The following is a 55150-nucleotide window of genomic DNA, read 5'->3' on the forward strand; positions in this document are numbered from 1 at the left end:
TAGGTGGCCAGGTCCGACTCGGCGTTGGGGTCGTTGTAGGCGTCGACGATGCCGACGGTCATGCCGGAACCGGCCGCGGTGGGCAGGTTGTAGGCGCTGTGCAGGTTGGCCGGGGAGAGCCCGGAGGGCGCGGCCGCGGCGACCGCCGAGGCGAGCCGCTGCTTGATGTCGGTGCGGCGCTGGGCGAAGCAGGACGCCTGGCCCGGCTTGGCGGTGGCGCACAGGTGGGTCGTGGGGACCTTCTGGCCGGCCTTGCCGGTCGAGTGGAAGGTTTGCCGCTTGGGGTCGGTCAGAGCCTTGGAGTTCTGCGTGACCTTGGAGGTGTGCGGGTGGGCCGCGGCGGGCTGGGCGCCGGCCGTCGGAGCGGCGGTGAATCCGGCGACGGTCAGGGCGAGGGCGGGGAAGGCGACGGCGACGAGTCTTCGCAGACTCCGTCTCCGCCCGCTCGGGCGTGACTCACGCATGGGGTACTGCCTCCATCGAAAAGTGGGGTTTCGCACTGGTTGGGCAGGCCCGTGACGCGCGTAGCGGCGGCGAACCGCGCAGTCATGAGCATGACACTCATAGCCACCCCGCACGCCGAGTGAGCGTGACATGACAGGGTGCGGGAGGAACGTAGCCCCAGGCACCCGCTACCGGGCAGTACCGGACGGAATTCTTTGCTTCTCCATAGGATGAGGTTGGCCCCCTCATAGGAGGGGGCTGGTATGCGCTTGATGCGGGGCTAGGCCCAGAGCTGGCCCTGCAGCGTCGCGATGGCTTCCTCGGTGGTGGCCGCCGTGTAGACCCCGGTGGAGAGGTACTTCCAGCCGCCGTCGGCCACGATGAAGACGATGTCGGCGGACTCCCCCGCCTTGACCGCCTTCCTGCCGATCCCGATCGCCGCGTGCAGGGCGGCGCCGGTGGACACGCCCGCGAATATGCCCTCCTGCTGCAGGAGTTCGCGGGTGCGGGTGACCGCGTCGGCGGAGCCGACGGAGAAGCGGGTGGTGAGCACGGAGGCGTCGTACAGCTCGGGGACGAAGCCCTCGTCGAGGTTGCGCAGCCCGTACACCAGGTCGTCGTAGCGCGGCTCGGCGGCGACGATCCGCACGTCCGGCCGGTGCTCGCGCAGGTAGCGGCCGACGCCCATCAGGGTGCCGGTGGTGCCGAGGCCCGCGACGAAGTGGGTGATCGAGGGGAGGTCCGCCAGGATCTCGGGGCCGGTGGTGGCGTAGTGGGCACCCGCGTTGTCCGGGTTGCCGTACTGGTAGAGCATCACCCAGTCGGGGTGCTCGGCGGCCAGCTCCTTGGCCACCCGCACGGCGGTGTTGGAGCCGCCCGCGGCCGGGGACGAGATGATCTCGGCGCCCCACATGCCGAGCAGGTCCCGGCGCTCCTGCGAGGTGTTCTCCGGCATCACGCACACCATGCGGTAGCCCTTGAGCTTGGCCGCCATGGCGAGGGAGATGCCGGTGTTGCCCGAGGTGGGTTCCAGAATGGTGCAGCCCGGGGTGAGCCGGCCGTCCTTCTCCGCCTGCTCGATCATGTGCAGCGCGGGGCGGTCCTTGACCGAGCCCGTGGGGTTGCGGTCCTCCAGCTTGGCCCAGATACGGACGTCGGAGGACGGCGACAGCCGCGGCAGGCGCACCAGAGGGGTGTTGCCCACCGCGGCCAGCGGGGAGTCGTAGCGCATCTTCGCTCAGCGACCGATCAGCGCATGCCGCCGGCGACGGCCGGCAGGATCGTCACGGTGTCACCGTCGGACAGCTTGGTGTCGATGCCGTCGATGAAGCGGACGTCCTCGTCGTTCAGGTACACGTTGACGAAGCGGCGCAGCCTGCCCTCGTCGACGATGCGGGCCTGGATGCCCGTGTGCCGGGCCTCGAGGTCGGCGAACAGCTCGGCGAGGGTGTTCCCGCTGCCCTCCACCGCCTTCTGGCCGTCCGTGTACGTGCGGAGGATGGTGGGGATGCGGACCTCGATGGCCATGGTGGCGGGCTCCTGTCGGAAAGGGTTCGTCGATTCGGTGTGCGCACGGTGGTGCCCCCGGGCCTCGGGCACCAGGGTCGCTCCGCGGCCGGACGGCGGCGGCGGCGGGGAACGTCAACAGATGGCGCTGTTCAGCCTGCACAGGTCGACGTGCAGCCGCGCCACGAGCAGCACGCTCGGCGTCTTGTCGCTCACGTCGTTCAGAACCATGGGCTCATCGTAACGATTCCCGGTCCGCCTCCTGGAATGTGATCTCAGATCGCGGACGGTCGGCAACCGAGGGCTGAGATCAGTACGCCTCCACGACCTTGACCTCCTCCTCCGTGACCTCGCCGTCCACGATGCGGAAGGAGCGGAACTGGAAGTCGCCGAGGCCGTCGGTGTCGGCGGTGGAGACGAGGACGTAGTGGGCACCGGGCTCGTTGGCGTAGGAGATGTCGGTGCGGGAGGGGTAGGCCTCGGTGGCGGTGTGGGAGTGATAGATGACCACCGGCTCCTCGTCGCGGTCGTCCAGGTCGCGGTAGAGCCTGAGCAGGTCGCCCGAGTCGAACTCGTAGAACGTCGGCGACATGGCCGCGTTCAGCATCGGGACGAAGCGCTCGGGGCGGTCCGAGCCGGCCGGGCCCGCGACGACGCCGCACGCCTCGTCGGGGTGGTCCTTGCGGGCGTGGGCGACGATCTGGTCGTGCAGGGCCCGGGTGATGGTCAGCATGTCGGCCAGCATAAGCAGAGGGGCCGTCCCGTACCGAGGTGTGGTACGGGACGGCCCACATCGCGGACGTCCTGAGCGGCGGCCGCCGGGGGCGCCACGAGTGCTCCCGGCGGCCGGACGTCCCGGGGAGGGGGGTTCTGGCGGCGTCAGCGCCTGCTGAAGGCCGCGGCCTCCGGGTTGCGGCGCTTGAGCGCCCAGTAGGCGACGCCGAGGATCAGGGCCCACAGCGGCGCGCAGTACAGCGACACCCGTGCGTCCTTGTCGATGCCCATCAGCACGATCACCATGCCGATGAAGGCGAGCGCGATCCAGCTGGTGAACGGGGCACCCGGTGACCGGAACTCCGAGCGCGGCAGGTCACCGCGGTCGGACAGCTTCCGGTAGCGGATCTGGCACAGCAGGATGACGATCCACGCCCACATGCCGGAGATGGTCGCGAAGGACACCACGTAGTCGAACGCCTTGCCCGGCCACTGGTAGTTGATCCAGACGCCGACCAGCATCAGCGCGGCGGAGAACGTCGTGCCGGCGAGCGGGGTGCCGCTGGGTGTCAGCTTGGTGAAGAACTTCGGGCCCTGGCCGTTGAGCGCGAGGTCGCGCAGCATGCGGCCGGTGGAGTACATGCCGGAGTTGCAGGAGGACAGCGCGGCCGTCAGGACCACGAAGTTGACGATGCCCGCGCCGGCGGCCAGGCCCATCTTCTGGAAGGCGGCCACGAAGGGGCTCACGCCCGGGTGGAACTGCGTCCACGGCACGACCGACAGGATCATGATCAGCGCGCCGACGTAGAAGACGGCGATGCGCCACGGCACGGTGTTGATCGCCTTCGGCAGGACCTTCTTGGGCTCCTTGGACTCACCGGCGGTCACGCCGACCAGCTCGACGGCGAGGAAGGCGAACATGACCATCTGGAGGGTCATCAGGGTGTTGCCGACGCCGTGCGGGAAGAAGCCGCCTTCGTTCCACAGGTGGCTCACCGAGGCGGTGCTGCCCGCGTCGGAGAAGCCGATCGTCAGGATGCCCGCGCAGATCAGGATCATGCCGATGATCGCGGTGACCTTGACCATGGAGAACCAGAACTCCAGCTCACCGAAGAGCTTCACGGAGATCAGGTTGGCGCCGAAGAGCACGACCGTGAACACCAGGGCCGAGACCCACTGCGGGATGTTCCACCAGTACGTCATGTAGGCGGCCGCGGCGGTGACCTCGGTGATGCCGGTGACCACCCAGAACAGCCAGTACGTCCACCCGGTCACGAAGCCGGCGAACGGGCCGATGAACTCGCGCGCGTACTCCGAGAACGAGCCGGACACCGGGCGGTACATCAGCAGCTCGCCGAGCGCCCGCATGATCAGGAAGATCACGACGCCCGCGACGGCGTAGGCCAGGATCAGGCTGGGCCCCGCCTTGGAGATGCCCTTGCCCGCGCCGAGGAACAGGCCGGTGCCGATGGCACCGCCGATGGCGATCATCTGGATCTGCCGGGAGCCGAGCCCGCGCTGGTATCCCTCGCCGCCCTCGCTGTCGGCCCGCGCGGCCTCGTCGCCGTCGCGGAGCTGGTCGACCTGCGATGAGGTCATGTGTGGTGCGCCTTTCTCCATGCCGACCCGGGCCTTCGACGTGGCCTCGGATCGGGTCTCGATCCCCCCGGATTGCTGGAGCTGTGCCTGGCCGACGGTCGTCGGCTCGGTGGCGCACCCGGCCGGACATGGGTGGTGTCGGCCGGGCGGTCGTGAAGATTTATCACGGCCGCAATATTGATCACCCGAGCGGAATGTGGCGCACCACACAGGGAAAACCGGACAAAGAACGCTCTAATGCGGCAGAACAGGCCGCAACGGTGACGGGATCGTTATCCGGATTTGAGCGTCCGCTGAGCGAACGGCGAAAAGCCCTGGACTAGGACAGAAGGGTCGTCACCAGGGTCTCCTGGAGGCCGCCCAGCCACAGATAGGCCATCACCATCGGCTTGCGCGGGTCCTCGTCCGGGAGCCGGTAGAGCAGGTCGGTGTCGTCCTCGTCGGTGATCTCCAGCCGGGCGCCGATCGCCAGCCGCAGGTCGTTGAGGGCGCCGAGCCACCGCCTGGACTCGTCCGTCGACAGCTTGAGCACCGCCCCGCCCCTGTCCACCGGCGCGAGCGCGTCGAGGCTGCGGATCACGGCGAGCGCGTTCTCCCGCTTGCCGGCCCTGAGGTCGTTCTCGGTGTAGCGGCGGAACTCGGCGGAGTGCGCCCGCCGCTCCTCCGCCTGGGCGGGCGAGTCCGGGGCCTTCTCCGGGTCGCTGTAGGCGTCCGGGAACAGCCTCCTGAGGACCGGGTCGGCGGGCGGCTCGCTGGGCCCCTCGGCGAACAGCTCGGCGAGCGGGTCGTCGGGGGTGTCCGCGCCGGGGCCGGGTCCGACGAGCTCCAGGAGCTGGACGGCCAGCGAGCGGATGATGGAGATCTCGACGTCGTCGAGCGCGACGGCCGCGCCGCCGCCGGGGAGCGGTTCGAAATGTCCGGGCATCTAAGTGGGTTCGCTACTTCCGGTCCTGCTGGAGGGTGGCCCACAGACCGTAGCCGTGCATCGCCTGCACGTCGCGCTCCATCTCCTCGCGGGTTCCGCTGGAGACGATCGCCCGGCCCTTGTGGTGGACGTCGAGCATGAGCTTGGTGGCCTTGTCCTTGGTGTAGCCGAAGTACGACTGGAAGACGTAGGTCACATAGCTCATGAGGTTGACCGGGTCGTTGTGGACGATGGTGACCCAGGGGACGTCGGGTTCGGGTACGGCGAAGACCTCCTCCGCCGACTCGGTGCGTTCGATCTCTACGGGCGCGGGTGACGTCACACAGCCCATGCTGCCACGGGGGCCACAAATCGTCACACCGACGAAAAGGGAGTACCATCCGTCGTCATGAACACAGCGGACCTTGGGCTGCCGGTGGACGTTCCCTCGACGGCGCTCTTCACCGACCAGTACGAGCTGACGATGCTGCAGGCCGCCCTGAAGGCCGGTACGGCCGAACGGCGGAGCGTGTTCGAGGTCTTCACCCGGCGGCTGCCGAACGGGCGGCGCTACGGCGTGGTGGCGGGCACCGGACGCGTCCTCGACGCGGTGGAGAACTTCCGTTTCGACCCCGGTGTCCTCGGCTTCCTGCACGAGCAGCGGATCGTCGACGAGGAGACCCTGAAGTGGCTCGCCGAGTACCGCTTCAGCGGTGACATCTGGGGCTACCCCGAGGGCGAGGTGTACTTCCCCGGCTCGCCGATCATGCGGGTCGAGGGCAGCTTCGCCGAGTGCGTGCTCCTGGAGACGGTGATCCTCTCCATCCTCAACCACGACTCCGCCATCGCGGCCGCCGCCTCCCGGATGGCGTCCGCCGCGGGCGAGCGCCCGCTGATCGAGATGGGCGCCCGCCGCACCCACGAGCTGGCGGCCGTGGCCGCCGCCCGGGCCGCCTACGTGGGCGGCTTCGCGACCACCTCCGACCTCGCCGCCGGCTTCCGGTACGGCATCCCGACCGTGGGCACCTCCGCCCACGCCTTCACCCTGCTGCACGACCGCGAGCGCGACGCCTTCCAGGCCCAGGTCGACACCCTCGGCCGGGGCACGACCCTGCTGGTGGACACCTACGACGTCACCGAGGCCGTCCGCATGGCGGTGGAGATCGCCGGACCCGAGCTGGGCGCGGTCCGCATCGACTCCGGCGACCTGCTGCTCGTCGCCCACCGGGTCCGGCAGCAGCTGGACGAGCTGGGGGCCACGGACACCAAGATCGTGGTGACCTCGGACCTGGACGAGTACGCGATCGCCTCCCTGGCCGTCGCCCCGGTGGACGCCTACGGCGTCGGCACCCAGCTGGTCACCGGCTCCGGGCACCCCACCGCCTCCATGGTCTACAAGCTGGTCGCGCGCGCCGAGACCGCCGAACCCGGCGCTCCGCTGGTGCCGGTCGCCAAGAAGTCCAGCGGCGGCAAGACCTCCGTCGGCGGCCGCAAGTGGGCGGCCCGCCGCCTGGACGAGGACGGGGTGGCCGAGGCCGAGGTCGTGGGCACCGGACCGGTGCCCGCGGAGCTCGCCGACCGCCAGCTGCTGGTGCGGCTGGTCGAGGACGGGGACGTCGTGGCCCGTGAGCCGCTGGACGTGCCCCGGGACCGCCACATCGCCGCCCGCGCCGGCCTCCCCCTCTCCGCGACCCAGCTCTCCCGGGGGGAACCCGTCATTCCGACGGAGTACGTGCAGGGGCGCTCGGGTAGCTAAAGCGGGACCGCCGTCCGCCCCCGCGAACGCCCCCTCCCGTACGAGCCCGTAAGTCTCTAGGCTCAGTTACTTGGACCTCATTCGAAGGACACCACCATGCGCCGCGCCTTGATCGTCGTAGACGTGCAGAACGACTTCTGCGAAGGGGGCAGCCTCGCGGTGGCCGGCGGCGCCGACGTGGCCGCCGCCATCACCGAGCTGATCGGCCAGGCGGCGGGCTCCGGCTACCGCCATGTGGTGGCCACCCGCGACCACCACATCGCACCCGGTGGCCACTTCGCGGACAACCCCGACTTCGTCCGCTCCTGGCCCGCGCACTGCGTGGCGGGCACGGAGGGCGTGGGCTTCCACCCGAACTTCGCCCCGGCCGTCGCCTCCGGCGCGGTCGACGCGGTGTTCGACAAGGGGGCCTACTCGGCGGCCTACAGCGGCTTCGAGGGCGCCGACGAGAACGGCACCGCCCTCGCGGACTGGCTGCGCGCCCGCCACATAGACGAGGTCGACGTCGTCGGCGTCGCCACGGACCACTGCGTCCGCGCCACCGCGCTGGACGCGGCCCGCGAGGGCTTCCGCACCCAGGTGCTGCTGGACCTGACGGCGGGGGTGGCCGCCGAGACCACCGAGCGGGCCCTGGAGGAGCTGCGGGAGGCGGGCGTGGAGCTGACCGGCAAGCCCGTGGTCGGCGGCTAGGGCCTGTCTGACCATGCGCGTCGTCGCCCGAAGGGCGGCCGCGCGGCGTCAGGTGCGTGCTCTCGGCGTGCCGGCCTCAGGCCCTCGTACCGGACGTACTCGGGTCAGGGGCCGGCGCGGCGAGCGTGCGTGCATGGCGCCGCACGGCAGACGGGAAATGTCAGACAGGCTCTAGGACACAGGCGCCGACCGGCGCAGCAGGGCCCGGATCGGATGCCACAGCTCGGGCACGGTGACACCGTTGCCGGACGGCGCGGTGCGCCATATCAGGCCGTCCGGATGGTGCAGCACGGCCGTGATCTCGTCCGGGGTCGGCGGTGCCGCGTTGCCCCGGAGGTAGATCGCGCGCAGGCCCAGGTTCCGCAGCCGGGTCAGGGCCCGCGCCCGGTTCTGGGCATGCACCAGTACCCGCACCCCGGCGGCGTCGTAGGGCAGGTTCAGTGCCACCACGACCATGCCGTTCGGCAGCTTGCAGAAGCCTCCTGCGGCCATGCCGTCACATCCCCGTTCCGGTCGGTGTCAATAAGCGGTCCACAGGACGCACCTAAACACGATCGGCGGCGACCCGCCAAGGGGTCACCGCCGATACGCCTCTGACCTGCGGTTATGCGAACTACTTCACCGCGGGACCCACCGTGAGGAAGATCGTCGAGCCGTTCTCGGCCTCCTTGACGATCGTTATCCTGGTGTTCGTGTCAGTTACCTTGACACCGCCGGTCGGGTTCGACGGGTCGTAGTAGCTGCTGGTGTGGTCGTTGAAGACCGGAACACCCTTGGACGCCTTGATCCGGGTCACGACGTCGGCCTTGTGCAGGGTGATGCCGTCCGTGCCGTAGAGGCTGAACGGCGAGTCGTAGGCCTGCATGCGGTTGCGCATCAGGGTGCCGTCGGACCACCGCAGGGCCTTCGGGTGCGAGTCGACCGGCAGGATCAGACCGGTGCCCGGGTGGTCCTTGGCGTTGGTGTTGTTGTCCGCCTGGGAGGTGTCCCACTTCCAGATCAACAGGCCGTTCTGGTACGGGTAGTGCTCCACCCAGTCGGGCCGCTTGACCGAACCGAAGTTGTACGGGCCGGACTTCAGCGTCTTGTCGTACGACACGTACTGCCGGTTCTCGGCGACGTAGTACTGCTTGTAGTCCCGGGTGAAGGACCCGCCGATGCGGGAGAAGCCCGCCGCGGTCCAACCGGCGTCGGCCGCCTCGGCGTTGTCCGAGAACAGCGGCGTGCCGTCGGCGGTCACGCCGATCTCGTCGGCCGTGAAGCCGTTCTCCGCGACCCCGCTGTCGGTGGCGTAGCGGAAGCGCAGCTGGATCTTCTGGCCGGCGTAGGCGTCCAGGGGGTACGACAGCTTCCGGTGGGTCTCCGAGGCGCCGGTGAGCGCCGGCTTGCCGCTGCCGTCCTTCGGGATGGCCTGGCCGTCGGCCGTGCCGTCCAGGGCGGTCCAGTTGGCGCCGCCGTCGGTCGACACCTCGGTGTAGAGGTAGTCGTAGTTGGCCTCGATGGCCCACCAGCCGTCCAGGCTCAGGGTCGCCGAGGACTTGCCGGTGAGGTCGACGGAGCGGGTCAGCGTGTTCTTCAGGTCGTTGCCGCTGCCGCTCCACCACTGGTACGAGCCCTGGGCCGGCTCGGTGATCGTGGTGGTGACCGCCTTGTCCGGCAGGGTGACCACGAGGCCCTGCTTGTCCCAGGTGTTGTACTCGGCGACACCCAGCTTGTGCGTGGACTGCTTGCCCGCCTTGGCGGTGTCGTAGTTCAGCCAGCCCAGCTGGAGCTTGTCCCAGGCGTTCATGTCGCCGGGCAGGTCGCCGATGGACTCCTTGCCGGTGCCGAGCCAGGAACCGGAGGACATCAGGGTCCAGAAGCCGGTGGAGTTGTCGCCGCCGTCGGTGTCGTACTCGTCCGGCAGGCCGAGGTCGTGGCCGTACTCGTGGGCGAAGACGCCGAGGCCGCCGTTCTCCGGCTGGATGGTGTAGTCGCCGACCCAGACACCGGTGTCGCCGACCTGCGCGCCGCCGAGCTTGTTGCCCGCGGGGCCGGTGGCGCCGGCGTCGGTGCCGAAGGCGTACCAGCGGTGGGCCCAGATCGCGTCGGTGCCCTGGGCGCCGCCGCCCGCGGACTCGTCCTCACCGGCGTGCACGATCTGGAAGTGGTCGACGTAGCCGTCGGGCTCGTTGAAGTTGCCGTCGCCGTCGTAGTCGTAGCGGTCCCACTGGTCGTACTTGGCCAGGTCCTTCTTGATGTCGGCGTCGGTACGGCCGGCCGCCTTCTGCTGGGCGACCCAGGCGTTCAGGCCGTCGCTGACCACGTTCCACACGCTCGGGCAGTTGGTGGAGCCGCAGGCGTTGTTGCCGTAACGGGCCTCGTTGTAGGGGACCTTGACCCAGTCGGTGACCTCGCCGTCGACCGAGTAACGGCCCGAGGACTGCTTCTCGTAGTACTTCTTCAGCGACTCGGTCTTCTTGCCGGTGCCGAAGTAGAGGTCCTGGTAGTGCTTCTGGTTGTAGTCCTTCTGCCAGGCCGTCGAGTTGTCCTTCGTGCGGTCCGGCGCGGCGATCTTGTTGTGCAGCGGGCCGGGCGTGCCGCCGGCCTTGGGGTCGGTCTTGTCGCCGAACTCCACCAGGATGGTGAAGATCTTGTCGGTCTTCTCCCGGCTCAGCTCGACGTACTTGCCCTTGCCCTTGCCGCTCTTGAGCTTGACGACCTTGGAGCCGCCGCGCTCCTGCGCCGTGGCCCGGCCCGCGATGAGCTGGTTCAGGGCCTCCTGCCGCTGGGCCTTCTGGGTCTTGCTCAACGGGCCGTCGAGATCGTGCGCCCGCTGCTTCACCGGGGCCGGGTCGTGCCGGTTGGCGGCAGCGGGCCGGGGCCGGGTGCTCGCGTCCGCGACGGCGAAGGTCGCGAACGTGGCGGAAGCCGCCGCGAGCGTCACACCGATCGCGGCCGCTCTGAACGTCCAGGATCTGCTGGTCACTTGAGTTCCTCCCCCGCGCCGCGCGCACGGACAGGGGGCTCCTGGTCTGGAGAAATCCGTGCGCACATGACAAGCGCGTGTTCAAGTGACGTAATTTGACTAGAGGTTTAGAAGAAAAGACAGACCTTGACTCGGTCATGTGCGGTGCACTATGCGGAGTTGATGCCTGCTTTACGAGGGCCGTGCTTCCTGTGCGCCCCCCGTGCATCGGTACCGTGGGTTAGGTCACGCTTACCAGGCGTTCCGTTCGGGCATGCACGCGAAGAGAGACGAACGGCACCCACCAGCGCCCCCCGAAGACTTCCGAGGACACGATTGCCATGCCTCGTCCGACCGTCGCACAGCTCGCCTACGGTTCCTGCACCGTGATCTTCTCGACGCTCGCCATGCTGCTGCTGTCGCAGACGAGTTCGGGCCTCGGGATCAGTGTCATCGCCCTCGCGGCGCTCGCGCTGGGGCTACTCGTCGCCATGACGGTGCCGGCGACCGGGGCCCGCGCGGCGACGGCCGCCACCGAGCCCGCGCCGGACCAGGAACGCGTCCCCACGACGCTGTGAGCGCTGCGCGGCCGCCCGGCGCACGAGAACGGCGGGCCCGTGGCGTACACGGACCCGCCGCTCTCGCGGGGACGGCCGGGGAGCTTGGCTCAACGGGTGCTGACCACCACCGTCTTGGCCGCCTTGTCGTGCAGGCCCTGCTTGTACGGCCGGTCGAAGAAGCTCCAGCCGCCGCAGATGGCCGTCCAGATGCAGGCGCAGCAGAACGCGAAGGGCAGCCACAGCACCAGGGCACGGCTCAGCGAGGTCTGCGCGCTGGGGGTGGCGCCGTCGTTCAGGTTGGCCACGCGCATGTTGAGCCACTGCTTGCCCAGGGTCTGCCCCGTCTTGCTGATCAGGAAGGTGTCGTAGGCCACGTAGAGGACGGCCGCGATGAAGGACTGGGCGATCGAGCGGCCGACCTCCATGTGGTCGCCGTTCACGTCGTACTGGCGCACGCCGAACGCCCAGGTGAGCAGCCAGACGACGACACCGACGAGGATCATGTCGATGATGCGGGCGAGCGTCCGCCTGCCGCTCTCGGCGAGCGGGGGCATACCGGCGAGCGGGTCGGCGGGGTAGCCGCCGGGGCCGGCGCCGTAGGGACCGCCGCCGTACGGAGGAGGCTGCCCACCGCCGTACGGAGGAGGCTGCCCACCGCCGTACGGAGGAGGCTGCCCACCGCCGTACGGAGGAGGCTGGCCGCCGCCGTACGGCGGCGGTTGCCGCTGCCCCCAGTGCGGGCCGCCGGGAGGTGGGGGTGGCTGACCGCCGCCGGGGGGTGGGGGCTGCTGGGCGCCGGGGGGCGGCGCGCCGTACGGCGAGCCCGGCCCCTGGTCCGACGGGGGCCGCTTCCTGAACGGATCGTCCTCGGGGGGCTGCTCTCCGGAGCCGGGGGGCGGTTCGCTGCTCATGGCCCGAGTGGACCCCGGCCGCCCCGGCCCCGCATCCGGTGGGCGCCCGTACGGAGTAGGCGCCGGCCTCGGGTCAGCCCGCCACGAAGGTGTGGGCCGCCTTGTCGTGCCAGCACTGGTGCCAGGGCCGGTCGAACAGGCACCACAGCACGCCCACGATCCCGATGCCGAGCAGCCCGGGCACGCTGTAGACCAGCCAGCGGCGCAGCGCCGAGCCGAACGCCGGGGGCTCGTGCCCCTCGATGTCCCGCACCTGGATCCCGCACAGCTTCTTGCCCAGGGTGCGGCCCCACTTGACGGTGGGCAGCACCTCGTAGAGGACGCCGAAGAGGAGCAGGACGCCGAGGACGACGCCCAGGCAGGTGCCGGTGGTGCCGTCGAGCAGCCAGACGGTGACCTCGTGCCCGGACAGCTTGGCCGCGTCGACCTTCTGCTGGATGTGGTCGGCCGCCCGCACGCCCAGCGGGACGGCCGCGGCGGCGGTGACGGCGCCCACCACCAGGCTGTCGACCAGCCGGGCGGCGAAGCGCTTGCCCAGTCCGGCGGGCCGCGCCTCCGCCTGGCGGCGGGCCGCCGCCTGGAACGGGTCCTCCACCGGCGGCTTCCACGGCGCCACCGGCTGCTCCTCGCCGCCCGCCGCCAGCCGGTGCACCTGCTGCGCCCAGGACGCCTGGCCGCCACCGGGACCGTCGGTCAGGGGGGTGGCCGCCGGTGCGGGGGCGCCCTGCTGCGGTCCGGCCTGCGGGGGCACGCCCGGGGTGGCCGGCGCGGCGGCCGCGGCCCGGGCGGCGGCGGCCTTCCCGGCACCGAACCCGTTCCCGGCCGGAGCCGGGGCGGAAGGGGCGGCGGGCGAGGGCGTCGCGGGTGCGGCGACCGGCCCCTGCGCGCCGAGCGCGGGCCCGCCGGAGGCCACCGCGCCGGAACCCGCCGGGCCGGAGACGCCGTTCGCACCCGGCCCGGGCGGCGCCTGGCGGGGCGCCGCCGTGCCGTCGTCCGCGCGGGCTGCGGCCGCCGGGCCGGGAATCGGCCGGCGGAAGATGAAGGTGCCCGGGTCCGGGGCGCCGTCCTCCGCCGGGGGGATCGTCGCCGTGCCGTCGGTACGGGCCGACTGCCCGTCCGGCTGCGCCGGAGCCTGCGGCGCCACACGGGGATCGGCGCCCCATCCTGCCCCAGGACCCCCGGCCCCGGCGGAGTCCGGCCGCCCCGCCTGGCCCTGCTGACCGGCCGAGCCGGCGTGGCCCCACTGGCCCGCCTGGCCGGGGGCACCCGGCTGACCGGCCGTGCCCGGCTGTCCTGACGCGCCGGACCGGTCCCACTGGCCCGCCCGGCCCGGCCGGTCCCATCCGGCTCGGCCCGGTCCGGCGGGATTCGCCGCCGGGGGCCACTGGTCGGCGGGGTGGGAGGCGCCGGGACCGGAGGCCGGTGGCTGGGGGTCCTCGTCGAAGAAGTGGGGGCCCGTCTCCTCCACCGAGGGCACGGCGGGACGGACGCCGGGCGGCGGGCTGAGCGGTTCGCCGTCCTTGGGCGCCGGGCGGCTGGTGCCGGGCACCCAGGAGGAGCCGTTCCAGTACCGGACGTAGCCGGGGATGGACGGGTCCGGGTAGTAGCCCTCTCGGGGCCTGTCGTCACCTGGGGCCGGGGTTGGGGCGCTCATGTCCGTCGTCCCGTATCTGCTCGGGGGTGGGATGGGGGGCTCCACATCTATCAGACGCGGGCTTCCGCCATCGCCAGTCCGGCCGTACCCACTCCTTTCCGGGCAACGCCGTGCCCGGGTCAGGCAGGTGAGCGAAAAAATTCTCGGAACCCGCGTAATGGCCCGGCCGCCACCGCCTCTCCCTGGTACGGGCCCGCCGAATCGGTCCCGGACAGCCCCGAGCAGAAAGGAAACGCAGGCCATGCAGCACACCGTGGTGGAGCGGGAGCTGGAGCTCAAGCTCATCCTGTCGCCCGAGCGCAACATCCCGGTCCCGGCCCGGCTCAGCTACCGCTCCGACGACCCCTACGCCGTCCACATCACCTTCCACACCAACTCCGAACAACCGGTCCACTGGACGTTCGCCCGCGAGCTGCTGGTGGAGGGGGTCTTCAGGCCGTGCGGGCACGGGGACGTGCGGGCGTGGCCGACGAAGGCCGACGGGCGCAGCGTCGTACTGATGGCGCTCAGTTCGCCCGACGGGGACGCGCTGCTGGAGGCGCCGGTCCCGCAGGTGTCGGCCTGGCTGGAGCGGACGCTGCGGGTGGTGCCGCCGGGGTCCGAGGGCGGGCAGCTGGGCATCGACGACGCGCTCGACCAGCTGCTCGCCCGGTGAGCGGGCGCGGGCGGGGGTCAGAGCACCTTGCCGGGGTTGAGGATGCCGAGCGGGTCGAAGGCCTGCTTCACGGCCCGCTGCATCTCCACCCCGACCGGGCCGATCTCCCGGGCCAGCCACTCCTTCTTCAGTACGCCGACGCCGTGTTCGCCGGTGATGGTGCCGCCCAGCTCCAGGCCGAGGGCCATGATCTCGTCGAAGGACTCGCGGGCCCGGCGGGACTCGTCGGGGTCTCCGGCGTCGAAGCAGACGGTGGGGTGCGTGTTGCCGTCGCCGGCGTGCGCGCAGACGCCGATGGTCAGCCCGTACTTCTCGGCGATCCGCTCGACGCCGTCCAGCATCGCGCCGAGCCGCGAGCGGGGCACGCACACGTCGTCGATCATCGTCGTGCCCTTCACCGCCTCCAGCGCGGTCAGCGAGAGCCGCCGGGCCTTGAGCAGCAGCTCGGACTCGGCCGCGTCCTCGGCGGGGACGACCTCGGTGGCGCCGGCGGCCTCGCACAGGGCGCCGACGGCAGCGAGGTCGGCGGCCGGGTCCGGGGTGTCGAAGGCGGCCAGGAGCAGCGCCTCGGTGGTCTCCGGCAGGCCCATGTGGGCGAGGTCGTTGACGGCCTTGACGGTCGTACGGTCCATCAGTTCGAGGAGGGACGGGAGGTGACCGCCCTCCATGATCCGGCAGACGGCGTCGCAGGCGGCGGTCGCGGAGGGGAACTCGGCGGCCAGCACCAGCTGCGGGGCCGGTCTGGGCTTCAGGGCGAGCACCGCGCGGACCACGATGCCGAGGGAGCCCTCGGAGCCGACGAACAGCCGGGTGAGGTCGTAGCCGGCGACGCCCTTGGCCGTTCGGCGGCCGGTGGACATCAGGCGGCCGTCGGCGAGGACGACGTCCAGGCCGAGGACGTACTCGGCGGTCACGCCGTACTTCACACAGCACAGGCCGCCGGAGCCCGTGCCGATGTTGCCGCCGATGGTGCACATCTCCCAGCTGGAGGGGTCCGGCGGGTAGCACAGGCCGTGCTCCTCGACCGCGCGGGAGAGGGCCGCGTTGATCACGCCCGGTTCGACCACGGCGATCCGGTCGACGGGGCTGATCTCCAGGATGCGGTCCATCTTGGTGAGGGACAGCACGATGCAGCCGTCGGTGGCGTTGGCGGCGCCGGACAGGCCGCTGCGGGCGCCCTGCGGGACGACCGGGACGCGCAGCTCGGTGGCGGTGCGCATGACGTGCTGGACCTCTTCCACGGTGCGCGGCAGCACCACCACGGCCGGGGCGCCGGCCGGGCAGAAGCTGGCCATGTCGTGGGAGTAGGAGGCCGTGACGTCCGGGTCGGTCAGGACGGCCCCGGGGGGCAGGCCGGCCAGGAGCCGGTCGGCGAGGTTGCTGGTTGCCGCGGTGCCTTCGTCGCGGGGCGCTTCGATACGGCTCATGATCACAGGTTCGCACTCACGGCCATCGGTGTGAACCCCGTCCGCCCTCCGCTTGGGCCGCACGGATCAGCTCGTCGTATTGACGCACAGTGAGCGCCATGGACAACCGACTGTGCGAGCCCGGTACGTCCCTGCTGGCCGAGCCGCCGGCGCCGCGCCGCCCCCGGCGGCTGCTGCGGCGGGCGCTGGTCACCGCGCTGGTTGGCGGCCTGGTCGCGGGCGCGCTGGCGCTGTGGCCCCAGCCGCGGCACGAGGCCGTCAGGCCGCCCGCCGCGGGACCGCGGGCGCAGCCGGCCCAGGCGCCGGCCCAGGCGCTGGCGGCGGTGACCTCCGGCGTGCCGGCCGCGCTGCCGCAGCTGACGGCGCTGATCGGGCAGCAGGAGCAGCGGGTGCGGGCGAATCCGCAGGACGCCCGGGCGTGGGCGGTTCTGGGCACGGCGTACGTCGAGCGTGGGCGCCGGACCGCCGACGCGGCGAACTACCCGAAGGCCGAGCAGGCGCTGCAGACCTCGCTCCAGGTGCGGGGCGGGCAGAACCCCGAGGCGCTGGACGGCCTGGCCGCGCTGTCGCTCGCGCGCCGGGACTTCCCCGAGGCGAAGCAGTACGGCGAGCAGGCGCTGAAGCAGGCGCCGAAGCAGTGGACGGCGTATCCGCCGCTGATCGACGCCTACACCGGGCTCGGCGACTACGAGAAGGCCCGCTCCACCCTGGACAAGCTGCTGGGGCTGCACACCGGCGCGGGCGAGCAGCCGGCGGTGAAGGCGCGGGCCGCCGCGGTCTACCGGGACCGGGGCTGGCGCGAGGACGCGGTGGCCCAGCTGACCGACGCGGCGGCGACCGCCCGCTCCCCCGCCGAGCAGGCCGCCTATCTGGCCGGGCTCGGGCAGCTGGCCTGGGAGCGCGGGGACCTCCAGGACGCGCTGCGCCACTTCGAGGCCGCCCTGCGCCTGGACCCCGACCAGCGAGCGGCACCGGCGGGGCGGGCGCGCGTGCTGGCGGCGCTGGGCCGTACGACGGAGGCGACGGCCGCGTACCGGGCGGCCCTGGCCCGGCGGCCGAACCCGCGGGACGCCCTGGAGCTGGGCGAGCTGTACGAGTCGCTCGGCATGTCCCGGCAGGCCCGGACCCAGTACGACCAGGTGAAGAGCCTGGTACGGCGGGAGTCGGCGGGCGGGGTCGACGAGGAGCTGCTGGTCGGCCAGTACGAGGCCGACCACGGGGACCCGGTGGAGGCCGTGGAGCGGTTGCAGGACGAGTGGGACCGCCAGCCGGGGATCGAGGTGGCGAACGCGCTCGGCTGGGCGCTGCACCGGGCCGGCGAGGACAGCCAGGCCCTGGACTACGCCTCGATCGCCACGGACAAGACGAAGGGCGGCGGGGTGCGCAGCGCGCTGTACGCCTTCCACCTGGGCATGATCGAGGGCGAGTTGGAGCTGACCGGGCCGGCGCGCAGGCACCTCCAGGAGGCGCTGCGGGACAACCCCTACTTCTCGCCCCTGTGGGTGCCCGCGGCGAAGGCGGCGCTGCGGGCGCTGGGCGACGAGTCCACCGATCCGCCGCCCAGCGCGTAGGCCTCCGCTACAGGTTGCCCCGCTTCTCCTGCTCGCGCTCGATCGCCTCGAACAGGGCCTTGAAGTTGCCCTTGCCGAAGCCCATCGAGCCGTGCCGCTCGATGAGTTCGAAGAAGACCGTCGGCCGGTCCTGGACGGGCTTGGTGAAGATCTGCAGCAGGTAGCCGTCCTCGTCGCGGTCGGCGAGGATCTTCAGCTCGCGCAGGGTGTCGACGGGCACGCGGGTGTCGCCCACCCACTCGCCGAGGGTGTCGTAGTAGGAGTCCGGGGTGTTGAGGAACTCGACACCGGCCGCGCGCATGGTGCGGACCGTCTGCACGATGTCGTTGGTGTTCAGCGCGATGTGCTGGACGCCGGGGCCGCCGTAGAACTCCAGGTACTCGTCGATCTGGGACTTCTTCTTGGCGATCGCGGGCTCGTTCAGCGGGAACTTGACCTTGAGGGTGCCGTCCGCCACGACCTTCGACATCAGCGCGCTGTACTCGGTGGCGATGTCGTCGCCCACGAACTCCTTCATGTTCGTGAAGCCCATGACGTTGTTGTAGAACGCCACCCACTCGTCCATCTTGCCGAGTTCGACGTTGCCGACGCAGTGGTCGATGGCCTGGAAGGTGCGCTGGGCGGGCTGCGCGACGATCGGCTCCGCGGCGATGAAGCCGGGAAGGTAGGGGCCGTCGTAGCCGGAGCGGTCGACCAGGGTGTGGCGGGTCTCGCCGTAGGTGGCGATCGCGGCGAGGACGACGGTGCCGTGCTCGTCCTTCACCTCGTACGGCTCGGCGAGCGAGCGGGCGCCGTGCTCGACGGCGTAGGCGTGGGCCGCGCGGGCGTCGGGGACCTCGATGGCCAGGTCGATGACGCCGTCGCCGTGCTCGGCCACGTGCTGGGCGATGAAGCGGCCCTGCTCGGTGCTCGGCTTGATGACCGAGGTGAACACGAAGCGGGCGGAGCCGTTCTCGAGCACGTAGCTGCCGGTCTCACGGCTGCCGGTCTCCGGCCCGGAGTAGGCGACCAGCTTCATGCCGAAGGCGCTGGAGTAGTAGTGCGCGGCCTGCTTGGCGTTGCCCACGGCGAAGACGACCGCGTCCATTCCCTTGACCGGGAAGGGGTCGGCCTGCCGTGCGGTGTCGGGAGTGTGGTGTGTGGTCTGCGTCATGCCGGAAGGGTGGCCCGACTCTGCAAGGTGCGCAATAGTTTCCGTATTCACTGGGCAATCTGTTTAGTGGTACGACCGCGCATGCGGTCTTTCTGTACAGGATGACCATCACTGGGGGTCCCGTGGCGATCGATCATCTGGACGGGCGGATCATCGTGCTGCTGGCACGCGAGCCGCGCATCGGCGTGCTGGAGATGTCCCGGCGGCTCGGGGTCGCGCGGGGGACCGCGCAGGCGCGGCTCGACCGGCTCCAGTCGAACGGGGTGATCCGCGGGTTCGGCCCGCAGGTGGACCCGGCGGCCCTCGGCTATCCGGTCACCGCGTTCGCCACGCTCCAGATCCGCCAGGGCCAGGGGCCCGACGTCCGGGCGCACCTGTCGACCGTGCCGGAGGTGCTGGAGCTGCTGACCACCACCGGCAGCGGGGACATGCTGTGCCGCCTGGTGGCCCGCTCGAACGCCGACCTCCAGCGGGTGATCGACCGGGTCGTCGGCTTCGAGGGCATCGTCCGGGCCTCCACGGCCATCGTGATGGAGAACCCCGTACCGCTGCGGATCATCCCGCTGGTGGAGCAGGCCGCCCAGGACAGCGAAGAGGACTAGGACCTGGCGCGCGGCACCCACCGGCGGGCGCCGGGACTTACAAAGAAGTCGATGCAAAGAGAGTGTTGCAAAGAAGCCTTTGCATAGCTATCTTTGTACGCATGACGGAGCACGCGACAGAGCACGAGACGGAGCACGGAGAACGGCAGGAACGGCGGCTCGACGCGCGCTCGCTGCGCGGGCTCGCCCACCCGCTGCGCATGCAGCTGCTGGAAGCCCTGCGCCACCACGGGCCGGCCACCGCCTCCCAACTCGCCGCCCGCCTGGGCGAGTCCAGCGGAGCCACCAGCTACCACCTGCGCCAGCTCGCCGCGCACGGCTTCGTCGAGGACGCACCGGAGCACGGCAAGGGCCGGGAGCGCTGGTGGAAGGCGGTCGACCAGGGACTCAGCATGGGCGAGGACCTGCTCACCAGCCCCGACCCCGCGGTGCGCGGCGCGGCCGACGTCTTCCTGCACGAGATGGTGACGTCGCACGGCCGCGAGCTGGCCTCCTTCGTCGCCACCCGCGACAAGTGGCTGCCGGCCTGGTCCGAGGGCGCCAACCTGAGCGACGCGACGCTCCGGCTCACCCCCGAGCTGGCCGCCGAGCTGACCCGCAGGGTGCAGGCCCTGATCGACGAGTACCGGCACCGCGCGCCCGGCGCGGGAACCCCCGGCACCGAGCAAGTACGCGTCCACACCCACCTGTTCCCCGTCGACAGCGACTGACCGGACGGAAAGGCCACCGCCATGCACAACGAGATCCTGCTCGCCCAGCTGCGCACCGCCGACCTGCGCGGCCGGGCCGACGCCCACCGCCTCGCCGCCCGCGCGAAGACCCCGGTCGAGCTGCGCACCCGCGTCGGCTGGACCCTGGTCGAACTCGGCCTGCGCCTCGCCTCCGCCCCCGGGTCCGCTGCGGCGGTGGCCTGACCGGCCGCGCTAGCAGCTCGGTACCACGCCCTTGCCCTGCTCCAGCGCCCCCAGGGCGTCGACCGCGCCCTTCAGCGTGGTCACCGGGACCAGCCGCAGCCCCTTCGGCAGCTCGGCCTGGGCATCGGCGCACTCGGCCTTCGGCACCAGGAAGACGGTGGCACCGTCCCGCCGGGCGGCCCGCGTCTTCAGGGCCACCCCGCCGACAGCGCCCACCTGGCCGGCCGGGTCGATCGTCCCCGTACCGGCGATGTTCCGGCCACCCGTGAGGTCACCGCCGCGGCCGTCGCCGTGCAGCTTGTCGATGATCCCCAGGGTGAACAGCAGCCCCGCGCTCGGGCCGCCCACGCCGGCGAGCTTCAGCTTGACCTTGACCTTGTCGGAGCTCAGGTTCAGGTACTTCAGCGCGGCCTGGGTAGCGGCGTCCTGGGACTGCTGCATCTGCGCCACGTTGTGCTTCTCGATCTCCTTGACGGTGTTGCCGCTCGGGTAGACCGCGTCGCGCGGCATCACGGCCCGGTCGGTGCGGAACCAGTTGCCGATCACCTCACCGAGGGACACCGCCACGTCCGGACCGGTCGCCACGATCGTGACCATCCGCAGCTGCCCGCTGGTCCTGCGGACCGGCGCGCCGGAGACCGTGATCACCTGGGCGCCCTTGTTCGACCCGAGCACGTTCGCGGTCAGCCCGGGCTCCGCCACGGAGAACGGCAGCGGCGCGAACACCGCCGTGGCGATCAGCGCCACGACGGGCAGCGCACACACAGCGAGGGCCTGGGGACGCGTGAGACGTGAGAGCACGCAATCAATCTACGTGACGGTCCCCGCGCTCCCGCTCGCCGCACGGCCCCACCGCTCTCCGCGGTGCGGCCATGAGCGGCTCGGCACCGACGCCGGGGGCGGACGCCTCGGCGCCGGCGGCTCAGCGCAGCGCCTCCGCCACTTCCCGGGCCGCTTCCACGACTCGCGGGCCCACCCGCTCCGGCACGGAGTCCGCGAGCATCACGACGCCCACGCTGCCCTCGACCCCCGTCACGCCGACCAGGGGCGCCGCGGCCCCACTCGCGCCGGCCTCCAGCTCACCGTGGGTCAGCGTGTAGCCGGGGTCGAGCGAGGGTGCCTGCCGGGCCGAGAGGATCGCCCTGCCCGCCGCGCCCCGGTCCAGCGGATGCCGGAACCCCGCCCGGTAGGCCACGTGGTAGTCGGTCCACGTCGGCTCGACCACGGCCACGGCCAGTGCCTCCGTGCCGTCGACCAGCGTCAGATGGGCCGTCGCCCCTATGTCCTCGGCCAGCGACCGCAGGGCGGGCAACGCGGCCTCCCGTACCAGCGGATGCACCTGGCGCCCGAGCCGCAGCACCCCGAGCCCGACCCTGGCGCGCCCGCCGAGGTCACGCCGTACGAGGGCGTGCTGTTCCAGCGTGGCGAGCAACCGGTACACCACGGTCCGGTTCACGCCCAGTTTGTGGGACAACTCGGTGACGGTCAGCCCGTGGTCGGTATCGGCCAGCAGCTTGAGGACGCGCAGTCCCCGGTCGAGCGTCTGAGAGGTCTCCGCGGTCACGACGCCCACTCCTTCGGCGGTGAGGTCGGCGACCGCTGAGCTGCGTATGCGTCGTCGAGTCCCGTCGGCGACGCGTTCAGAGGCCGCCGATCGGCAGGACGGCCCGGCGGTACCGGGCCAAGTCGCTTTCACGGCTGCGCTCCGCGGCGGCGCTGCCACGGGGCGTATGCGTAGCGGGACAGTAGCGAAGCCGGTTCGCTGAGCGGAAGTCTCCGTCCAGAATCCGGTCAATGGCCGAGACGGCCTGCCATCATTCGTCCGGATACGTCGTGCGCGCCGGCGAGCCGGGCAGGTCAGCCGCTCACCGCATGCGGGTGGCCCACTCCTGCACCTTGGCGATGCGCTGCCGCAGCTGCCCCGCCGTGGCCTCCGCGCTGGGCGGCCCGCCGCAGACCCGGCGCAGCTCGGTGTGGATCACCCCGTGCGGCTTGCCGCTCTGGTGGACGTAGGCACTCACCATGGTGTTGAGCTGCTTGCGCAGCTCCATCATCTCCTTGTGCGAGACGACCGGGCGCCGCTCGGCGGGCAGCTCCAGCAGGTCGGCCTCGCTGTCCGGCTTCTTCCGGCTGTGCGCGATCTGCCTGGCCTGCCGCTTCTGCAGCAGCATCTGCACCTGCTCGGGCTCCAGCAGACCGGGGATGCCGAGGTAGTCCTGCTCCTCCTCGCTGCCCGGGTGGGCCTGCATGCCGAACTCGGCGCCGTCGTAGAGGACCCGGTCGAAGACGGCCTCGGACTCCAGCGCCTCGAAGGAGAACTGCTCCTGCTCGCCGGTGTCCTCGTCCTGCTCCTTGTTCGCCTCCTCCATCTCCTTCTCGGATTCGGCGTACGGGTCCTCCTCGCCCTCCTTCTTCGGCTTGTCGAGGGCGTGGTCCCGCTCCTTCTCCATCTCGTTGGCGAAGGTCAGCAGGTCGGGCACGGTCGGCAGGAACACGGACGCGGTCTCGCCGCGCCTGCGGGAGCGCACGAAACGCCCCACGGCCTGCGCGAAGAACAGCGGGGTCGAGATGGTCGTCGCGTAGACGCCCACGGCGAGCCGCGGCACGTCGACGCCCTCGGACACCATCCGGACCGCGACCATCCACCGGTCGTCGCTCGCGCTGAAGTCGTCGATCCGCTTCGAGGCGCCGGTGTCGTCGGACAGCACCAGCGTGGCCCGCGTGCCCGTGATCTCCCGGATGAGCTTGGCGTAGGCGCGGGCGGAGTCCTGGTCGGAGGCGATGACGAGGGCCCCGGCGTCCGGGATGGCCTTCCTGACCTCCGTCAGCCGCTGGTCGGCGGCGCGCAGCACGCTGGGCATCCAGTCGCCGCGCGGGTCCAGGGCGGTGCGCCAGGCCTGGCTGACGGCGTCCTTGGTCATGGGCTCGCCGAGCCTGGCCGCGATCTCGTCGCCCGCCTTGGTCCGCCAGCGCATGTTGCCGCTGTAGGAGAGGAAGATGACGGGGCGGACGACATGGTCGGCGAGGGCGTTGCCGTACCCGTAGGTGTAGTCGGCGGCGGACCGCCGGATGCCGTCCGTCCCCTCCTCGTACGCCACGAAGGGGATGGGGTTGGTGTCGGACCGGAACGGCGTACCGGTCAGCGCGAGCCGCCGGGTCGCCGGCTCGAAGGCCTCCAGACAGGCCTCGCCCCAGGACTTGGAGTCGCCGGCGTGATGGATCTCGTCCAGGATCACGAGCGTCTTGCGCTGCTCGACCCGGTTGCGGTGCAGCATGGGCCGTACGCCGACACCGGCGTAGGTGACGGCGACCCCGTCGTACTCCCTGCCGAGCGGACCCGCGCTGTACTCGGGGTCGAGCTTGATCCCTATCCGCGCCGCGGCCTCGGCCCACTGCTTCTTCAGGTGCTCGGTCGGCGCGACCACGGTCACCTGCTGCACCACGTGGTGGTGCAGCAGCCACGAGGCCAGCGTCAGCGCGAAGGTGGTCTTTCCGGCGCCGGGCGTGGCGACGGCGAGGAAGTCACGCGGCTGCTCCTGGATGTACTTCTCCATCGCCCCCTGCTGCCAGGCGCGCAGCCTGCTGGCGGTGCCCCAGGGCGCGCGGCCCGGGAAGGCGGGGGAAAGGTGGTGAGAGTGCGCGGAGGAAGCGGCGGTGGTAGTCACGGTCTCCGTGGATCGGGTCGAAAACTGGTGAGCCGCGCGTGGTCGCGTCGGTCGGGGCGGTGGGGGTGACGGGCGGGCGGCTGTGTATGACAACCGGGCCACCCTACCGGCGCCCCACCGGTACCGGCCCGCGAACGAGGCCGGGTCGCCCGCGGGTGGGACCCACGTCACAGCCGTCGCAGCCGCCCCGCTATCACCGCCACGTCGCTCTCCGTGCCCGACGCCACATCGATGACCAGGTCGTACGCCGTGTCCTGGTCGACGCCGGCGAGATCGACCCCGCCCAGCACGAGGAAGGTGGCCGTCGCCAGCCAGGCGGTGCGCTTGTTGCCGTCGACGAGGGGGTGGTTCGCGGCGAGGGCGTGCAGCAGGGCCCCGGCCTGCTCGTAAAGGTCCTCGTACGCGGCCGTGCCGAACATCCGGGCCCGCGGCCGGTGCACGGCCGATGCCAGCAGGCCCGGCTCCCGCGCCTCGGGCGCCCGCCCGCCGAAGGCGAGCGTGGCGATGGCGGTGACCTCCGCGACCGTGAGGTGCCGGGTGCTCATTCGCCGAGCCTTCGCAGCAGGTCGGCGTGGGCCGACGCGAGCCGCTCGGCGGCCTGCAGCACACCGTGCTGCTCCGCGCGCAGATACCGGCGCACGGCCTCCTGCACCGCCTGTTCGGGCGTGCGCCCCTGGGCGTCGGCGAGGTCGGTGAGTGCCTGGTGGGTGTCCGGGTCGAGGAAGACGGTCAGCGGTCGCATGGAGTCAACGTAGGGCGGACGATCACCACCGGGTCACGGGTTTACGGCCGTCCCGCGCGGAGGTCACCGCTCCCGCAGCCGTGTCGTCACCCAGGCGCCGGCCAGCGCGACCGCCGCCATCGGCAGGAAGACGGCGGCGAACGCCGCGGGGTGGGCGCCGCCGGCCGCCGGGGCCGCCGTGCTGCCGCCGCCGAGGGCCGCGAAGGCGGCGCCGGTCGCGGCGAGGAGGACGACGTTGGAGAGGGCGTCGGAGATCTGCAGGGCGGCGGAGTTGGCGCCGGCCTCCGCGGGGGCGGACAGGCTGAGCAGCAGCACGCTGGTGGACGAGATCACCAGGCCCATGCCGAAGCACCCGAAGCCCCAGGCGACGGCGACGGTCCAGACCGGCACCGCGGGCACGAGCACGCTCGGCGCGGTGACGATCGCGGCGGCGACCAGCACCATCCCGATGCTCATCAGCCGCTCCCGGTACGGCGCGAGGCGCGGCCTCGACTGCGCCCATGAGCCCAGTGCCCAGGTGCAGCCGCCCGCCGCCAGCGAGAACCCCGCGAGCGTCGGCGACAGCCCGCGCTGGGTGACCAGCATCAGCGGCACGAAGGACTCGGCGGCGACGAAGGACCCGGCGGACAGCCCGCGCAGCAGCACGACGGAGGGCAGGCCGCGGGCGGCCCGGTAGGTGCCGTGGGGAAGCAGGCCGCGGACGGCGGGCAGCAGCAGGGCGGCGCCGGCCAGTCCGGGCAGGAGGGAGAGCGGCCGCAGGTCCTGGGCGGCGTACTGGAGGAGGCCGGCGCCGAGGGAGATGCCGAGGGCGAGCCGGATGCGCCGCCGGTCGAGGGAGGCGGAGCCGGCGCCCGGCTCCCCGGCCACCGGGCCGGACGCCCTGCGCCGTATCTGGGGCAGGGCGAGGGCCAGCGGGAGCACGACGAGGACGGGGATGCCGAGGAACACCCAGCGCCAGCCGAGGTGTTCGGTGACGGCGCCGGAGGCGAGCGGGCCGACGACGGACGGCACGACCCAGGCGGCCGCGAAGCACGCCATGATCGCGGGCCGCAGCCGCTCCGGGTAGGCGCGTCCGACGACGACGTACAGCGCGACGATGACCAGGCCGCCCCCGAGTCCCTGGACGGCCCGGCCCAGGATGAACACCCACATCGTGCGGGCGGTCCCGGCGATCACCAGGCCCGCCGCGAAGGCCGCGATGCCGGTGGTCAGCGCGCCGAGCGGGCCGCGCCGGTCGGCCCACCGGCCGGCGAGCACCATGCCGGAGAGGCTGGTGGTGAAGTAGCCGGAGAACGCGAACGCGTAGAGCGCGACGCCGTCCAGTTCCCGTGCCGCGACGGGCATCGCGGTGCCGACGGCGGTCGCCTCGAAGGCGATCAGCAGGACGACGGAGACGATCCCGATGCTCAGCGCCCGGTGGGCCCGGCCCAGTACACCGCCGTCCGGTTCCGCGGTGTGCTCCAGGACGGCGGCGTCACGGGACTCAAGGGCGCTCATGCCCGCCAGAGTAAGGCCCACAACCGAGTTTGACCCCTGTCAGGAGCCCTACCCGCGCTCCGACCTTGGTCCTACGCCCCCCTTTCGTGAACGCGGTATGGCAGTCCCGTTGCAGCCCGCCCGGCCCCCTTGAGCCCCCCACCGCCCCGCCCTACGGTCGAACCCATCAACACGGCCGTGTGCCCGAGTGGTTCAGGGGCTCGCCTGCAAAGCGAGTTACGTGGGTTCGAATCCCGCCACGGCCTCCAGTGCCTGAACAGGCAGGACCAGCGGGCGGCACCCCAGGCGGGGTGCCGCCCTCGTGCCGGTCCGTCCCGCTTTCCGTCTCGTTCGGCGGATCAGAGCACTCCGCCCGCCTCGTCCTGGAAGAGTTCCGTCCAGTAGTGCCAGGTGGTCTCGGGGTGGGTGGTGGTGGGGTCGAGGGTCGTGAGGGTGTGCAGCATGGCCGCGGCCAGTTGGTCGTAGGCGGCCGTCGTGAGTTCGTGGGCGAGGTGCTCGTCGATCGTGCGCTCGTGGTGGAGCAGCCAGAGGGTGCAGGCGAGCGTGGAGACGTCGGTGTTGAGGGGGTAGAGGGTCGCCTCCGGTTCGCTGAAGTTCAGCACCGTGCCCGTTCTGCCGTCGACGACCAGGCTGTTGTCCTCCACCAGGTACCCGAGCCGGATCAGGTGGTCGCAGTGGGCCGGGAGCGCGGACACCGGGTAGTCGGCGCGCTCCTCGGCGAAGTACTCCCGCAGGGTCGGCAGCGGCACGTCCGTGTCGGCGTGGAAGAGGACCGCCTCCTCCGGCAGTCCGGTCTCGCGCAGGAAGCGGCGGGTCGGCTCGTGCGTCAGCGTCGCGGGGAAGTCGACCTCCTCGAAGCGGGCCACCCGGCCGTGCCCGAACTCCTGGTCCAGGACGCGGGCCGGGACGTCCAGGGTGAGGCCCGGGGCCGTGCCGGGGCCCGCGACGAGGGCGAGCGGGCGGATCAGGGCCGCGGCCTTCCAGTACGGCGGCACCTCGCCGTCGGTGCCCTCCTCGAACAGCGCGAGGAGGCGGCGCGAGGCCTCGGCGGCCGTGCCGGGGCCGTACTGACCCGCGAGGGAGGCGAAACGGCCGCGCAGGCCCGCCAGTTCCTCGGTGACCGCGGCGAAGCGCAGCAGGGTGGCCAGCGAGGGCGCGAAGGGGCGCGGCTCGGACGGGTCGAACAGGTAGGCCGTCGTCACCTCGCCGGTGCCGCCGTCGAGCAGGATCGACTCGCGCTCCATGCCGGCCGGGTTGAGGAGTTCGCCTATCACCAGCCGGCCGCGCAACTCCTCGGCCAGGTGGAAGGGGCCGTCGGCGGCGTCGGCCAGGGTGCGCAGGCCGTGGGCGCGCAGGGGCGAGAACGTCAGCACGTCGGTGCGGGCGGGCAGGCCGGGGCCCGTGAGCAGGCCGCGCGTCGGCGCGTGCGTGACATGGCGGTCCAGCTCGGCCTCGGTCAGCGTGATCGCCGGGATTTCGGCGTCGGTCGTGCTCATCGCTCCCCCGCGATCTTCCCCGTGCGTGACTGTGTGCGGACGTCGTACGCCGTCCTCGGGCGGATGCCCCCACTGCTCGGCACACTACGCCGCCCCACTGACAACGCCCCTCGCGGGAAAGGACGTCAGACGGCCCGGGACCGTTGCGTGCCCGCGGGGATCTCCCCCGCCGTCACGTGAAGGAGATGCCGCCGAGGACCACGGCCAGGGCCGCCACCAGGAACAGCACGACCCACAGGAACAACTTGCCGACGCTCGGCGGGGGTTAGTGGCGCTGTTCGCCGGAGGGGGTGCTCACCGGTCCGTGACCACCGCGGCCTGGGGGCGGATGGGGAGGCGGTTGACCGGGCGGCCGGTGGCCGCGCGGACGGCGGAGGCGATCGCGGCGGGCGCCGTCACCACCGGGACCGCGCTGACGGACTTGGCGCCGAAGGGGGCGACCACATCCCGTTCCTCGACCAGCGCGACGATCCGGATGTCCGGTGCGTCGAGGGCGGTCGGGAGGGCGTAACCGGTCAGGTCGGGGTGGCGGATCAGGCCGCGCGCGGTGCGGAGGTTCTCCGTGAGCGCGATGCCGACGCCCTGGGTGACGCCCGCCTCGATGCGGGCCGCCAGCTGGGCGGGGTTCAGGACCCGGCCGACGTCCTGGGCGACCGAGAGCTCCACGACGCGTACGGAGCCCAGTTCGATGTCCACGTCCACCACGGCGCGGATCGCGCAGAACGCGAGGCCCACGAAGGCGTCGCCCTGCCCGGAGGCGTCCAGCGGCTCGGTGGGGTGCGGGCGGCACTGGGCGGTGGCCCACAGCTCCTTGCCGTCCATCGCCTCGGTGACCGTGGTCGACAGCACACCGTCGTACGACGTGATCTTGCCGTCCGTGATCTGCAGCAGCTCCGTCGACATGCCGAACTTGTGCGCGAGCGGCTGCAGGAGCTGGGTGCGGACCATCTTGGCCGCGCGCTCCACCGCACCGCCCGACACCCAGGTGTGCCGGCCCCGGCAGCCCGCGCCGGCCGACGGCTGGTCGGTGTCGACCGGGACGACGTGGACCTCCTCGATGCCGAGGGTCTCCTGGACGATCTGGCGGGCGAGCGTGGTGAAGCCCTGGCCGGTCTCCACGGCCGCGCAGAGCACGGTCGCGATGCCGTCGTGGACCTTGACCGTGGCCGTGGACACCTCGTCGGCGCCCTCCGCGCCGAGCATGTGGACCATGCCCAGGCCGTAGCCGACGCCGCGGCGCACCGCGCCCGGTTCGCCCGCGCCCTCGGGGCCGCCGGGCAGCAGCCACTCGTCCTCGGGCGTGTCCTTGGGCAGCGCGGGAAGCGGGCAGTCCCGTACCGTCCGCAGGAGTTCGGCGACCGGCGCCGGGCAGGTCACCGTCTGGCCGATCGGGAGGACGTCGCCGGTGGCGAGGACGTTGCGCAGCCGCAGCTCGGCCGGGTCCACGCCGAGCTTCTTGGCCAGCTTGTCCATCTGGGCCTCGTAGGCGGCGCACACCTGCATGGCCCCCTCGCCGCGCACGTGGCCGGAGGGCGGGTTGTTGGTGCGCACGGCCCAGCCCTCGATGAAGGCGTTCGGGACGACGTACGGGCCGCACGCGAAGGAGACGGCGGCGGCCAGTGCCTCGGCGGAGGTGTCGGCGTAGGCGCCCGCGTCGAGCAGGATCTGCGCCTCGACCTTGACCAGCTTGCCGTCGGCGTCCGCGTGGTGGCGGTAGCGCAGCAGGGTGGGGTGGCGGTGGGTGTGGCCGAGGAAGGACTCCTCGCGGGTCGCCGTGAGCTTCACCGGGCAGCCGGTCCGCAGGGCGAGCAGGCCGAGCGGCAGCTGGAAGCCCTGGTCCTCGCGGTCGGCGGTGGCTCCGGGCACGCCGGTGACCACGATCTTCACCCGATCCGGGGACAGGCCGAAGCAGGCGGCGGCCGTGTTGCGGTCGGCGTGCGGGTCGGTGGAGGCGAGGTACAGCTCGACGCCGCCGTCGGGGCGCGGCACGGCGAGGCCGGCCTCGGCGCCGATCGGGGCCGGGTCCTGACGCCCTATGCGGTACAGGCCCTCGACGACGATCTCGCCGGCCGCGTCGGGGTCGCCGTGGCGCAGCGGGATGTGCCGGATCAGGTTGCCGTCGGGGTGCAGGGGTTCGGCCTCGAAGGCGTGCTCCGGGTCGGTGACCGGGTCGAGCACCTCGTACTCGACGATGACGGCCGCCGCGGCCATCCGGGCGGTGTCGGGGTGGTCGGCGGCGACGGCGGCGATGGGCTCGCCGTGGTGGCGTACGACCTCGGACGCGAACACCGGGCGGTCCGGGGTGCCCCGGCCGTGGCGCGGGGTGCCGGGCACGTCCTCGTGCGTGATGACGGCGCGTACGCCGGGCATCTCGCGCGCGTGGGTGGTGTCGATGGACACGATGCGCGCGTGCGCGTGCGGGGAGCGCAGTACGGCCGCCCAGAGCAGGCCCTCGGCCCACAGGTCGGCCGCGTAGGGGAAGGTGCCCTCGGTCTTGGCGCGGGCGTCGGCGTGCGGCAGGGAGGCCCCGAGGCCGTGCGGCACCGCGTCGGCCTCGGGGGCCGGCTCCGCGGTGGCTGCACCGGTCGCGGTGGTCGCGGTGGCGGCATCGTTGCTCACGCCTGGCCTCCGTCCTGGCCGTAGTGCTGGTCGTGCGGCCCCGTGGTGCCGTACGGGTCGGGCGGGCCGTACGGGTCCGGAGCCTCGCCGTAGCCGCCGGGGCCGGCCGACGGCGGGGCGAACGCGCCCGGCGCCTCGAACGCCGACGGGTTGACGCCGCCGGAGCCGGGGCCGGCCTGGTGCGGGATGCGCGCCTCGTCACCGTCCGCCTCGGAGCCGCCGCCGTGCGGGGTCTCGCGCTCGGCGACGACCTCCCGCACGGCCTGCAGGACGCCCCGGTAGCCGGAGCAGCGGCACAGGTTGCCGCACAGGGCCTGCCGGGTCTCCAGCTCGGTCGGCGCGGGGTTGCCCTCCAGCAGGTCGTGCACGGTCATCGCCATGCCGGGCACGCAGAAGCCGCACTGCACGGCGCCGCACCGGGCGAGCGCCCGCTGGACGTCGGAGGGCTGTCCGTCGGCGGCCAGGCCCTCGACGGTGCGCACCTCGCTGCCGGCCGCGGTGACCGACGGGACCAGGCAGGAGGCGACCAGGCGCCCGTCGACCTGCACGTTGCAGGCGCCGCACTCGCCCTGCGAGCAGCCGTCCTTGGCGCCCGCGAGGCCGAGCCGCTCGCGCAGGACGTAGAGCAGCGACTCGCCGATCCAGGCGTCGGTGACGGGCCGGTCGGTGCCGTTGACGCGCAGGACGTAGGAGGCGAGGGGGTGGTCGTCGTGCGGCGCGAGGGGCGCGGCGGCGTGGTCCTCGGTGCCGTCGGGGGCGGCCGTGTGACCGGGCGCTTCGCCGGGCGTGTCGTCCGCCGTGGCCGGCGTTTCGGCGGGGGCCGCGGTGCCGGCCGGGTCCGCGGGTGCCTCCGGGCCGGGCGTGGCGGCCGTCGTGGCGGCCTGCGGCGCGGCTGCCGGGTGCGGGGACTCCTCGTGGCCTGCCGGGGCGTCAGCGGGGCGCTCAGGGGCCTCGGCGGGGCCGTGGGCGTCCGCCTCCGCGGGCGCGCCGGGCGCGGTGCGTTGCCGTTCGGCCTGACGGGCGGGGTCCTCCGGGCCGTCGGGCCCGGGCGTGTCGGGCCGGCCGTCCGCCGGGTGGCCGTCCTCCGCGTGCCCCGACGGTCCCTGCCCGTACCGCTCGGGTCCGGGCCCGTACCGCTCGTCCGGCGCGTACCCGTCCCGTGCCGGGGCACCGCCCGCCGGGTGGGCGCCGGTGTGGTCGGGCAGGGGGGCCTCCGGGGGCCGCGGCGCCTCGGGCTGGTCCCAGGTCCGTCCCGCGCCGTCCGTCGCCCAGGGTGCGGGCGCGCCCCCCGGCAGGGTCGCGGGCGGGGTGCCGCCCCACTGCTCGACCAGCGCGGACGTGGTGAACTCACCCGACTCGTCCGGGATGTCGCCGCCGGCGACGGGGATGGACCACTGCCCGGTCACGTCGTGCCCGGGCGCGGCCGGGGCCGCGGGCTCCTCGAAGGTCCAGTGCTGGGTGGCGCCGGGCCGGTAGGTGAACCGGTCGCCCGCGGTCCGGTCCTGGGCCGGCGCGGCGTTCGGGTCGGGCCACTGGCCGCCGGGGTCCGGCATGGGCCACGTGTCCGTGGCTCCCTCGGCCGGGTTCGCCGCTATCCGCGGCGGCACGTAGCCGTGGCCGGGCGCGGCCAGGGGGCTGTCGCCGGACAGCAGGGCGTCGATGCCGCCCTCGGGGAGCTTGACGAAGGCGGTGGCGCCGTCGTCGTAGTCGCCCTGGGGCAGCGGGTTCCAGCGGCTGCCGCCCGGGGGCGTGCCCTCTCCGTGCTGGTCGTCGGTCACGACAGCGCCCTCCCCAGTGCTCGTCGGGCCAGCGCGGCGACGGTGCGCCGCAGGTGCAGTACGGCGGGCGGCAGCTCGGGCACCGAGCCGTCCGGTTCCGGCGCCGGGTCGGGGATGCAGGCCGCGGCGACGTACTCGCCGAAGGCGTTCAGCGCCTCCGGGACCAGTGCGCGGTCGTTGTCCCAGTCGATGAGCCCCGCCACCCACTGCTCGGCGTCCAGGGGACGCAGCGGCATGGGCGCTATGGCGCCGACGGCGCACCGCACGCCGCGCCGTGCGGGGTCGAGGACGAGGGCGACGGAGGCCAGCGCGCGGCCGGGGCCGGTGCGTCCGGTCGCCTTCAGGAAGACCTGCGGGGCGTGCAGCAGCGGCACGCGCACGTAGCCGATGAGCTCCCCGCCGTGCAGCATCTCCACGCCGGCCAGCAGGTGCGACACCGGGATCTCCCGGCGGGCTCCGCCGGGGCCCGCGATGATCAGCGTGGCCTCCAGCGCGGCCAGCACCGGCAGCGCGTCCCCGGTGGGGGCGGCCGTGGCGATGTTGCCGCCCAGGGTGCCCGCGTTGCGGATGTGCGGCGGGCCCGCGGCCCGCGCGGCGGCGGCGAGCGCCGGGATCAGGGCCGCGAAGTCGGGACGGCCCATGCGCGCGTGGGTGAGGCCCGCGCCGAGCAGCGCGTGGCCGTCCTGGTACTGCCAGCCGCGGATCTCGCTGATCCGGCCGAGGCCCACCAGGGCGGCGGGCCGGAGCTGTCCGGAGTTGACGGAGGCCATCAGGTCCGTGCCGCCCGCCACGGGGACGGCGGCGGGCGTCGCGGCGAGTGCCGTCACGGCCTCGTCCAGTGTCGTGAGCAGCGTGACGGCCTGCGCCGCCTGCGGTGCGTGCGTGGTCAAACCGGCTGCCCCTTCCCGCTGCCCCACCTGGTCCCACCTGTGTGGCCGTACGGTACGTGCTCACAGGGCGGACGTGGCAACTCTGGCACATCTTCGCAAGGCCCGAACGCGGGGGTCCGCTAGGAGGCATTCGCCCACCTCACCGGCAAGATGGTCCGTTTTCGGACGGCATCACCGAAGAGCACGAATTGCCACTCTTCGGTGATGCCGGCGGGGTTTTTCCGCTATCTGTTCGGGGGCAGGCCCTCGATCGGGCGGCCGGACACCCCGGGGCGCCGCTGCCACGGCCGGGGCCCGGCGGGTGGCCGGTAGCCGACCCCCAGGGCGTCAAGTCGCCCGTAGTGAACGGCCAAACGGTGCTCGAAGTCCGCGAAGTCCCGTTCCGCGGGCGCCGGAAGCCGACTCCAGGCCACCTCGGAGAAGGCCGCGAGCCGGGGAAACGCCTGGTAGTCCACGCGTGCGGCGTCCTCCAGCACCTCGGTCCACACGTTGGCCTGGGTGCCGATCACATGCTCGGCCTCGGCTCCGGTGAGGCCGGGCGGAACCGGCTCGAACCGGTAGACGTCCTCCAGGGTGCGCACGAAGCCGATCGGTACGGGCTCGTCCTCTCCGGGAGCCTGGCGGTGGTCCAAGTACACGTACTGCTCGGGGCACATGACGACGTCGTGGCCGGCCCGCGCGGCGGCGACCCCGCCCCCGTAGCCGCGCCAGGAGGAGACCGCCGCGCCGGGGGCGAGCCCGCCCTCCAGGATCTCGTCCCAGCCGATGAGCCGGCGCCCGCGCGCGGAGAGCCACGCGTCGAAGTGCGCGATGAACCAGGACTGGAGCCCGTCCTCGTCCGCGAGGCCGAGTTCCGCGATGCGGGCCTGGGCGGCGGGCGACTTCCGCCACTGGTCCTTCGGGCATTCATCGCCGCCGATGTGGACGAACCGTGAGGGGAACAGCTCCAGAACCTCCTCGAACACCCCTTCGTAGAAACGCAGGGTGGTGTCGGTGGGAGCCAGTACGTTGGTGTTGATTCCCCAGGTGTCCCAGACGGAGAGTGCGGTGGTGTCGATGACGTCGGTGTTGCCGAGTTCCGGATACGCGGCGATGGCGGCCTGCGAATGGCCCGGCACGTCGATTTCCGGCACGACGGCGATATGCCGTTCGGCGGCGTAGGCGACGATCTCCCGGATGTCGTCCTGGGTGTAGTAACCCCCGTGCGGCTTCTCCTCCCAGAGCGGTGAGGCCCGGTGGCCGAATTTCGTCCGCGACCGCCAGCAGGCGATCTCGGTCAGTTTCGGATACCGCTCGATCTCGATGCGCCAGCCCTGGTCATCCGTCAGATGGAGATGCAGGACGTTCAGTTTGTGCGCGGCCATCAGGTCCAGGTAGCGCAGCACGCCTTCCTTGGGCATGAAGTGCCGGGCGACGTCGAGGAGGAGGCCGCGCCAGCCGAATCGCGGGCCGTCCTGGACGGTCACGGCGGGGAGATCCCAGCACCTCTCCGGCCGCAGCGGCGCCCGGCGGAAGGCGTCGGGACCGAGCAGTTGACGGAATGTCTGCGCGCCCCAGAAGACACCGGCGGCGCTGCCGCCCTGAATGCGGAACGGATATCCGTCGAGGACGACGCGATATCCCTCCGGCGGCAGGTCGGCCTCGATGCTCAGCACGATGCGATCGGCGCGGTCCGGGGCCTCGGGAAAGGGCAGGCCGGTCGCCGCGCCGAGGACGGTCCGCAGCCAGCGCCCGACGCCCTCCGTGCCGGGCCGGGCCTCCAGCGCGGTGTCACGGTCCAGGATCGTACGGCCGGCGGCGTGCCGGGTGACCCGGGCCGGCGCGGGGATCAGCGCCGCGCCGGGTTCAGGGGAATGGGGTGTGTCGTTCATGTCGTCCGTCGTACCTCCGCACCCGGCGTTGCACAGTGTGCAACGACTGTTTCGCTGCGTACAACCGGTTGAGGACGCTACGGACTCCCGCCACCCCGCACAAGAGGTCTGGACCACTCGCCCCGGATCCGGTACGGCGAAGGCCCCGGTGCACGCCGTGGCGTGCCGGGGCCCTCACGGGTACGACCGGGAGCGGGATCGTTACTTGTCCCCGCCCTCGTTGTCGCCGCCGCTGCCCATGGACTCGTAGATCTCTTTGCACATCGGGCAGACGGGGTACTTCTTCGGGTCGCGGCCCGGCACCCAGACCTTGCCGCACAGCGCCACGACGGGGGTGCCGTCGAGGGCGCTCGCCATGATCTTGTCCTTCTGGACGTAGTGGGCGAAGCGCTCGTGGTCGCCGTCGCCGTGGGACACCTGCGGCGTCGGTTCTACGAGGGTCCCCGTACCAGTCCCGCGCTCGGGCTCAAGAGTGCTCATACCGCCCAGGGTACTGAAACGCACAGGTATCAGTTGAGCGAAGGGTCGTCCGGATACGTGGCCACCATGGCCAGTTCGCTGCGCTGGCGGCGCAGCACCTCGCGCCAGAGGTTCTCCGGGGCAGGCGAGGAGACGTCGCCCGGTTCGGACTCGACCACGTACCAGGCGCCCTCGACCAGCTCGTCCTCCAGCTGACCGGGGCCCCAGCCGGCGTACCCGGCGAAGATCCGCAGGGAGCCGAGGGCGGAGGCGAGCAGTTCCGGCGGAGCCTCCAGGTCGACCAGGCCGATCGCGCCGTGCACCCGGCGCCAGCCCAGCGGGGCCCGGTCCCCGTTCTCACCGCCCGGGATGACCGCGACGCCGAGCGCCGAGTCGAGTGAGACGGGCCCGCCCTGGAAGACGACGCCCGGCTCGCCGGCGAGGTCGGCCCAGCCCTCCAGGATGTCGCCCACGTCCACGGGGGTGGGCCGGTTGAGGACGACACCGAGGGAGCCCTCCTCGTCGTGGTCGAGAAGGAGCACCACCGCGCGGTCGAAGTTCGGGTCCGCCAGGGCGGGGGTGGCCACGAGCAGCCGCCCTGTGAGCGAGGACACCTCGGTCATGCCAGACATGATCCCGCATCTTCCCCCGGTGTGGGGAGCCAATCGGGGGTACCCAGCTCAGGGCGTAAGGATGCGCCCCCGGCGCACGCCTCGGGGTCGTGACCCCATGTGCCCGATGGGGAACGGTTCGTGTTGTGACACAGCTATGACGCGACTGGGTGGCACTCGGGCTTACGGCCGGGGGGTGATCGGCGATTACCCTGTCTTCCCGGCCCCCGCGCACAGTGATCGGCCGGACCCTGCCCAACTCATCGGAACGCGAGATTCATGACCGTCAACGACGATGTCCTGCTTGTCCACGGCGGAACCCCGCTCGAGGGCGAGATCCGTGTCCGCGGTGCGAAGAACCTCGTACCGAAGGCCATGGTCGCCGCCCTTCTGGGCAGCGCGCCGAGCCGACTGCGCAACGTCCCCGACATCCGTGACGTGCGGGTGGTCCGCGGCCTGCTCCAGCTGCACGGGGTGACGGTCCGGCCGGGCGAGGAGCCCGGCGAGCTGGTGCTCGACCCGACGCACGTCGAGAGCGCCAACGTGGCTGACATCGATGCCCATGCGGGCTCCAGCCGCATCCCGATCCTCTTCTGCGGCCCGCTGCTGCACCGTCTCGGCCACGCCTTCATCCCCGGCCTCGGCGGCTGCGACATCGGCGGTCGGCCCATCGACTTCCACTTCGACGTGCTGCGGCAGTTCGGCGCGACCATCGAGAAGCGCGCGGACGGCCAGTACCTGGAGGCTCCCAAGGGCCTGCGCGGCACGAAGATCCGGCTGCCGTACCCGTCCGTCGGCGCGACCGAGCAGGTGCTGCTGACGGCCGTGCTCGCCGAGGGCGTGACCGAGCTGTCCAACGCGGCCGTCGAGCCGGAGATCGAGGACCTCATCTGCGTGCTGCAGAAGATGGGCGCGATCATCGCGATGGACACCGACCGCACGATCCGCATCACCGGTGTGGACAAGCTGGGCGGCTACACCCACCGCGCCCTGTCGGACCGCCTGGAGGCCGCGTCCTGGGCCTCCGCGGCCCTCGCGACCAACGGCAACATCTACGTCCGCGGCGCCCAGCAGCGCTCGATGATGACGTTCCTGAACACCTACCGGAAGGTGGGCGGCGCCTTCGAGATCGACGACGAGGGCATCCGCTTCTGGCACCCGGGCGGCCAGCTGAAGTCCATCGCGCTGGAGACGGACGTGCACCCCGGCTTCCAGACCGACTGGCAGCAGCCGCTGGTGGTGGCCCTGACGCAGGCCACGGGCCTGTCCATCATCCACGAGACGGTCTACGAGTCCCGGCTCGGCTTCACCTCCGCGCTGAACCAGATGGGCGCCCACATCCAGCTCTACCGCGAGTGCCTGGGCGGCTCCGACTGCCGCTTCGGCCAGCGCAACTTCCTGCACTCCGCGGTCGTCTCGGGACCGACCCGGCTGCAGGGCGCCGACCTGGTCATCCCCGACCTGCGCGGCGGCTTCTCGTACCTCATCGCGGCTCTGGCCGCCGAGGGCACCTCACGGGTCCACGGCATCGAACTGATCAACCGCGGCTACGAGAACTTCATGGAGAAGCTGGTCGAGCTCGGCGCGAAGGTCGAGCTGCCCGGCAAGGCGCTCGGCTAGGCGTCACCGCAACGACGATGGGGCGGCACCCGGTAACCCGGGTGCCGCCCCATCGTCGTTGCTCAGCGCGTCCCCCCGCCGTCCCGTGGGCACGGGGACGGCAGGGTCACTTGCCCTTGGCCGCTTCCTTGAGCTTGCTGCCCGCGGTGACCTTCACGCTGTAGCCGGCGGGGATGTTGATCGGCTCGCCGGTCTGCGGGTTGCGCGCGGTACGAGCGGCACGGTGGGTGCGCTCGAAGGTCAGGAAGCCGGGGATGGTGACCTTCTCGTCGCCCTTGGCGACGATCTCGCCGACGGTCTCGGCGAACGCGGCCAGCACGGCGTCGGCGTCCTTGCGGGTCACCTCGGCGCGGTCGGCCAGCGCGGCCACCAGCTCACTGCGGTTCATGTTGTTACTCCCGTGTTTTCTTGCCGTTGGGATGTGCCACGCGGCGGAGCCGCCGAGGCACTGCGATGCCGATGCGCTCGCGCCCAGGGACGCATCCTGCCCCTACCTGCGGCGGGAAAGCCAATCCGGCACCCGTAGGAGTCGTGAGAACACCCTGGGGAGTCACACGAAAGGCGCCAGCCCGGCCGTCACCCTAGAGCGCACCCGGCGCCAGGTGGTTCCGCGACGCGCCGGTGCAGGGGCTGCCGTGGGGATCCTCACAGCCCCTGCACACTACGGCAGGCGTGCCTAGACGGTCGCGCCGGCCGCCTTCGCGGCCTCCCGGACCGCGCCGGCGACGGCGCCCGCGACCTTGTCGTTGAAGACGCTCGGAATGATGTAGTTCGGGTTCAGCTCGTCCTGGCTGACGACGTCGGCGAGGGCCTGCGCGGCGGCGAGCATCATCTCCGTGTTGACGGTGCGGGACTGCGCGTCCAGCAGGCCGCGGAAGACGCCCGGGAAGACCAGCACGTTGTTGATCTGGTTCGGGAAGTCGGAACGCCCGGTGGCCACGACGGCCGCCGTCTGACGGGCGATCGCCGGGTCGACCTCGGGGTCAGGGTTCGCGAGCGCGAACACGATCGCGCCGTCCGCCATGGCGGCCACGTCGTCGCCGTCCAGGACGTTCGGGGCGGAGACGCCGATGAAGACGTCGGCGTCGCGCACGGCCTCCTTCAGGGTGCCGGTCAGCCCCTCGGGGTTGGTGTTGTCGGCGATCCAGCGCAGCGGCGAGTCGGCGGGGGCGCCCACCAGGTCCTCGCGGCCGGAGTGGACGACACCCTGGATGTCGGCGACGACGGCGTTCTTCACGCCCGCCGCGAGCAGCAGCTTGAGGATGGCCGTGCCGGCCGCGCCGGCGCCGGACATCACGACGCGGATGTTCTCGATCGCCTTGTCCGTGACGCGCAGCGCGTTGGTCAGGGCGGCGAGGACGACGATCGCGGTGCCGTGCTGGTCGTCGTGGAAGACGGGGATGTCGAGGGCCTCGCGCAGCCGGGCCTCGATCTCGAAGCAGCGGGGCGCGGAGATGTCCTCCAGGTTGATGCCGGCGAAGCCGGGGGCGATCGCCTTGACGATCTCCACGATCGCGTCGGTGTCCTGGGTGTCCAGGCAGATCGGCCAGGCGTCGATGCCGGCGAAGCGCTTGAAGAGGGCCGCCTTGCCCTCCATGACGGGCAGCGCGGCCTTGGGGCCGATGTTGCCGAGGCCGAGCACGGCGGAGCCGTCCGTCACGACCGCAACGGAGTTGCGCTTGATGGTGAGGCGGCGGGCGTCCTCGGGGTTCTGGGCGATCGCCATGCAGACGCGGGCCACACCCGGCGTGTAGACCATGGACAGGTCGTCACGGTTGCGGATGGGGTGCTTGGACTGCATCTCGATCTTGCCGCCGAGGTGCATCAGGAACGTACGGTCGGAGACCTTGCCGAGCGTGACGCCCTCGATGCCGCGCAGCTTCTCGACGATCTCGTCGGCGTGCGCGGTGGAGGAGGCCGCGATCGTGACGTCGATGCGGAGCTTCTCGTGCCCGGACGCGGTGACGTCGAGGCCGGTGACCGAGCCTCCGGAGGACTCCACGGCGGTGGTGAGCTGCGAGACGGCGGTTCCGCTCGCGGGCACCTCCAACCGGATGGTCATCGAGTAGGAGACGCTGGGCGCCGTTGCCATGGCCGACTTCCTCTGCTTTCACCGTGTCGCGAGTTGTGCCGTCCGATCGTCGCACCTACCGCTCAGTACGTGGTAGTCGCCCTGGGTTACGGACGTTTTGTTCACAGGCGGCCGCGCGGAGGGTGCGTGGTTTCGGAAAATCACTTCCACCATACGAGAATTGATCGCGCAAAAGAAAGAGACCCACGTCACATCGGACGTGGGTCTTTCGAAGTTCAGTGACACCGACCCGCCATGCTCGCCTCGCGGCAAGTGGTCCCTCGCAGGGACGAAGGTTGGGCCCGGGGGCTTGGATCGGGCCGGTGCCACACCCAGGCTAACAAACGGATGCCGGGGACCATTCCTCCTGCGCGGAGTTCACGGGAAACAACCCCCGTTCAGTCCCTGAGCAGGTCCGGCACACCCGCCGCGTCCGGCTCGTCCCGCTCGCCGGAGACCACCGTGAGCTGCTGGGTCGCGCGGGTCAGCGCCACATACAGCACCCGCAGACCGGCCGGGGACTCGTCGGCGATCTCCGCGGGCGAGACGACGATCGTCGCGTCGTACTCCAGGCCCTTGGCCTCCAGGCTGCCGAGGGCCACCACCCGGTCGCCCAGCCCGGCCAGCCAGCGCCGGGCCTCCTCGCGCCGGTTCATCGCGACGACCACGCCGACCGTGCCGTCCACCAGAGCGAGCAGCCGCTCGGCCTCGGCGCGCACGGTGGCCGCCGGCGAGTCGGTCACGACGACGAAGCCGGGCTCGACCCCGGTGGACCGCACGGCCGACGGCGCCTTCGAGCCGGGCATGGCGAGGGCGAGGACCTTCGCGGCCAGCTCGGCGATCTCGGCCGGGTTGCGGTAGTTGACGGTGAGCTCGAAGCGGCGCCGGGGCCGGGTGCCTAGGGCCTCGTCGCGGGCCTCGGCCGCCTCGTCCGGGTCGGACCAGGAGGACTGGGCCGGGTCGCCGACGACCGTCCAGGTGGCGTGCCGGCCACGGCGGCCGACCATGCGCCACTGCATCGGGGTGAGGTCCTGCGCCTCGTCCACGATGACGTGCGCGTACTCGGTGCGCTCCTGTGCCAGCCGCTCGGCCCGCTCCCGCTGGGACTCCTCGCGCGTCGGCATCAGCTCCTCCAGGCCGGTGAGCTGGTCCAGCGGGTCCAGCTCGCGCTTCTTCCTGGGGCGGGCGGGGACGCCGAGGATCGCCTGGAGCTCGTCCAGCATGGCGATGTCGTGCACCGAGAGGCCGTCCCGTCTGAGGGAGCGGGCCACCCTGCGGACCTCGCCGGGGTTGAGGATCCGGCGGGCCCAGCGGCCGAGCCGTCTCTCGTCGGTCATGGCGGCGAGCACCGCCTTCGGCGTCAGCTCGGGCCACCAGGCGTCGAGGAAGGCGAGGAAGGAGTCCTCGCCCGTGACGTCCTCGTCGAAGGAGGAGCGCAGCTCGGCGGCCAGCTCCGGGTCGGAGTGCCGGGCGGCCGCGCCGGACTTCGCCCACAGCGCGTCGAGCAGCAGCTTGCGGGCGCGCGGACGCAGCAGGTTGACGGGCGCGGTGCCGCCGAGCGCGGTGCGGCGGACACGTTCGAGTTCACCGGCCTCCAGTTCGATCCGGCGCCCGAAGGCGACGACCCGGAGCCGGGACGGGTGCCCGTCGAAAGCGCGGGGCCCGCTGTCGTCCTCGTCCAGGGCGAGCTGTGCCGCGGGAGCCGCCGGACCCATCTCCAGGGCGCCCCGCGCGGCCTTGCGCAGCACCTTCAGCATCCGGTACGAGCCCTTGGCGCGGGCCACGGACGGCGAGTCGTACACGGTCGCCTCCGCGCCGTCGACCAGCGAGCCGATGGCGCGGATCGCGACCTGGCCCTCCTCGCCGAGCGAGGGCAGCACGCCCTCGGTGTAGGCGACGAGCAGCGGGGTGGGCGAGACGATGAGGATGCCCCCGGCGTAGCGCCGCCGGTCCTGGTAGAGCAGGTACGCGGCGCGGTGCAGGGCGACGGCCGTCTTGCCGGTGCCCGGGCCGCCCTCCACGTAGGTGACGGAGGCGGCGGGGGCACGGATCACCATGTCCTGCTCGGCCTGGATGGAGGAGACGATGTCCCGCATGGTGTGGCCCCGGGCCTGGCCGAGGGCGGCCATCAGGGCGCCGTCGCCGATGACGGGCAGCTCGCCGCCGTCGAGGGACGCCGTCAGCTCGGGCCGCATCAGGTCGTCCTCGACGCCGAGCACCCGGCGTCCCTTGGACCGGATGACACGCCGTCGCACCACCCGTCCGGGCTCCACGGGCGTGGCCCGGTAGAAGGGGGCGGCGGCGGGGGCGCGCCAGTCGATGACCAGCGGGGCGTAGTCCTGGTCGAGGACGCCGATGCGCCCGATGTGCAGCGTCTCGGCGATGTCGGCGGTGTTGTCCGGGCGCACGGCGCCCTCCGCCGGCTCCACCGCCGTGTAGGCCCCGTCAGGGCCCTTCTTCCCGTCCTTGCCGAGCAGCAGGTCGATCCGGCCGAAGAGGAAGTCCTCGAACTCGTTGTTGAGCCGGTTCAGATGGACACCGGCCCGGAAGACCTGCGCGTCCCGCTCGGCGAGCGCGCCCGGGGTGCCGACCTGGCCGCGCTTGGCCGCGTCGTTCATCAGGAACTCGGCCTCGTGGATCTTCTCCTCGAGCCGCCGGTACACCCGGTCCAGGTGTTCCTGTTCGACGCTGATCTCTCGGTCACGGACGGAGTCGTGTGCGCCGTGTACCGAGCCGACCGCGGAATGCTGAACCTGAGCGGCCACCGGGCCCCCTTCTGACGTGCTGGGCAGCCGTCAACCGTACGCGAAGGGGACCCGGGGAGGCTACGGCGCCTAGGCGTTCACCTGCACGAGCTTCTTGCCCTCGAACGTGACGATCTCGAAGTGGTCGATCTCGTTCGGCTTGAAGGCCGCGGCCCCGCCGATGTACAGCGGCTTCCTGGACTCCTCGGTCTTCGCGGTCGGGATGCCGTAGCCCCAGTTCGGAACGGACCAGGAGGACATCGTCACCCGCTGCCCGTTCTTCGCGACGAGCACCAGGGAGCACTTGAGCGGCCCCTTGGCGTTCTTCAGCTCCAGGACCGCCTGGGTGCCCCAGTCCTTCCGCTCCATCCCGACGGTGGCGCTGATGTGGGAGGACGGGTCCGTGGCCGACTTCTTGTCGGCCATGGCCTCGAAGGCGGTCTGCGCCGAGGACGCGGTGGTCTGGGTCCCGCCGCCGCTCGACCCGCTGTTGACCGCGATCGCGGCCAGCGGACCGGCGATGATCAGGGCGGCCGCCGCCGCGATCATGTAGAAGCTGCGCCGGCGCTTCTGGGCGCGGTGCTCCGAGACGTCGTCGACCAGCCGCTCCACCAGGCGCGGACTGGGCCTCGCGGACAGCGACTCGCCGATCGCGGGGGTGCTGCCGGAGCCCGGCAGGTCCGCGAGCGCGGCGAGCATCGGCTCCATCCCGGCCAGCTCGTCCAGCTGCTGGGCGCACCACTCGCAGCCGGCGAGGTGTGCCTCGAAAGCGGTTGCTTCGGCGTCGTCGAGGATCCCGAGGGCGTAGGCGCCGACGGTCTCGTGCTCGCTCGGCACCGAAGATCCCTGACTGGGGCTCATGGGTCCAGACATACCCGGACCACCCGGGCCGAATCCTTGCATCCCCCCGTAGCCGCTGCTCATCACGCCGTCACCCCCCGCTCCTCCAGTGCCAGCTTCATCGACCGCAGGGCGTAGAACACCCGGGAACGGACCGTGCCGCTGGGGATACCCAGCGTTTCGGCCGCCTCGTTGACGGTACGCCCCTTGAAGTACGTCTCGACGAGCACCTCCCGGTGGGCCGGGGTCAGGTCGTCGAGCGCGTCAGACAGCGTCATCAGCCACAGCGCCTTGTCGATCTCGTCCTCCGCGGGGATGACCTCCAGCGGCGACGGGTCGACCTCCTGCGGCCGGGCCTGCCGGCTGCGGTGACCGTCGATGACGATGCGGCGCGCGACCGTCACCAGCCAGGGGCGTACCGATCCGGTCGCACGATTGAGCTGACCGGCGTTCTTCCAGGCACGGATGAGCGTTTCCTGTACGACGTCCTCTGCGCGCTGCCGATCACCGGCGACCAGCCTGAGGACATACGCGAGCAAAGGTCCGGCGTGCTCTCGATAGAGAGCACGCATCAGCTCCTCGTCAGGTTCCGAGGGCTGTGAGGACATGCGATGTCGGGCCCTCGATCCACGTTCATTGGCCACGGCCGCATCCTTGCGCACGCCCACCTCCGGTGTCCGGGGGTTCCCCCAGTCGGTCGCTCGCCCACCCGTACGGACAGGAGCACCCGGGTGTTCAAAGTGGGTTGACGCTTTTCTCGGGAACGACGTGACGACCGGGACATGCGCGCACATTCCCACCGTGCGATCTTCACCTTTCCGACACGGTGGCGGGAGCGGCCGGATTGCCCGTGCCGCGTCGGCCCCAAACCCCGTGTTACGGAAATCACTTCGGGCGCCCCGGGGACACTATGCGGACGTTCCGTGACAGAGGGCGCGTACCGGACCCCGGACCTCCCGGGGCCTCTCAGGCGCGCGAGAGCGCCGCGCGCCGCCGGTGCCGGGCCACCCGCTCCCGGTTGCCGCACACCTCGCTGGAGCACCAGCGCCTGCGGCGCCCGCGGGAGGTGTCCAGGTACACGAGCGGGCAGTTGTCCCCCTCACACTCCCGTACGGCGGCCCGCGCCACGGGATCGGTGAGCAGCTCCACGACGTCCCGCGCGACGACGGCGAGCAGCGCGGCGGGGGCGGCCGGTGCCGCCAACTCCCTGGTGAGGACGCCGTCCACGCTCCGTACGGCGCGGGGGGCGGGCGGCGCGACGCGGGCGAGGTCGTTGACCCGGGCCAGGCAGCGGTCGTACGACGGTGTCACCGCGGCGTGCATCAGCCGCACCAACTCGTCGATCTGGCTGCGCACTTCCCGGAACTCGGCCGGCCAGGAGGCGTCGGCGTGCTCCAGCGGTGTGCCGGGCGGGACCAGCCCGGCGCCGTAGATCCAGCCGCGCAACGCCCCCACGGTGTCGAGCCGTTCGACGGGATGCGTGGTGGCGAGGAGATCCAGACAGATCCGTCCGGCGTCGAAGCGCAGCTCGTACGGGGGCGTGGCCGTACCCAGTGCCATGTGCCTGTCACCGCCTAGGCAGGAACCGTGCGGGTGGTCTCGGGGGAACCGTTGCGTCGCTCCCCTTCACAGTGCCCGCCCGGCGGGGCCGCCGGAACCCCTCGTACCAGGACGCGTTGCGGGAGCTGGACGCACGCGTATGCGGGCGCGCGTCTCGGCGATGTGCGGGGCGGGGCCGCCCCGCTTGGCTGGAGACATGCCGAACACGACCGATTCCCGGAGCAAGGGCCTCGTCCTGGGCACGGCCACGATCGCCACGGGCCTGAGCGCCGGGGCCTTCTCCATCTTCGCCTGCGCGGTGATGCCGGCGCTGGCCCGCAGCGACGACCGCACCCACGTCGAGGTCATGCGCAACATCAACACCGTGATCCAGAACCCGGTGTTCTTCCTGAGCTTCATGGGCGCACTGCTGCCGACGGGGCTGTCGGCCTGGCAGCTGCGCGGCACTCCTTCGGCATCCCCCTGAACGACGCCCTGGCCGCCAGGGGCACCCCGGCCTCCCTGCGGGCGCACTTCGAGGGCCCCTGGGTGGCGTGGAACGCCGTCCGCGCCCTCGCCTCGACCGGGGCCCCCGCCCTCCTCACCCGGGCCCTCGTCCTGCACGGCCGCCACAGCGGGCCGAGGGGGTGAGGGCGGCGCGGCGGCCGCGGGCTACGCGTCCGCGTACTTCTCGTCCGTCGCCGGGTCCAGGGACAGGCGGTAGCCGCGTTTCACCACGGTCTGGATCAGCTTCGGGGTGCCGAGGGCCGTGCGGAGGCGGGCCATGGCCGTCTCCACGGCGTGCTCGTCGCGGCCCGCGCCCGGCAGGGCGCGCAGCAGGTCGGCCCGGTTCACCACCCAGCCCGGACGGCGGGACAGGGCCCTCAGCAGGGACATGCCCGCCGGGGGCACCGGTTTCAGCGCGCCGTCCACCAGCACCGCGTGGCCCCGGATCTCCACCCGGTGCCCGGCGAGCGGCAACGCCCGGGAGCGGCCCGGCAGTTCCTGGCAGAGCAGCTGGACCAGCGGTCCCAGCCGGAAGCGTTCCGGCTGGACGGTGTCCACCGCGCGTGCCTGCAGCGGGACCGCCGTGACGGGGCCCACGCAGGCCGGCAGCACGTCGTGCGCGAGGGCGGAGAGCAGTTCGTCCAGCAGGCCCCGGTCCTCGGCCCGGGAGAGCAGGGACGCGGCGGCGGGCGCACTGGTGAAGGTCAGCGCGTCCACGCCGCGGGAGACCGCCGCGTCCAGGAGCCGGTCGAGCGGGGTGATGTCCTCCGGCGGCATCCACCGGTACACCGGCACCGGTACGACCTCCGCTCCCCCGGCCCGCAGGGACTCCACGAATCCCGGCAGCGGCTCACCGTGCAGCTGTACGGCGATGCGGCGCCCGTCCACGCCCTCCTCCAGCAGGCGGTCGAGCACCTCCGCCAGGGACTCCGAGGACGGCGACCACTCCTCGGTGAGGCCGGCCGCCCGTATCGCGCCCTTGACCTTCGGGCCGCGCGCCAGCAGCTCGGCCCCCCGCAGCCGCCCGAGCAGCTGTTCGCCCAGGCCCCAGCCGTCGGCGGCCTCCACCCAGCCGCGGAAGCCGATGGCGGTGGTGGCCACGACCACGTCCGGGACCTGGTCGATGATCCCCTTGGTCGCGGCGAGGAGTTCGCCGTCGTCGGCGAGGGGCACGATGCGCAGGGCGGGGGCGTGCAGCACGGCCGCGCCGCGCCGCCGGAGCAGCGCGCCCAGCTCGTCCGCCCGGCGCGCGGCCGTCACGCCCACGGTGAATCCCGCGAGGGGCCCGGGGTCCGGCCGTCCGGCTTGCTGCTCTTCGTCGTACATGGGGCCTCTCCTAGCTGACCGGCACGCCGATCGAGCCTGTCAACCGTGCGTGACGGGCTCGGTTCGGCTCGATGTCTCCGGTGTTACGTCACACCTCGGCACGGCTGAGCCGGGCCGTCGCCTCCGATGCCGCCGGGACCGGGGAACCGGCCCGGCCGGCCGGGCGGCGAACGTACACCGTCCATGTCACCACGAAGCAGGCGCCGTAGTAGGCGAGGAAGGCGACGAACGCGCCGGTCCCGGAGCCGTAGGAGAGGAAGGACTGGCGGAAGGCGAGGTTGATGCCGACACCGCCGAGCGCGCCGACCGCGCCGATGAGGCCCATGGCGGCGCCGGACAGCCGCCGGCCGTGGGCTACCGCGGCCTCCCCGGTCAGCCCGCTCGCGAGGGCCTTGGCCTGGAAGATGCCCGGGATCATCTTGTACGTCGAACCGTTGCCCAGCCCGCTGAGCACGAACAGCACCACGAAGACGGACACGAACAGCGGCAGCGACCGCTGCATCCCGGCGGCGATCAGCGCGAGGGTGGCGGCCGCCATGCCGACGTAGGTCCACAGGGTGATCCGGGCGCCTCCGAAGCGGTCGGCGAGCCGGCCGCCGAGCGGGCGGACGAGGGAGCCGAGCAGCGGCCCGACGAAGGTGAGGTACGAGGCCTGGAGCGGGGTGCGGCCGAACTGGTTCGTCAGCACCTGGCCGAAGGCGAAGCTGTAGCCGATGAAGGAGCCGAAGGTGCCGATGTAGAGGAAGGACATGATCCAGGTGTGGGCGTCCCGGGCGGCGTCCTTCGCCGCCCCGGTGTCGTTGCGCACCGTCGCCAGGTTGTCCATGAACAGGGCGGCCAGGACCGCGGCCACGACGATCAGCGGGATGTAGAGGCCCAGCAGGACCCGCGGGCCGCCGCTCGCGCCGATGACCGCGAGGGCGGCCAGCTGGATGACGGGCACGCCGATGTTGCCCCCGCCGGCGTTGAGGCCGAGCGCCCAGCCCTTCCTGCGCAGCGGGAAGAAGGCGTTGATGTTGGTCATGGACGAGGCGAAGTTGCCGCCGCCGACGCCGGCCAGGAGGCCGACCAGGAGGAAGGTGGTGAAGGAGGTGCCCGGCCTCATCACGGCGAACGCGGCGATCGTCGGCACGAGCAGCAGGCTCGCCGAGACGACCGTCCAGTTCCGGCCGCCGAAGACGGCCACGGCGAAGGTGTAGGGCACGCGCACGACGGCTCCGACCAGCGTCACCACCGAGGTCAGCAGGAACTTGTCGGCGGGTGTGAGGCCGTACTCGGGTCCCATGAAGAGGACGAGCACGGACCACAGCGTCCAGACCGAGAAGCCGATGTGCTCGCACAGCACGGAGAACCACAGGTTCCGGTTGGCGGTCCCCCGGCCGGTCGCCTCCCAGAACCCCTCGTCCTCGGGATCCCAGCGCTCGATCCAGCGGCCACTGCGACGGGTTGGGGCTGGGGCTGTCATCGCGCCTCCACGGGGGCTCCGGCTGCTCGGTCCGCCGAGGACCGACTGAGCCCGAAGGTAGAAAAGACGCGTTTCCTGCCTGTGGCCGTGGGTGACCGGAAGGGAACGTTGCTCTCACTCGGGGCGGGGACGGCCGGTGAGGGCCGCCGCCCGGCCCCGCCCGCCGTCACACCGCCGCGCGCCGCCTCCCGGCCCGCTCGGCCCCGTTCGGCCACAGCCTCGGGCCGCGCTTCGCGGCGATGTCCTCGATCCAGCCGAAGGCGAGCACGGTCAGCCCGATCAGGGGCCAGACCAGCGCGAACATCACGCCCGTCGAGGGGAACAGGACGCTCAGCCAGGCCCAGCCGAACAGGTGGTACACCACCACGCGGACCAGGGCGATCGAGCGGAGCAGGTCCAGGTAGCGGTCGCGCCCCGGCCCGCCGGGGGCGGGGGCCCGCTGCCCGGTCCCGGCCTCCTGGCCGGAGGAGGAAGATGTCGATCAGGGGGGCCAGGAGCGGTGCCACCACCATGAACAGCGACACCAGCGGCAGGCCCACGCGTCCGAAGCGGCCCGACGGGCCCCGGTCCACCAGGGCGCGGCGGTGCTTCCAGATCGCCTGCATGGTGCCGTACGACCAGCGGTAGCGCTGGGACCACAGCACCACACCGTGCCCGGGCCACGAATGTAGCGCACGGGAGGTTCCGCGGTTGCTACGTGTCAGTTATGACCGTTCATCACACAATCGTCTGTGGCTGGAATCCATCCATCGGCGGGCCGTCGAAGCCACCCCTCCGCCTCGGCGAGCTCGGCAGCCGCCCGGCGCAGCGCGTCCAGCCCGGGGTGGACCAGCCCCTTCCGCCAGACCAGGGAGACGGGCGAGAGCGGGACGGGATCCACCAGAGGCCGCCGTACCGTGCGAGGCATGGCCGGAAAGTCCACCACGGCGAGGATCGGGTTCCCGGTCTTGGCCATGATCCGCTCGAACTCCTCGTCACCGACGGCCAGCGGAAGAGGGGCCGCCGGCCGGATGCCGTGTTCGTCGAAGAGCCGCCGGGCCAGATCGGTCCACTCCAGGGTGCGCGGATTCCCGGCCCCGGCGTACACCGTCTCCCCGGCGAGGGCGGCCAGCGGCACCTGCGGGCGGGCGGCCAGGGGGTGGTCCTCGGGCAGTACGACGGCCATCGGCTCGCAGCGCACGGGCTGCTGCTCCAGACCGGAGCGCAGCGCCGGGTCCAGGCCCGCGTAGCGGCCGAAGGAGGCGTCCAGGCGGCCGGCCAGCAGTTCGGCGGCGGCTCCGGTGAGGCCGCTCTCGTAGCGGGCCATCAGCTCGTGCCCCGGGGCGAGTTCGCGGGCCCGGTGCAGCACCCGGCGGCCGGTGGCCAGGCCCGGCGAGTTGAGGTCGACCAGCAGCGGGCGGGACTGTCCGACGGCGAACGCGGCGAGCAGGTCGTCCTGGGCGGCGAGGACGCGGCGCGCGTGCGGGAGCAGGCGTTCGCCCTCGGCGGTCAGGGTCACCTGCCGGGTGGTCCGCAGGAACAGCTCGGCGCCCAGTTCCCGCTCGAGCCGCCGTACGTCCCGGCTGAGCGCCTGCTGGGCGACGTAGAGACGAGCCGCGGCACGGGTGAAGTGCAGTTCCTCGGCCACGGCGACGAAGGCGCGCAGCAGGCGGGGGTCCAGGTGGGCGGGGGCGGGCATGCGCGTGAACTTACAACGCCGGTGCGTGAATCGGCACGGAGAAGGTGTTGGACCCGGTGATCCACTCCGGGCGACCGTGTACCCATGCCGCAGCAGACCGCCGAAGACGTACACATACCCGACAGAGCGCAACGGACCACCGGATACCGTCGGCTCTTCTCCCTCCCCGGCACCCGCGCCTTCACCGCCGGCAACTTCCTCGCCCGCCTGCCCATGGGCATGTTCAGCGTCAGCGCGGTGGTGATGATCGCCGGCTCCCGGGGGTCGTACGCCCTCGCCGGCGCCGTCACCGCGACCGGGCTCGCCGCCACCGCGGTGGCCGGGCCCTGGATCGCCCGGCTCGTCGACCGGCACGGACAGGCCCGGGTCGCCGTGCCGGCCACGCTCGCCTCCGTACTGGGCAGCCTCGCGCTGCTGTGGTGCGTCCGCTACGACGCCCCGGACTGGACCCTGTTCGCCGCCTACGCCGGCACGGCGGCCACGCCCAACATCGGCGGCCTCTCCCGGGCCCGCTGGGCCCATCTGCTGCGCGACGACCCGGGCGCCCTGCACACCGCGAACTCCTTCGAACAGGCCGCCGACGAGCTGTGCTTCATGCTCGGGCCGGTGCTCGCGTCCTTCTTGACCGGCACGGTCTTCCCGGAGGCGGGGACCCTGGCCGGGGCGGTGCTGCTGCTCGCCGGCATGCTGCTGTTCACCGCGCAGCGGGCCACCGAGCCGCCGCCACAGGCGCGTTCGAAGGCGCCGTCGCCGCTGCGCAGCCCTGGCATCCCGCCGCTGCTGGCCTGCTTCACCGCCACGGGCGCGGTGTTCGGCTCGATGGAGGTCGTCACCATCGCGTACGCCGACGCCCACGGACACCGCGCGGCGGCCGGCGCCGTCCTGGCCCTCCAGGCGGCGGGCTCCTGCGCGGCGGGCCTGGTGTACGGCGCTCTGAAGCCGAAGTCCGCCGACCCGGAGCCGAAGTCCGCGCGCCCGGAGCCGCAGGCATCGGCGGCCCCCGCGGCCCCGGAGGCCGTCGGGCGGCGGCTGACCCGGTGCCTGGGGGCGATGGCCGGGCTGATGGTCCTGCCGTGGGTGGCGGCCGCCGTCGGCGGTTCGCTTCCGTTGCTGGCGGGGGCGCTCCTGGTGGCGGGCATGGGGACCGCGCCGACCATGGTGACGGCGATGACCCTGGTACAGCGGCGCACCCCGGCCGACCGCCTCAACGAGGGCATGAGCCTGGTGGTGACCGGGCTGCTCACCGGCATCGCCTGCGGCTCGGCGACGGGTGGCTGGGCGGCCGAGCACCTCTCCCCCGGCTCCGCCTTCGCGGTGCCGGCCGCCGCGGCCACGCTGGCGCTGTTGATCAACTCCGCGGCCTCGGCCGCGCGGCGGCCCGCCGGACCGCTCGCGGCGGCTCGTGCTGAGGCATGACGAAGGCCCCGCCGCTCGATGCGACGGGGCCCTCGCCCACATGGGGTCAAGAGGCGCACAAGCCTCCCGATCGTGGAGATGGCGGGAATCGAACCCGCGTCCAACGGTGTGGAATCAGGGCTTCTCCGTGTGCAGTTCGCTGTGATTTTCTCGGCCCCGGCGATCACGCGAACAAGTCGCCGACGGGCCCAGTCACTGTTTGGTTTCCCTCTTCACCCCGTGACCGGGATCAAGGTTTAGTCCCCTAGCTGATGCCAGGATCCGGGTCGGGAACAGCCCCGGGCTGACACTCCCGTGAGAGTTCGCTAGCTGCTAATTAGGCAGCGAGGGCGAACTGGGAGGAATCGCGCTTGGTGTTGGCGATTATTTTTTTCGGCCTGTGGTTTACGAGATCATGGCCGCTTCCTCGACACGCTTCCCCTGCTTCGACATCCGCTGTCGAAACCGATCATCCCCATGTTGATTTCTCAATGTGCACACCGGGCTCTCGGTCCGGTGCTGGTGCCATCGTACGGGAACAACGTCCGCCGATGCCACCGTATTCCCGCCGGTCACCCGGCCGTCGTACCCGGTTCGCCGTGATCCGGGGCCGGGACGGTCCCGGATCAGCCGCGCTGCTGGCGGCGCACCGCCGACATCGCGCGGTCCGTCTCCCGCCGGTCCTGCTTCTCGCGCAGGGTCTGGCGCTTGTCGTACTCCTTCTTGCCCTTGGCGAGCGCGATCTCGATCTTGGCCCGGCCGTCCTTGAAGTACAGCGCGAGGGGCACGATCGTGTGACCCGTCTCCTGGGACTTGGACTCCAGCTTGTCGATCTCTTCGCGGTGCAGCAGCAGCTTCCGCTTGCGGCGGGCACTGTGGTTGGTCCAGGTGCCCTGGCTGTACTCGGGCACGTGCACGTTGTGCAGCCACGCCTCGTGACCGTCCAGCTGCACGAAGCCGTCGGCCAGCGACGCCCGCCCCTGGCGCAGCGACTTCACCTCGGTGCCCATGAGGACCAGACCGGCCTCGTAGGTGTCGAGGATGTGGTAGTCGTGCCGCGCCTTCTTGTTCTGCGCGATCAGCTTGCGCCCTTTTTCCTTAGCCATAGTGCCGACCATTTTCGCACCACGGAGGGGGTGCGGGGGAAGCGGATTACCCGGGGCTACGAAGGATCACCCAGTCCGGTCAGGACCGTCTCGGCCCGCTGCAGGGCCCCCGAGCCCGCCTCCAGGTCCGGGGTGATGCCCCGGCCGTCGACCGCGTGGCCCAGCGGGGTGCGGTAGTGGCCCACGGTCAGCTCGGCCACCGATCCGTCGGGCAGCTCGGTCGGCATCTGGATGGAGCCCTTGCCGAAGGTGCGGGAGCCGATCACGACCGCCCGGCCCCGGTCCTGGAGGGCCCCGGTGAGCATCTCGGCCGCGCTCATGGTGCCGCCGTCGACGAGCACGACCAGGGGGCGGGCGGTGTCGCCGCCGGGCTCGGCGCGCAGGGCGCGCTGGGCGCCGTCGACGTCGTAGGTGGCGACCAGGCCGCCGTCGAGGAACGCGGAGGCGGTGTCCACCGCCTCGGTGACCAGGCCGCCGGAGTCGCCGCTCAGGTCGAGGACGATCCCGGCGTCGGCCGGGGCCTCGCGGACCGCCTCCCGGACGGCCTCGCCGGAGCCCCTGGTGAACGCGGCGACCTTGATGACGGTGACCCCGCCCGGCAACCGGCGCACGGTCACGGAGTCGGTGGACAGCCGGGCGCGGTGCAGGGTCTCGCTCCACGCGCGCGTGCCGCGCTGGAGGCCCAGGGTGACCGTCGTACCGGCGGGCGCGTCGTCGGCGTCGCCGCGTAGTAAGGAGACCACCTCGGTGACCGGTCGGCCGTCGACCCCGCTGCCGTCGACGCTGCGCAGCCGGTCGCCCGTGCGGATCCCGGCCGTGGCCGCCGGCGAGCCGGGCTGCACCCGGGTCACCTCGATCCGGCCGTCCTGCTCGCGCCGCGCCCACAGGCCGACGCCGGTGTAGCGGCCGTCCAGCGCCTCCTGGAACTCCTGGTACTCGCCCTCGGAGTAGACGGCGCCCCAGCGGTCCCCGCTGCGGCTGACGGCCCGTTCGGCGGCCTCCATCGGGGACTTGCCGTCGGCCATCGCCTCGGCGGCGGCCTTCTGCACGTCCTCGTGCCGGGTCAGCGCGCGGGCCGGGCCGGGGGTGGTCCGGCGCGCGGGGTGGTAGGGGTCCGGGAAGGAGCCGGTCGCGACCCCGGCGACCAGTACGCCCGCGAAGACCAAGGTCAGTGCGGCCCCGCCGCGGCGGTGGCGGCGGGGCGGACAGAACAGGTCTCGGCCCGGCATGGCCGTGAGTCTAGGACAACGCACGCAGACGCAGGGCCGGATGCCTCGACGTCTCCCTTGGCATGCGTCACACCTTCAGGTACTTGCGCAGCGCGAAGAACGCCGCAAGGGAGGGCATCAGCACGCTCGTCGCGAGGATCAGCGGCAGCTTGGTCAACACCGCGTCCCAGCCGACGAAGTTGATGAGCGTGAGCTTGTGGGACAGGTCCATGCCGTGGTCGATGGTGAAGTACCGGCCGACGATCAGGAACACACAGGCGAGGGAGCCGCCGATGAGACCGGCGACGGCCGCCTCGGCGATGAACGGCGCCTGGATGTAGAAGCCCGAGGCACCGACCAGGCGCATGATCCCGGTCTCGCGCCTGCGGCTGAACGCCGACACGCGCACGGTGTTGACGATCAGCAGCAGCGCCACGAACAGCATCAGCGCCATCACGCCGAGCGCGCCCCGGTTCATCAGGTTGAGCAGCTGGAAGAGGTTGTCCAGGATGCCCTTCTGGTCCTGCACCGACTGCACGCCGTCACGCCCGTTGAACGCGGTGGCGATCACCTGGTACTTCTGCGGGTCCTTGAGCTTGATCCGGTACGACTCCTGCATCTGGTCCGGCGTGAGGGAGCTGGCCAGCGGGGAGTTGCCGAACTGCTGCTTGTAGTGCTTGTACGCCTCGTCCTGCGACTCGTACGTCACCTTCTCGACGACCGGCATCTTGTTCAGGTCCGCGAGGATCTGCTTCTTCTGGTCCTCGGTGACCGCGCCCTTGGCGCAGTTGACGTCCGACTCGGCGTCGTGCTTGTTGCACAGGAAGATCGAGACGTTGACCTTGTCGTACCAGTAGCCCTTCATGGTGCTGACCTGGTCGCTCATCAGCAGCGAGCCACCGAAGAGCGCCAGGGACAGGGCGACGGAGACGATGACGGCGAAGGTCATCGTCAGGTTGCGGCGGAGACCGACACCGATCTCCGACAGGACGAACTGGGGGCGCATGGCGGCGGGTTGTGCCTTTCCGTGGACGGACTCGGGCGGCGGGTCAGTGCTGGTAGCCGTAGACGCCGCGCGTCTGGTCGCGGACGAGGCGGCCCTTCTCCAGCTCGATGACGCGCTTGCGCATCTGGTCCACGATGTTCTGGTCGTGCGTCGCCATGATGACGGTGGTGCCCGTCCGGTTGATCCGGTCGAGCAGCTTCATGATGCCGACGGAGGTCTGCGGGTCGAGGTTGCCGGTGGGCTCGTCGGCGATCAGCAGCTTGGGCCGGTTGACGAAGGCGCGCGCGATGGCCACGCGCTGCTGCTCACCGCCGGACAGCTCGCCGGGCATCCGGTCCTCCTTGCCGCCGAGGCCGACGAGGTCGAGCACCTGGGGCACGGACTTGCGGATCTCGCCACGGGACTTGCCGATCACCTCCTGCGCGAAGGCCACGTTCTCCGCGACCGTCTTGTTGGGCAGCAGGCGGAAGTCCTGGAAGACGGTCCCCAGCTGGCGGCGCATCTGCGGCACCTTCCAGTTGGAGAGGCGCGCGAGGTCCTTGCCCAGCACGTGCACCTGTCCGTGGCTGCACCGCTCCTCGCGGAGTACGAGCCGCAGGAAGGTGGACTTTCCGGAGCCGGAGGACCCCACGAGGAACACGAACTCGCCCTTCTCCACTTCCAGGGAGACATCCCTGAGTGCGGGGCGGGTCTGCTTGGGGTAGACCTTGGAGACATTGTCGAATCGGATCACGGATGCACCACGGGTCGCCGGGGGTAGATGAGCGTGACCATACGCGAACCGGGTGTGCAAGTGCAGTCGCAGGTTGAGGTTGGGCAAGACTTGTACGTTTTTGTACCGGTCGCCGTTCCCTCCCCCCGTGCACGGGCCCCGCGCACGCCCCGGAGGAAACTGGCACAGTGGTAGGGGGAACGTTCTCGTTCCCGTGGACGTTGTACGTGTGATGGCCGGTGCAAGGAGGGCGAGCGCATGACGTACGACCGGTTGGTGTGCGCGAACTGTGCGGCGC

At 72.0% G+C, this 55150-nt stretch carries 54 protein-coding genes, 1 tRNA gene, 1 other RNA gene and 1 pseudogene (1 of these 57 cut by a window edge); 15 read left to right on the forward strand and 42 right to left on the reverse strand.

Translation table 11 applies throughout. The features are described 5' to 3' along the window. The 6 genes and pseudogenes from ACZ7FF_RS35845 to ACZ7FF_RS35870 all read right to left on the reverse strand — a co-directional run. Positions 1 to 464 (reverse strand): annotated as a pseudogene (locus tag ACZ7FF_RS35845) (hypothetical protein); the annotation flags it as partial. Between the two features lie 260 nt (positions 465 to 724). Next, complete coding sequence (locus ACZ7FF_RS35850) at positions 725 to 1675, reverse strand: PLP-dependent cysteine synthase family protein (protein ID WP_470817772.1); 951 nt, start codon at positions 1673 to 1675, stop codon at positions 725 to 727. A gap of 17 nt (positions 1676 to 1692) precedes the next feature. Beyond that, complete coding sequence (locus ACZ7FF_RS35855) at positions 1693 to 1971, reverse strand: MoaD/ThiS family protein (protein ID WP_470817774.1); 279 nt, start codon at positions 1969 to 1971, stop codon at positions 1693 to 1695. A 114-nt stretch (positions 1972 to 2085) separates the two neighbouring features. Next, complete coding sequence (locus ACZ7FF_RS35860) at positions 2086 to 2181, reverse strand: putative leader peptide (protein ID WP_350896351.1); 96 nt, start codon at positions 2179 to 2181, stop codon at positions 2086 to 2088. Between the two features lie 79 nt (positions 2182 to 2260). Then, complete coding sequence (locus tag ACZ7FF_RS35865; RefSeq protein WP_470817776.1) at positions 2261 to 2683, reverse strand: M67 family metallopeptidase; 423 nt, start codon at positions 2681 to 2683, stop codon at positions 2261 to 2263. A gap of 146 nt (positions 2684 to 2829) precedes the next feature. Beyond that, entirely contained in the window at positions 2830 to 4263 is a 1434-nt protein-coding gene (locus ACZ7FF_RS35870; RefSeq protein ID WP_470817777.1) for an amino acid permease, read from the reverse strand. A 128-nt stretch (positions 4264 to 4391) separates the two neighbouring features. Here ACZ7FF_RS35870 and ACZ7FF_RS35875 point away from each other — a divergent pair, with 128 nt between their 5' ends. Next, positions 4392 to 4586, forward strand: a complete 195-nt coding sequence (locus ACZ7FF_RS35875; RefSeq protein ID WP_470817779.1) for a hypothetical protein — start codon at positions 4392 to 4394, stop codon at positions 4584 to 4586. Here the strand turns inward: ACZ7FF_RS35875 and ACZ7FF_RS35880 are convergent. Beyond that, positions 4583 to 5188, reverse strand: coding sequence for a DUF2017 domain-containing protein (locus tag ACZ7FF_RS35880; protein ID WP_470817780.1), 606 nt, complete (start codon positions 5186 to 5188; stop codon positions 4583 to 4585). The genes ACZ7FF_RS35875 and ACZ7FF_RS35880 overlap by 4 nt on opposite strands. 13 nt (positions 5189 to 5201) lie before the next feature. Then, positions 5202 to 5519, reverse strand: coding sequence for an ATP-dependent Clp protease adapter ClpS (gene clpS / locus ACZ7FF_RS35885; RefSeq protein WP_468598219.1), 318 nt, complete (start codon positions 5517 to 5519; stop codon positions 5202 to 5204). Between the two features lie 57 nt (positions 5520 to 5576). On the opposite strand from clpS, the gene ACZ7FF_RS35890 reads away from it, so the two are divergent. Continuing rightward, entirely contained in the window at positions 5577 to 6923 is a 1347-nt protein-coding gene (locus ACZ7FF_RS35890; protein ID WP_470817783.1) for a nicotinate phosphoribosyltransferase, read from the forward strand. 96 nt (positions 6924 to 7019) lie between these two features. Continuing rightward, positions 7020 to 7613 (forward strand): isochorismatase family protein, encoded by a 594-nt coding sequence (locus ACZ7FF_RS35895; protein WP_470817784.1) that lies wholly within the window; start codon positions 7020 to 7022, stop codon positions 7611 to 7613. A 171-nt stretch (positions 7614 to 7784) separates the two neighbouring features. Here the strand turns inward: ACZ7FF_RS35895 and ACZ7FF_RS35900 are convergent, their stop codons facing one another. Together ACZ7FF_RS35900 and ACZ7FF_RS35905 are read right to left on the reverse strand one after the other, a co-directional pair. Beyond that, positions 7785 to 8105 (reverse strand): hypothetical protein, encoded by a 321-nt coding sequence (locus tag ACZ7FF_RS35900; RefSeq protein ID WP_470817786.1) that lies wholly within the window; start codon positions 8103 to 8105, stop codon positions 7785 to 7787. Positions 8106 to 8226: 121 nt separating this feature from the next. Continuing rightward, entirely contained in the window at positions 8227 to 10581 is a 2355-nt protein-coding gene (locus ACZ7FF_RS35905) for an immune inhibitor A domain-containing protein (RefSeq protein ID WP_470817787.1), read from the reverse strand. 320 nt (positions 10582 to 10901) lie between these two features. On the opposite strand from ACZ7FF_RS35905, the gene ACZ7FF_RS35910 reads away from it, so the two are divergent. Beyond that, a complete protein-coding gene (locus tag ACZ7FF_RS35910) occupies positions 10902 to 11138 on the forward strand; it encodes a hypothetical protein (protein WP_470817789.1) in 237 nt (78 codons plus the stop codon). Between the two features lie 89 nt (positions 11139 to 11227). On the opposite strand, the gene ACZ7FF_RS35915 is transcribed toward ACZ7FF_RS35910, so the two are convergent. Together ACZ7FF_RS35915 and ACZ7FF_RS35920 are read right to left on the reverse strand one after the other, a co-directional pair. Beyond that, positions 11228 to 12031 carry an RDD family protein gene (locus ACZ7FF_RS35915; protein WP_470817790.1) on the reverse strand — a complete coding sequence of 268 codons (804 nt, stop codon included), beginning with the start codon at positions 12029 to 12031 and terminating at the stop codon, positions 11228 to 11230. Positions 12032 to 12104: 73 nt separating this feature from the next. Then, positions 12105 to 13685 (reverse strand): RDD family protein, encoded by a 1581-nt coding sequence (locus ACZ7FF_RS35920; protein ID WP_470817792.1) that lies wholly within the window; start codon positions 13683 to 13685, stop codon positions 12105 to 12107. 241 nt (positions 13686 to 13926) lie between these two features. On the opposite strand from ACZ7FF_RS35920, the gene ACZ7FF_RS35925 reads away from it, so the two are divergent. Further along, positions 13927 to 14340: an SsgA family sporulation/cell division regulator gene (locus ACZ7FF_RS35925; RefSeq protein WP_470817794.1), complete on the forward strand. Its 414-nt coding sequence runs from the start codon at positions 13927 to 13929 to the stop codon at positions 14338 to 14340. 17 nt (positions 14341 to 14357) lie between these two features. On the opposite strand, the gene ACZ7FF_RS35930 is transcribed toward ACZ7FF_RS35925, so the two are convergent. Then, on the reverse strand, positions 14358 to 15773 hold the full coding sequence (locus tag ACZ7FF_RS35930) for an FAD-binding oxidoreductase (protein WP_470817796.1): 1416 nt from the start codon (positions 15771 to 15773) through the stop codon (positions 14358 to 14360). 92 nt (positions 15774 to 15865) lie between these two features. Here ACZ7FF_RS35930 and ACZ7FF_RS35935 point away from each other — a divergent pair, with 92 nt between their 5' ends. Then, complete coding sequence (locus ACZ7FF_RS35935; protein WP_470817798.1) at positions 15866 to 17338, forward strand: tetratricopeptide repeat protein; 1473 nt, start codon at positions 15866 to 15868, stop codon at positions 17336 to 17338. A gap of 7 nt (positions 17339 to 17345) precedes the next feature. On the opposite strand, the gene hppD is transcribed toward ACZ7FF_RS35935, so the two are convergent. After that, positions 17346 to 18491, reverse strand: coding sequence for a 4-hydroxyphenylpyruvate dioxygenase (gene hppD, locus ACZ7FF_RS35940; protein WP_470817799.1), 1146 nt, complete (start codon positions 18489 to 18491; stop codon positions 17346 to 17348). A 122-nt stretch (positions 18492 to 18613) separates the two neighbouring features. Here hppD and ACZ7FF_RS35945 point away from each other — a divergent pair, with 122 nt between their 5' ends. The 3 genes from ACZ7FF_RS35945 to ACZ7FF_RS35955 all read left to right on the forward strand — a co-directional run bounded on the left by ACZ7FF_RS35945 (position 18614) and on the right by ACZ7FF_RS35955 (position 20007). After that, positions 18614 to 19093, forward strand: coding sequence for an Lrp/AsnC family transcriptional regulator (locus ACZ7FF_RS35945; RefSeq protein WP_470817801.1), 480 nt, complete (start codon positions 18614 to 18616; stop codon positions 19091 to 19093). A gap of 101 nt (positions 19094 to 19194) precedes the next feature. Continuing rightward, complete coding sequence (locus ACZ7FF_RS35950) at positions 19195 to 19803, forward strand: ArsR/SmtB family transcription factor (RefSeq protein ID WP_470817803.1); 609 nt, start codon at positions 19195 to 19197, stop codon at positions 19801 to 19803. Between the two features lie 21 nt (positions 19804 to 19824). After that, the gene (locus ACZ7FF_RS35955; protein ID WP_470817805.1) at positions 19825 to 20007 is read left to right on the forward strand and encodes a hypothetical protein; all 183 of its coding nucleotides are present in this window, start codon (positions 19825 to 19827) and stop codon (positions 20005 to 20007) included. Positions 20008 to 20016: 9 nt separating this feature from the next. Here the strand turns inward: ACZ7FF_RS35955 and ACZ7FF_RS35960 are convergent, their stop codons facing one another. The 6 genes from ACZ7FF_RS35960 to ACZ7FF_RS35985 all read right to left on the reverse strand — a co-directional run bounded on the left by ACZ7FF_RS35960 (position 20017) and on the right by ACZ7FF_RS35985 (position 25911). Continuing rightward, positions 20017 to 20808 carry a S16 family serine protease gene (locus ACZ7FF_RS35960; RefSeq protein WP_470817807.1) on the reverse strand — a complete coding sequence of 264 codons (792 nt, stop codon included), beginning with the start codon at positions 20806 to 20808 and terminating at the stop codon, positions 20017 to 20019. 121 nt (positions 20809 to 20929) lie between these two features. Then, the gene (locus ACZ7FF_RS35965) at positions 20930 to 21571 is read right to left on the reverse strand and encodes an IclR family transcriptional regulator (protein WP_470817808.1); all 642 of its coding nucleotides are present in this window, start codon (positions 21569 to 21571) and stop codon (positions 20930 to 20932) included. Between the two features lie 301 nt (positions 21572 to 21872). Continuing rightward, the gene (locus ACZ7FF_RS35970; protein WP_470817809.1) at positions 21873 to 23672 is read right to left on the reverse strand and encodes a DEAD/DEAH box helicase; all 1800 of its coding nucleotides are present in this window, start codon (positions 23670 to 23672) and stop codon (positions 21873 to 21875) included. 167 nt (positions 23673 to 23839) lie between these two features. Beyond that, entirely contained in the window at positions 23840 to 24217 is a 378-nt protein-coding gene (locus ACZ7FF_RS35975) for a type II toxin-antitoxin system death-on-curing family toxin (RefSeq protein ID WP_470817810.1), read from the reverse strand. Beyond that, positions 24214 to 24414, reverse strand: a complete 201-nt coding sequence (locus ACZ7FF_RS35980) for a hypothetical protein (RefSeq protein ID WP_470817812.1) — start codon at positions 24412 to 24414, stop codon at positions 24214 to 24216. The genes ACZ7FF_RS35975 and ACZ7FF_RS35980 overlap by 4 nt, the downstream gene beginning before the upstream one ends. A gap of 63 nt (positions 24415 to 24477) precedes the next feature. Beyond that, complete coding sequence (locus ACZ7FF_RS35985; RefSeq protein WP_470817814.1) at positions 24478 to 25911, reverse strand: MFS transporter; 1434 nt, start codon at positions 25909 to 25911, stop codon at positions 24478 to 24480. Between the two features lie 173 nt (positions 25912 to 26084). On the opposite strand from ACZ7FF_RS35985, the gene ACZ7FF_RS35990 reads away from it, so the two are divergent. Continuing rightward, a tRNA-Cys gene (locus tag ACZ7FF_RS35990) sits at positions 26085 to 26159 on the forward strand. A 90-nt stretch (positions 26160 to 26249) separates the two neighbouring features. On the opposite strand, the gene ACZ7FF_RS35995 is transcribed toward ACZ7FF_RS35990, so the two are convergent. From ACZ7FF_RS35995 to ACZ7FF_RS36025, 7 genes are all read right to left on the reverse strand, one after another. After that, complete coding sequence (locus tag ACZ7FF_RS35995; protein WP_470817815.1) at positions 26250 to 27407, reverse strand: SUKH-4 family immunity protein; 1158 nt, start codon at positions 27405 to 27407, stop codon at positions 26250 to 26252. Positions 27408 to 27701: 294 nt separating this feature from the next. Continuing rightward, on the reverse strand, positions 27702 to 30026 hold the full coding sequence (locus tag ACZ7FF_RS36000; protein WP_470817817.1) for a xanthine dehydrogenase family protein molybdopterin-binding subunit: 2325 nt from the start codon (positions 30024 to 30026) through the stop codon (positions 27702 to 27704). After that, entirely contained in the window at positions 30023 to 31804 is a 1782-nt protein-coding gene (locus ACZ7FF_RS36005; protein WP_470817818.1) for a (2Fe-2S)-binding protein, read from the reverse strand. The genes ACZ7FF_RS36000 and ACZ7FF_RS36005 overlap by 4 nt, the downstream gene beginning before the upstream one ends. Beyond that, positions 31801 to 32694 (reverse strand): FAD binding domain-containing protein, encoded by an 894-nt coding sequence (locus tag ACZ7FF_RS36010; protein WP_470817820.1) that lies wholly within the window; start codon positions 32692 to 32694, stop codon positions 31801 to 31803. The genes ACZ7FF_RS36005 and ACZ7FF_RS36010 overlap by 4 nt, the downstream gene beginning before the upstream one ends. Before the next feature lie 224 nt (positions 32695 to 32918). Continuing rightward, entirely contained in the window at positions 32919 to 34565 is a 1647-nt protein-coding gene (locus tag ACZ7FF_RS36015; RefSeq protein WP_470817822.1) for a beta-N-acetylhexosaminidase, read from the reverse strand. 201 nt (positions 34566 to 34766) lie between these two features. Then, on the reverse strand, positions 34767 to 35045 hold the full coding sequence (locus ACZ7FF_RS36020) for a DUF3039 domain-containing protein (protein WP_470817823.1): 279 nt from the start codon (positions 35043 to 35045) through the stop codon (positions 34767 to 34769). Between the two features lie 29 nt (positions 35046 to 35074). After that, positions 35075 to 35647, reverse strand: coding sequence for a YqgE/AlgH family protein (locus tag ACZ7FF_RS36025; RefSeq protein ID WP_470817824.1), 573 nt, complete (start codon positions 35645 to 35647; stop codon positions 35075 to 35077). Positions 35648 to 35914: 267 nt separating this feature from the next. Here ACZ7FF_RS36025 and murA point away from each other — a divergent pair, with 267 nt between their 5' ends. Then, entirely contained in the window at positions 35915 to 37255 is a 1341-nt protein-coding gene (gene murA, locus ACZ7FF_RS36030; protein ID WP_361254525.1) for a UDP-N-acetylglucosamine 1-carboxyvinyltransferase, read from the forward strand. Between the two features lie 106 nt (positions 37256 to 37361). Here the strand turns inward: murA and ACZ7FF_RS36035 are convergent, their stop codons facing one another. From ACZ7FF_RS36035 to ACZ7FF_RS36060, 6 genes are all read right to left on the reverse strand, one after another. Continuing rightward, positions 37362 to 37643 carry an HU family DNA-binding protein gene (locus tag ACZ7FF_RS36035; RefSeq protein WP_023550134.1) on the reverse strand — a complete coding sequence of 94 codons (282 nt, stop codon included), beginning with the start codon at positions 37641 to 37643 and terminating at the stop codon, positions 37362 to 37364. 288 nt (positions 37644 to 37931) lie between these two features. Continuing rightward, positions 37932 to 39347, reverse strand: a complete 1416-nt coding sequence (locus ACZ7FF_RS36040) for an NAD-dependent malic enzyme (RefSeq protein WP_470817826.1) — start codon at positions 39345 to 39347, stop codon at positions 37932 to 37934. Between the two features lie 377 nt (positions 39348 to 39724). Beyond that, positions 39725 to 42091, reverse strand: a complete 2367-nt coding sequence (locus ACZ7FF_RS36045) for a HelD family protein (RefSeq protein ID WP_470817828.1) — start codon at positions 42089 to 42091, stop codon at positions 39725 to 39727. 69 nt (positions 42092 to 42160) lie between these two features. After that, positions 42161 to 42931, reverse strand: coding sequence for an anti-sigma factor family protein (locus tag ACZ7FF_RS36050; RefSeq protein ID WP_470817830.1), 771 nt, complete (start codon positions 42929 to 42931; stop codon positions 42161 to 42163). A 62-nt stretch (positions 42932 to 42993) separates the two neighbouring features. Beyond that, the gene (locus ACZ7FF_RS36055; protein WP_030167252.1) at positions 42994 to 43578 is read right to left on the reverse strand and encodes a sigma-70 family RNA polymerase sigma factor; all 585 of its coding nucleotides are present in this window, start codon (positions 43576 to 43578) and stop codon (positions 42994 to 42996) included. 298 nt (positions 43579 to 43876) lie between these two features. After that, positions 43877 to 44470 (reverse strand): CGNR zinc finger domain-containing protein, encoded by a 594-nt coding sequence (locus ACZ7FF_RS36060; protein ID WP_470817832.1) that lies wholly within the window; start codon positions 44468 to 44470, stop codon positions 43877 to 43879. A gap of 196 nt (positions 44471 to 44666) precedes the next feature. Here ACZ7FF_RS36060 and ACZ7FF_RS36065 point away from each other — a divergent pair, with 196 nt between their 5' ends. Beyond that, a complete protein-coding gene (locus ACZ7FF_RS36065; RefSeq protein ID WP_470817833.1) occupies positions 44667 to 44936 on the forward strand; it encodes an anthrone oxygenase family protein in 270 nt (89 codons plus the stop codon). Between the two features lie 185 nt (positions 44937 to 45121). On the opposite strand, the gene ACZ7FF_RS36070 is transcribed toward ACZ7FF_RS36065, so the two are convergent. The 3 genes from ACZ7FF_RS36070 to ACZ7FF_RS36080 all read right to left on the reverse strand — a co-directional run bounded on the left by ACZ7FF_RS36070 (position 45122) and on the right by ACZ7FF_RS36080 (position 48114). Continuing rightward, positions 45122 to 46282: a uroporphyrinogen-III synthase gene (locus tag ACZ7FF_RS36070; protein WP_470817834.1), complete on the reverse strand. Its 1161-nt coding sequence runs from the start codon at positions 46280 to 46282 to the stop codon at positions 45122 to 45124. Between the two features lie 88 nt (positions 46283 to 46370). Then, the gene (locus ACZ7FF_RS36075; RefSeq protein WP_470817835.1) at positions 46371 to 47747 is read right to left on the reverse strand and encodes a nitrate/nitrite transporter; all 1377 of its coding nucleotides are present in this window, start codon (positions 47745 to 47747) and stop codon (positions 46371 to 46373) included. Between the two features lie 166 nt (positions 47748 to 47913). Continuing rightward, complete coding sequence (locus tag ACZ7FF_RS36080; protein ID WP_470817913.1) at positions 47914 to 48114, reverse strand: hypothetical protein; 201 nt, start codon at positions 48112 to 48114, stop codon at positions 47914 to 47916. 107 nt (positions 48115 to 48221) lie between these two features. Here ACZ7FF_RS36080 and ACZ7FF_RS36085 point away from each other — a divergent pair, with 107 nt between their 5' ends. Then, entirely contained in the window at positions 48222 to 48374 is a 153-nt protein-coding gene (locus ACZ7FF_RS36085) for a hypothetical protein (protein WP_470817914.1), read from the forward strand. Positions 48375 to 48447: 73 nt separating this feature from the next. On the opposite strand, the gene ACZ7FF_RS36090 is transcribed toward ACZ7FF_RS36085, so the two are convergent. Further along, entirely contained in the window at positions 48448 to 49425 is a 978-nt protein-coding gene (locus tag ACZ7FF_RS36090) for a LysR family transcriptional regulator (protein WP_470817837.1), read from the reverse strand. A gap of 84 nt (positions 49426 to 49509) precedes the next feature. On the opposite strand from ACZ7FF_RS36090, the gene ACZ7FF_RS36095 reads away from it, so the two are divergent. Beyond that, the gene (locus ACZ7FF_RS36095) at positions 49510 to 50841 is read left to right on the forward strand and encodes an MFS transporter (RefSeq protein ID WP_470817838.1); all 1332 of its coding nucleotides are present in this window, start codon (positions 49510 to 49512) and stop codon (positions 50839 to 50841) included. A 70-nt stretch (positions 50842 to 50911) separates the two neighbouring features. Here ACZ7FF_RS36095 and ssrA read toward each other — a convergent pair. The 5 genes from ssrA to ftsE all read right to left on the reverse strand — a co-directional run bounded on the left by ssrA (position 50912) and on the right by ftsE (position 54873). Then, positions 50912 to 51297, reverse strand: a transfer-messenger RNA (tmRNA) gene (gene ssrA, locus ACZ7FF_RS36100). Between the two features lie 149 nt (positions 51298 to 51446). Beyond that, entirely contained in the window at positions 51447 to 51926 is a 480-nt protein-coding gene (gene smpB, locus ACZ7FF_RS36105) for an SsrA-binding protein SmpB (protein ID WP_470817839.1), read from the reverse strand. A 56-nt stretch (positions 51927 to 51982) separates the two neighbouring features. Next, on the reverse strand, positions 51983 to 53155 hold the full coding sequence (locus tag ACZ7FF_RS36110) for a S41 family peptidase (RefSeq protein WP_470817841.1): 1173 nt from the start codon (positions 53153 to 53155) through the stop codon (positions 51983 to 51985). Positions 53156 to 53222: 67 nt separating this feature from the next. Beyond that, positions 53223 to 54140, reverse strand: a complete 918-nt coding sequence (gene ftsX / locus ACZ7FF_RS36115) for a permease-like cell division protein FtsX (protein ID WP_470817842.1) — start codon at positions 54138 to 54140, stop codon at positions 53223 to 53225. A 43-nt stretch (positions 54141 to 54183) separates the two neighbouring features. Further along, positions 54184 to 54873: a cell division ATP-binding protein FtsE gene (gene ftsE / locus ACZ7FF_RS36120; RefSeq protein WP_037651391.1), complete on the reverse strand. Its 690-nt coding sequence runs from the start codon at positions 54871 to 54873 to the stop codon at positions 54184 to 54186. Between the two features lie 237 nt (positions 54874 to 55110). Between ftsE and ACZ7FF_RS36125 the strand changes: the two genes are divergently transcribed. Next, positions 55111 to 55150, forward strand: partial view of a hypothetical protein gene (locus tag ACZ7FF_RS36125; protein WP_470817844.1) — the beginning only. 155 nt of this gene lie beyond the right edge of the window; only the first 40 of its 195 coding nucleotides appear in the window; its start codon is at positions 55111 to 55113; its stop codon lies beyond the right edge, outside the window.

This window comes from Streptomyces sp. NPDC037126, from assembly GCF_055605965.1.

Coding starts and splice junctions, on each gene's coding strand:
- ACZ7FF_RS35850 (WP_470817772.1), bottom strand. CDS start 1,675: ATGCGCTACGACTCCCCGCTGGCCGCGGTGGGCAACACCCCTCTGGTG.
- ACZ7FF_RS35855 (WP_470817774.1), bottom strand. CDS start 1,971: ATGGCCATCGAGGTCCGCATCCCCACCATCCTCCGCACGTACACGGAC.
- ACZ7FF_RS35860 (WP_350896351.1), bottom strand. CDS start 2,181: ATGGTTCTGAACGACGTGAGCGACAAGACGCCGAGCGTGCTGCTCGTG.
- ACZ7FF_RS35865 (WP_470817776.1), bottom strand. CDS start 2,683: ATGCTGACCATCACCCGGGCCCTGCACGACCAGATCGTCGCCCACGCC.
- ACZ7FF_RS35870 (WP_470817777.1), bottom strand. CDS start 4,263: ATGACCTCATCGCAGGTCGACCAGCTCCGCGACGGCGACGAGGCCGCG.
- ACZ7FF_RS35875 (WP_470817779.1), top strand. CDS start 4,392: ATGGGTGGTGTCGGCCGGGCGGTCGTGAAGATTTATCACGGCCGCAAT.
- ACZ7FF_RS35880 (WP_470817780.1), bottom strand. CDS start 5,188: ATGCCCGGACATTTCGAACCGCTCCCCGGCGGCGGCGCGGCCGTCGCG.
- clpS (WP_468598219.1), bottom strand. CDS start 5,519: ATGGGCTGTGTGACGTCACCCGCGCCCGTAGAGATCGAACGCACCGAG.
- ACZ7FF_RS35890 (WP_470817783.1), top strand. CDS start 5,577: ATGAACACAGCGGACCTTGGGCTGCCGGTGGACGTTCCCTCGACGGCG.
- ACZ7FF_RS35895 (WP_470817784.1), top strand. CDS start 7,020: ATGCGCCGCGCCTTGATCGTCGTAGACGTGCAGAACGACTTCTGCGAA.
- ACZ7FF_RS35900 (WP_470817786.1), bottom strand. CDS start 8,105: ATGGCCGCAGGAGGCTTCTGCAAGCTGCCGAACGGCATGGTCGTGGTG.
- ACZ7FF_RS35910 (WP_470817789.1), top strand. CDS start 10,902: ATGCCTCGTCCGACCGTCGCACAGCTCGCCTACGGTTCCTGCACCGTG.
- ACZ7FF_RS35915 (WP_470817790.1), bottom strand. CDS start 12,031: ATGAGCAGCGAACCGCCCCCCGGCTCCGGAGAGCAGCCCCCCGAGGAC.
- ACZ7FF_RS35920 (WP_470817792.1), bottom strand. CDS start 13,685: ATGAGCGCCCCAACCCCGGCCCCAGGTGACGACAGGCCCCGAGAGGGC.
- ACZ7FF_RS35925 (WP_470817794.1), top strand. CDS start 13,927: ATGCAGCACACCGTGGTGGAGCGGGAGCTGGAGCTCAAGCTCATCCTG.
- ACZ7FF_RS35935 (WP_470817798.1), top strand. CDS start 15,866: ATGGACAACCGACTGTGCGAGCCCGGTACGTCCCTGCTGGCCGAGCCG.
- hppD (WP_470817799.1), bottom strand. CDS start 18,491: ATGACGCAGACCACACACCACACTCCCGACACCGCACGGCAGGCCGAC.
- ACZ7FF_RS35950 (WP_470817803.1), top strand. CDS start 19,195: ATGACGGAGCACGCGACAGAGCACGAGACGGAGCACGGAGAACGGCAG.
- ACZ7FF_RS35955 (WP_470817805.1), top strand. CDS start 19,825: ATGCACAACGAGATCCTGCTCGCCCAGCTGCGCACCGCCGACCTGCGC.
- ACZ7FF_RS35975 (WP_470817810.1), bottom strand. CDS start 24,217: ATGAGCACCCGGCACCTCACGGTCGCGGAGGTCACCGCCATCGCCACG.
- ACZ7FF_RS35980 (WP_470817812.1), bottom strand. CDS start 24,414: ATGCGACCGCTGACCGTCTTCCTCGACCCGGACACCCACCAGGCACTC.
- ACZ7FF_RS35985 (WP_470817814.1), bottom strand. CDS start 25,911: ATGAGCGCCCTTGAGTCCCGTGACGCCGCCGTCCTGGAGCACACCGCG.
- ACZ7FF_RS35995 (WP_470817815.1), bottom strand. CDS start 27,407: ATGAGCACGACCGACGCCGAAATCCCGGCGATCACGCTGACCGAGGCC.
- ACZ7FF_RS36015 (WP_470817822.1), bottom strand. CDS start 34,565: ATGAACGACACACCCCATTCCCCTGAACCCGGCGCGGCGCTGATCCCC.
- ACZ7FF_RS36020 (WP_470817823.1), bottom strand. CDS start 35,045: ATGAGCACTCTTGAGCCCGAGCGCGGGACTGGTACGGGGACCCTCGTA.
- ACZ7FF_RS36025 (WP_470817824.1), bottom strand. CDS start 35,647: ATGACCGAGGTGTCCTCGCTCACAGGGCGGCTGCTCGTGGCCACCCCC.
- murA (WP_361254525.1), top strand. CDS start 35,915: ATGACCGTCAACGACGATGTCCTGCTTGTCCACGGCGGAACCCCGCTC.
- ACZ7FF_RS36035 (WP_023550134.1), bottom strand. CDS start 37,643: ATGAACCGCAGTGAGCTGGTGGCCGCGCTGGCCGACCGCGCCGAGGTG.
- ACZ7FF_RS36040 (WP_470817826.1), bottom strand. CDS start 39,347: ATGGCAACGGCGCCCAGCGTCTCCTACTCGATGACCATCCGGTTGGAG.
- ACZ7FF_RS36050 (WP_470817830.1), bottom strand. CDS start 42,931: ATGAGCCCCAGTCAGGGATCTTCGGTGCCGAGCGAGCACGAGACCGTC.
- ACZ7FF_RS36060 (WP_470817832.1), bottom strand. CDS start 44,470: ATGGCACTGGGTACGGCCACGCCCCCGTACGAGCTGCGCTTCGACGCC.
- ACZ7FF_RS36065 (WP_470817833.1), top strand. CDS start 44,667: ATGCCGAACACGACCGATTCCCGGAGCAAGGGCCTCGTCCTGGGCACG.
- ACZ7FF_RS36070 (WP_470817834.1), bottom strand. CDS start 46,282: ATGTACGACGAAGAGCAGCAAGCCGGACGGCCGGACCCCGGGCCCCTC.
- ACZ7FF_RS36075 (WP_470817835.1), bottom strand. CDS start 47,747: ATGACAGCCCCAGCCCCAACCCGTCGCAGTGGCCGCTGGATCGAGCGC.
- ACZ7FF_RS36085 (WP_470817914.1), top strand. CDS start 48,222: ATGTCGATCAGGGGGGCCAGGAGCGGTGCCACCACCATGAACAGCGAC.
- ACZ7FF_RS36090 (WP_470817837.1), bottom strand. CDS start 49,425: ATGCCCGCCCCCGCCCACCTGGACCCCCGCCTGCTGCGCGCCTTCGTC.
- ACZ7FF_RS36095 (WP_470817838.1), top strand. CDS start 49,510: ATGCCGCAGCAGACCGCCGAAGACGTACACATACCCGACAGAGCGCAA.
- smpB (WP_470817839.1), bottom strand. CDS start 51,926: ATGGCTAAGGAAAAAGGGCGCAAGCTGATCGCGCAGAACAAGAAGGCG.
- ACZ7FF_RS36110 (WP_470817841.1), bottom strand. CDS start 53,155: ATGCCGGGCCGAGACCTGTTCTGTCCGCCCCGCCGCCACCGCCGCGGC.
- ftsX (WP_470817842.1), bottom strand. CDS start 54,140: ATGCGCCCCCAGTTCGTCCTGTCGGAGATCGGTGTCGGTCTCCGCCGC.